Origin of the sequence: Arthrobacter sp. lap29, from assembly GCF_032458965.1 — a bacterium.
GTDB lineage: Bacteria > Actinomycetota > Actinomycetes > Actinomycetales > Micrococcaceae > Specibacter > Specibacter psychrochitiniphilus.
Map to the genome: position 1 here is coordinate 230687 of NZ_JAUCEK010000003.1, position 57014 is coordinate 287700.

A 57014-nucleotide genomic window follows, 5' to 3' on the forward strand; every position below is an offset into this window, starting at 1 on the left:
CGGCAAAGCCCGGAGCCGGCGTCGTAATTCAGCCAGCCAACAGCAGGCCCACTCCGCGGCGGTTCCCTGAACCACAAAATTGCGCGTAAACCTTCCCCGTGAGCGAGCTGCAGACTCGGCCCTGCGCTGTTCCAGAGCGGATGAACTTTGCTGGCTCGCGTGCCAGTCGGTCCCGGTGGGCGGGGTGCTCCGGCCCAGATGAGTACTGACACGTTCCCCCCGTTCACCGGCACGTGCAGCATTCTCCACATAATCCAGTGCCCGGGGGTACATGCGGGCAAGCTGAGGTACCAGCCGCCCGGATTCGCCCGTGGTGGCACCATAGATGGCTCCCAGTAGAGCAATCTTGGCCATACTTCGATCCCCACCAAACCCTTGGGCTGCGATGCCAGCGTAGAGGTCCTTGCTCTGCCCTGCAGCGTCGCGGCCAGCAGCAGCCATGGCGCTATCCTGAGACAGTGCCGCTAAAACACGGGGCTCGAGTTGGGCGGCATCTGCCACGATGAACGTGTAACCGGGATCAGCCACGGCAGCGCCCCTGATCTGCGCCGGGATTTGCATGGCACCGCCGCCACGGGAGGCCCAGCGCCCCGAGACAACCCCGCCCACCACGTATTCGGAATGAAAGCGGCCCTCACGTACCCACTGATGGAGCCAGTTCCAGCCGTTAGTGGTGAAGAGCCGGCTGAGTTTTCGATAAGTCAGCAAAGGCGCAATTGCCGGATGGTTGAACTCTTGCAATTCCCAGCTTCTCGTGGACTTCGCGTCAATCCCTGCCCGGTGCAGGGCCCGGATCAGTTCCTGTGGCGAGTCGGGATTCAGGGTGGGGGCATTTAGCTCCGTGCGCAGGAGATCGGCCAATGCCTCCAGCTTTTCCGGGCGGTTATGAAGGGCGGGCTCCGGGCCAAGTAGATCATTGAGCAGCCTCCTGTGCAGATCTTCCCTCCAGGGGATACCTTCATGATGCATCTCCGCGGCCACCAGCGCACCTGCAGATTCTGCGCTGAGTAAAAGTGTGAGTCTGGCAGGGTGTGTGGAGGAACTAATCGCGGATTTTTGGGCGCCAAGTTCCTTGGCAACAGCGGCTAGATCCCAGGCCTTGTCCTTTGCTGCGGCAACGGGGGCATCAAACAAGCTGTCCTGACTGGAGGTGTTTGTGCCCAAGGGAGTGCCTTGCCGTAGGTTCTCCGCTTCCGGGGGTACGGGTGTGGCCTGCCTGGCATAGTCGGTGTCTGCGGCAAATGCCGAGTACAGCAGAATATTTTGGCACAAGGACAGGTCGTGGCATCTTTCTAGGCGGACATTGGCTGCCAAAAGATCTGGGTACCAATGAGTGGCCCTGTCCCACACCCAGCGCGGATGGTGCGCCTCTTCCAGTGCCCGCACAACGGCTGGCAAGGCAGCCCGGGAGACCGTTTGGACAGGCGAAGCCGGTGTCCCGTCGTCATTCCTGAGCTGGACCACGGCGGCAGATTCATGGGAAGTCAGGGCCAGCAATGCGTACATGAGTTCTATTCTCCACTGGTGCGGAGATTAATTCCTCCACACGCCGCCTAATGCTGGCCGCTGTTCACTTTTGCCGGATAGTGACTATTCCACTTGTGCGGACGGGTACAGAGTGGGTGTATGAAAAGACGTCAGGAAGCGGCAGCCCGCCGCGCTTCTGAACCGGCACAGAAGCCTTGGCTGCCCCGCCGGGACACAACCGTGCTCTTGCTGTCCGGCTCTCCACAGCTACAAGGCGAGGTGGGGCGCGTTGCAGCTGCGGCCGCCGTCGAACTGATCTTTGGTGACGAGCTCGAACAGCTTGCCGGATCCCAGCGTGACATTGCGGCAGTGCTGGTGGACGCGGGGCAAGGCGTTGTGACCACCGGGTGGCGTGGTCCCGTGATCGTGGTGGGATTCCCGGGCGAGTCCGAACAAATGTGGCAGCAAGCAGCACGTTTGGAGGCTGATCGAGTCGCTGTTTTGCCAGACTCTGCCCCGTGGCTCGCCGACTATTTTGCTGGCCTACAAAACCCGGAATCGGCTGCAGGGGTTTTGGGAGTGGTGGGAGGGTGCGGCGGATCTGGTGCCTCTACCCTGTCTCTGCTGGTGGCTGCCGAGGCGGCTTCTCGCGGGACCCGGACCTTGCTGGTTGATGGTGATAGATGGGGTGGCGGATTGGCTGCACTGGTCTCGGGACAGGAAGCGCCCGGACTGCGCTGGCCTGAGTTGTTACAGGTTTCCGGATCCATCAATCCGGGGCAGTTGGCGGCGGCTCTGCCACATGTGGGCCCGCTGGCTCTGCTGTCCTGGGAGTCGGGCGTAGCCGGGGAGAGCGGGACGGACGCGGGCAGAACGGCGCGCCTCGCGAATTCTTATTTCTCAAACCAGGATTTATCCGCATCACCGGCCACAATATTTCCTGACCCAATCTCTCCTGGCCAGATCTCTCCTGGCCAGAATCAGCGCTGGTGGGGGAAGGATCTGCCTGCGAATGCCAATACGAACCATGCCGTCAATGAGGTCATGCGTGCGGCGCAAGGCGTCTATGGCCTGGTGGTAGTGGATTTGGCTCGGACCCTTGAGTCGCTTGGCACCTTTGGCCCGCACTGCACCGGGCTGGTGGTGGTTCTACCGGGGCGGGCACGTGCCGTCACGGCAGCCGTGCAGTTGGGGGCGGCACTTCCTGCCTTGCCTGTTGCCGCAGCGGTTCGCGGGCCCATGGGTGAAGGGCTCGATGCCGCCATGGTGGCAACAGCTGCCGGGCTGCCTCTCGTGGGCGAAATGCCCTGGCTACGCAATGTGGAGCAAGTGTTGGCTGCCCAGCGGGTTCCAGAATTATTGCGCAGACGCCGCCTGCGCCTGCTGCTCGCGGGCATCCTTGAATGGATGGCAGGGGATGAGCCGGCGATGGCGCAGAGGCGCTCCGGTGGCCGGTCATGACTGCCAGGGGAGCCAGAGGCAGGCACGCCTCATTCGCCTGGTCCGGGGTCCCCGCAACGGGAGCGCTGGGTACAGGGGAAGCAGGAAAAACACGGCCCCAATTAACGGATCAACCACTCTTGAACCCAGGGGTGATGGATATGGGCCTTTTGGATCCGGGACTTTTGGATACGGTCCGGAGGTCGGTTCTGGCGCAGGCCGGGCCTGTCACTGACCTGCAGGTGGCGAGTGCTGTGCGTGAGAGTGGCCGATTGTTGGGTGCCGCGGGATCATTGGTGGCCATGGACAGGATCACCGCCGAGCTGAACGGGTTAGGGCCACTTCAGGGGTTGGCTGCCGATCCGGCTGTCACGGATATTTTTGTCAACGCCCCAGACTCCGTATGGGTTGACCGGGGAGCGGGCCCGGAGCGGGTGGCCGTGGTGTTCCCCAGCGAGGGGCAACTGCGCGCCTTGGCAGTTCGGCTCGTGGCAAGTGGCGGGCGCCGGCTCGATGAAGGGAGCCCCTGCGTAGATGTCAAAATTTCGGCCGGATACCGTGTGCATGCGGTGCTCCCGCCCATCTCTACCGCGGGAACTCTTTTATCCATCCGCACAAGACAGAAGAGCGCGCTGACACTGGCCCAAATGGTGGATTCAGGAGCCATGCCACAAATACTGGCGGAGATTTTGGCTCAGGTCATGGAAAAACGGTTGAACTTCTTGATCAGCGGTGCCACGGGGGCAGGGAAAACCACGTTGCTCTCGGCACTCTTGGGATTATGCGAACCATCCGAACGGCTCGTTCTCATAGAAGACGCCGCGGAACTTGAACCACTGCATCCGCACGTGCTCACCTTGGAGGCCAGACACGAAAACGCTGAAGGGGCCGGTGCCGTGGATTTGGCGGAACTAGTTCGCCAGGCTTTGCGGATGAACCCTGGACGGCTCATCGTGGGTGAGTGCCGTGGCCGGGAAGTTCGTGAGCTTCTCATGGCGCTCAACACCGGCCATAGCGGTGGCGGAGGAACCATCCACGCCAATAGCGCTCGCGATATCCCTGCCCGGCTGGCTGCGTTGGGTGCGCTCGCAGGGATGAGCCAGGAAGCGGTGTTTCTGCAGGGTGGAAGCGCCTTGGACGCAGTTATCCACGTGGAACGTCGCCTCGGTAGGCGGGTGGTTTCTGAGATTGCCATGGTGGAATTGCGCCATGGTCGGCTAGAAACGGTGCCGGCTCTTTCATTGGCTGCTGCCGTGCCTGAACGTGCCCATTATCCGGTGGCCGCCCGATTGCTCGACGGCCCGGCCTGGCCCGTCCTGGCAGAGCGCCTGGGTCTTGGGAACTGGGAGATAGGTGGAAAGAATCCGGGCAGCAGCGGCTCGGCAATACCGTCCCATCAACAGCCCAAATCCGGCCCCGGGCAAAGCCCCGGAGCCGCGGCAGAGACGGAACGGACATGATCGGATCCTTCGTCTTGTTTCTCATCCTGGCAATGGCGGCCTGGCTGCTCTTCACCGCTACGGCGGCACTGCGCAATGCTCCGGTGCGCAGGCTGAGACACACACGGAGATTGAGCACACAAGGACGCAGAGCGAGCGAAGCGGAATCTCTGCCACGCTTGGTGCGCCAGATGGCGTCGCTTCTGGCTGCCGGGCGTACGGGTGCAGAGCTTTGGGGCGTCTTAGCCCAGGTGCTCGTGGCAGAACCACCGAATCCCAGGATTGGGGGGCGAGGGTTCTTGGCAAAAAAACCCGTATCCAAGGAAGCCGGGGACGCGGCAACAGTGGAGTTACTCCTTGCTGTTCAGCGTGCCAGCACGCTGGGTTTTTCCAGTGCAGCGGCCATCCGCAGCGCTTGTGCCGAGAGCGCAGTCGGTTTGAGGGGAAGATCTCACGCCCCGGCGCTGACGCCCGGACAGTACCTGTTGTGGGTGGAAACTGCTGCCTGTTTTGAGGTCTGTGAGGCCAGTGGCGCCCCCGTGGCCGCTGTTCTGACTAGGCTGGCCGACACTATGGAAGCGGACTTCGATGCGGCCGCCTTACGTGAAACGGCTTTAGCAGGGCCCCGCGCGACAGTGAGGTTGTTGAGCTGGCTGCCCTTCATTGGTGTGGGCTTAGGAATGGCCATGGGCGTTGACCCCTTCGCCGTCCTTTTCGGTTCGCCGGTTGGCTGGGCCGTGCTGTGTGCAGGGATCGCTTTTTCCGTGGCGGGCCAGTTGTGGTCAGCTGCCTTGATTAGGCATGCCGCGCACCCGCAGGGCAGCCCTGTGCAGAGCGTGACGGGCGTCAAGGAACGGTTGTCCTGGATATCCGCAAAAATGAGGCACTAATCATGGGTGCAGTTGTTGTCTTCCTCCTTGCTGCGGCAGCGATCCTCCTCCTCTCAAGCTCCACGGGTCCTGGCATTGCCGGAAAGTACCTGAGCGGTAACAGATCAGGGCAGCGGGATGGTCCGGCCAGCTTTGGCACGGCAGCGCAGCTATCCGGTTCGGAGCAGGCGGGCACAAACCATGGCAGCGGCATAGTCAATGTGCCTTTGATGCTGGATTTTTTGGGCACCGCCCTTGAAACGGGGTTACCCATGCAAAATGCGTTGCACGTAGTGGCCGGAGCAACAGGGGGCACTGTCCGCGAGGCTCTTCTCAGGGTGGCGGCCGCCTTGGAAATAGGCGTTTCCTGGCAGGATGCTTGGGAAGGAAACACGGAAAGCAGCGAGTTAGCCCAGATACATTCAGCATTGATCTTTGGTGCCCTTACAGGCGCAAGTGCCGCCTCGCTGCTCTATGCCGAAGCCGCCCAAATTCGCAGATCCCGAGGGCGTCAAGCGGAGAAACGGGCAGCTGCGCTCGGCGTGAAACTGGTCCTGCCGCTGGGCCTGTGCTCATTGCCCGCGTTTGTTGCCTTGGGAATTGTGCCAGTAGTGATTGCCATGGTGCCGACTTTCTAGGTGACCTACCGGGCCACTTGTTCATCCGGCTCAGCGTCTAGACAGCGTCGTAGCTATAGGCGGGCCGCCTGTTCATTTATCCACAGGTGGTGCCGGAACCCAATCCGCCCACCAAACACATTTATCCTCTTCCACTGGGACGGCGGTGAGTGAAAAGTTGATTCATCAGCTCGTTTTATTGCTGTCGCGAATTTATCGGCAGCGGAGAATTCGCGCTGGGGCAGAATCCGATCCGGCTGCTGCCACAAGAATCACTACTCATGAGGAGTCACGATGAACAGCAATGATGCTGCGCATGGCGTGGTAACAAGGACGGCAAGCAAGGTAGATCTGGATAACGTCGCTGAGATTTTTCCCGGAGCTAGCAACAATGTGCCCGTTGCGAACCGGCCCATCCGCTCCGTACGGTCCCGGTGGTGGCGCCCAAGGGCAGGGCTGGAAGCGGGAATGGCAACTGCTGAGTACACGATCGTCTAGTAAGTTAGGCTCCATGACAAACAGAGTAGCCATCTACGCCCGGATCAGCTCGAACAGGACAGACGAGAAACTTGGCGTAGAAAGGCAGGAAAAGGCCTGCCTCAAACTCGCGGCGGCAAAGGGCTTAGACGTAGTAAGCATTCTGATTGACGACAACAAGTCGGCGTACATGGGGTCGAAGCCGCGTGAGGGTTGGGAGAAAATTAAGGAACTCATCGAGAACAACTCTATTGATGGAATCGTAGCGTGGGCCACTGACCGCCTATACCGGCATCCAACAGACCTTGAGGACATCATCAAGCTCGTCGTGGATAAGAAGCTGACAATCTACACGGTGACCGGCAGCGACATGGACCTCAACACCACAGACGGGCGACAGATGGCCCGACTTCTGGGTACATTTGCGACCGGCGAGGTTGAACGTAAAGCTGAAAGGCAGATCGCGAAACACCAGCAATTAGCGGCGTCTGGTCACTGGCACGGCGGCAAGCTCCCTACCGGCTACAAGCAGATAGGCGGCAAAGGGCCGCTGGTCATTGACGAACCCATTGCAGAGGCTCTCAGGACGAGCGCTAGGCTACTTCTCAATGGCCACTCGTTACGATCAGTGACAAGGGACTACCAAGTCGCGACGGGCCACCAGATAGCGGATACTGCATTGCGCCGAGTACTTGTCGGTCCAGTCATCGCAGGCATTCGAATCTACTCACCTGCGACTTCCAGAGACGACAGAGTAAGAATGCACTTGCCATCCGGGACTCTCCAAGTTCCTGCACAGTGGGAAGCAATCCTTGATGAGGAGACATGGGTTTCACTCAAGCGGCTTCTACTCAACCCGCTAAGAAATACGCGAAATGAAACGTCGGAAAAGTCGCTCCTGTCAGGCCTCCTAATTTGTGGCAGACCGACAGGGCCAGACACTATATGCGGTAAGTCCCTTGGCTACGGCAAACAGGCCTACATCTGCAACTACTCAAGCGGCGGATGCAACAAAATGTCCATCAGCACCGCTCTTATCGAGGAGTTCATGCAGGGTCAAATCAACGCGGTTATATCCGGCAAGGCTTTTAAGATCAAGGCCCAGACCGTGAAGACCCCTGACGAGCAGACCGAGCTGAAACGTGAGCGTCTTCAGGCCAACTTCGATAAAAGCTTCGACCTATTTACGCAGGGCGTCATCACCAGCGATGAGCTAAAGAGCGCAAAAGAAAAGCTCACTGAACGTCTCAGCGCTTTGGGGACCAAACCAAAGTCACAGGTAGCCGCTGAGAACGAAGACGCCAAGCTACTTTCTATGATCAGCCAGTGGGACAGTGCGGGACGGCCCGCGAGACGCATCCTCATAAAGTCTCTGATCCACCGCGTCATCATCACTTCGCCTGACCCTGTGCGAGCCAAGGCCAACGGGAGTCGATTTGACTACGAACGCGCCGAGGTCCAGTGGGCTTTTGACGAGACCGGAAAGCGTTTAGAGCCAACCTCACTAAAGACGCTCAGCAAAGCGGCCCTGTCCCGAGCCAAGAAATAACGCCCACGCCCACGATTTCAGGACGCATTCGGTTTGTAGTATCCATTGTTTAGGTTCTGCACGTAGGATTCCAGTAGAGCAGGACGGCAAAGCCGTTCATATTGGGGGAACATGAAGACTTACCAGAAGGCACTCACAGCAGTAGCTACCATCCCGGTGGCAGGTATCATCGCACTTGGAGGCGCAGGAGCGGCTTCCGCTTCATGCACTAACACGACTATCAATGGGGTGACAGTTTGCGTCCCCAATAACGACGGTGGAGTATCTGGCGGTGATGGAGCAGGCGGCGTAGGAACAGGCGGTGGCGCTGGGGCCGCTCCCGGAATTGGCGGTGGCGGTAACGGCGGTCAGCCCGCAGGTCCTCCCGCAGGTGGCGGCGGTCCAGCTACCGTACCTCAGCCTCCGGTTTATATTCCTCCAGCTCCTCCTGCTTACGTCCCACCGGCTTATGTTCCTCCTGCTTACGTTCCCCCGGTTCAGTCCAACGGTGGCGGCGATGACGGTTACGTGGCTCCCCAGGCACCAGCTCAACAGATCGCAGGGACGACGGTTCAGCAGAATTCGGATGGCTCCTATTCGGATACCGCGACAGGTGAAGAGGTCTCAGCCGAGGATGCAGGGATAGTAGCCGCCGAGGCAGAAGCTAAGGCAGCAGCAGCGGAGGCAAAGGCTAAGGCCGCCGCAGAGAATGCAGCAGCAGCTAAGGCCAAAGCTTCAGTGACAGCTACGGCGACACCTTCAGTCACAGACTCCCCCAAGACCACGACTGCACCGGCTGTAATCCAAGCTGAACCCGCATCAGATAATGAGTCCAACCCGCTTCCGCTGATTCTGTGGACGCTCGGTGGCATCGTAGTAGTTGGCGGCGGAGCGGTTGGCTTCAAGTACTTCAGGGGACGGCGCGGTACTGCTTAGCGAGGCCTAGCCCCACTCTTTCAGTGGCTGGGCCAGTTCGTTTTTAGGTGTACTACACTTGAACCGATAAAGTGTCAGTCGTCACCTAAATCCGAGGGTGGCGCGCCGGGGGACGGCGAAAATTTCGGGTTGCAGCCCAGCCTAGATATTCAAATCAGCGCGCTGGATTCGATTATTGTACGATTTGAGGGGCGCCGTGTCGCTAGAAGTAGTTGAACAAAAGTCATATGCGTATATGTCAGTGACTGTCTGGAACTCCCTGCGACGGGCTTTTTTCAAGTCGTTTCCAAGTAAGGTCACGCTGACGTATTTGGCATCAGCCCTCGGTATCGCCGAAAAGACTGCCAAGAATATACTTCCCCAGCTACGCAATTTAGGGCTTATTGACTCTGAAGGTGTACCAACGGAAATCGCCCTTGAATTCCGATTCGAAGAGACATATCCGAAGGCTTGCAAGACACTTCTTGAGTTGAATTACCCTCTTGAGGTTCGAGAACTATTTGATACGAAAGATGCAGACCCCGCCGCAGTTGCAACATGGTTTATGCGACACTCAAAGTCTGGACAATCCAGCGCTTCAGTTGTGTCTAAGTTCTATCTAAATTTGTTAGCCGAAAATCCACTTCCCGAAGCGACGAAACCGACATCCAAACGTGCTGCAAAGCCTGCCGTTCCCTTGGCAACGGTCCAACCGCAGATAAGCGCGAAGATCCAAGCAACCGATGCACCCCCCGCACTTCCCTTGGATCACGGCCAACCACCACAGTCTCCTCCCCATCCCCAGCAAGGGGTACCGAGCCTACACATCGACATGCAAGTGCACATAGATCCGGCTGCATCCGCCGATCAGATTGACTCGATATTCGCTAGCATGGCCAAGCATCTCTATGGACGCTAGAGAAAGCTTCCAGGCTGCGCTCGGTGCTATGAAGCGCTTTTGTGTAGACGTGGGCATCCATACACGGACCCAAGTCCCCTCAACTGACCAGGTATCCCCTCCACAACCTGAGCTATTCGTCGATGCAGTCTCTTTTATAAGGCCGCAAGGCTTAAGCCGTCACCCAGTTTCCCCTGCTCTCGACAAGGCACCCATCATGACCCCACCGACCACTGCGAAACCCATAAAAGTCCTAGTCAGTTGGGCACACAAAGGCGAAGGCTGGAGTGAGGAAGCGACCATTGCCTGGCAACACGAAGTCATGACCTTCACAATGGAGCTTCGCCAGAATGGTATAGACGCTGACATTGACTTATTTTACGCTCATGACAACTTGGCAGACTGGACTCGCTTCGGACAAATGGCCGTGGAGAAATCGGATTATGTCCTAGTCGCCATCACCGAGGCTTGGGCTCAGCGCTGGTCCGGAACCAATAAGTCGCATGTCGGCGCTGGAGTCGCTGTGGAAGCGGATACCCTGAAAGGTCTCTTTAATAGTGATCAGCTAGCGCTTCAGAAGAAGCTCAAAATCGTAGTTTTGGGCGACCGAAGTGCTTCAGAAATTCCTCACGATATGGCGAGAATTCAGCGATTTTCCATCGACGTTCATAAATCTGAAACATACGATGACCTCCTCAGGACGCTAACCGAGCAGCCTTTTTTTGTTCGTTCACCACTGGGAAATGTGCCAGTACTTTCCCCAGCCGTAGTAACTTCATCGACCTCCCGGCCTCCCAAAACCGTCTCCAGTGCGTCACTATCCACAGCTCAAGCCCAGGTCAACGCTCGGCAGAGCCTCAAAGATGAATACAACGCGCTTTCCGCAGAGCTAAAAATTGGGATGGATCCCGAGGATACTTCGCACGCACTGCGTCGAATGTCGTCGCTTCGGAAAAAGCTGAATATGTTCGATCACACCCCACTCCCAAGCGACTTCTAAACCTGTGGATAGTGACACTATATTGACTTTCGTCAAAGAGTATCTCCGTAGCTCAACCCGCTTCCGCTCATTTTTTTCACGCTCGGTGGCATCGTAGTAGTTGGCAGCGGACCGGTTGGCTTCAAGTACTTCAGGGGACGGCGCGGTACTGCTTAGCGAGGCCTAGCCCCACTCTTTCAATGACTTTCCGAGCTTGTCCACGGGCGCTTTGGGGATCATCAGCCTGCCCGTTACCGGGTTCTTGAAGGCTTTAAAGTCCTCCTTCGTCCGTGCCCATACGTACATTGTAGGGAGAGCTATGTTCAGGACCTCTGCAGCCTCCGATACTGTGTAGTAGTCTTTTCGTGTTTTCATGTGTTTTCACCTCCTTGAGTAGTAGTTCAATCGGTAGTGGTTGATTAACTTTCCCTGATTCCCGGATCGAACATCGGTGTTCGGAACCTGTCCGATGACGACTAGGTTGCCGTAACCAATAAGGGCGTTATGCATACTGGAAAAACTTTGAGGATCAATAACAAAATTTCCGTCCTCATCGGTGAGGAAGGGTCGTAAGAGGTTGGCGTTCACAACCCCCTCGTTAGCCTTTGCAGTCCGGTGAATCGCGCTGATAAAGATTGCACGGTCCTGAGCGAGGGATTCCTTACCTTGACCGGCATAGCGGCTGAGAGAGCGACTGAGGGCTTCCACGGCTAGCCTCTCAACGGTGGGCGTCATTAGATGAGGCTCTTTACGCCTTACCGGGAAGCGACCGATTGCCTTGGTCTTCAGTGGTTCCTCCATGATTAGCCCCTCTTGCATGTCGTCAGGCTAGCTACTCGGCTTGATGTGTCGTAGTAGTAGACACGCTGTGTCTTCTGGTCTGTGACCTCAAGGCAGAGAAATTCTTGACCCTGATCCAAGGTCCTGATTTTCAAGCCCGGAGACGCCGGGATATCTCCTGTAAGGAGTCCTAAATCCGCTACCGTTGAGACACGATTGCTCACGTTCGTTAGCTGGATAGCGTTCATTCCGGCTTTAATGGTTGGAAGACCAAACGATATTCCAAGAATGAGAGCTAAGACAATTACGACGAAGCCGGAAATTTGCTTACCCATTGTGTTCTCCTAATTTATTTCTTTTTATTTCCCCTTATCGACGAGCCTATCCTCATATATATCAAATAGCTATTCGAAGTCAAGCCAATTAAGTAACGTTTAGATAACGAAAGTAGCGACTCAGAAAGAATGATTCCAAGCCGCTACTCCGGTTAGATAATTGAGCAGGAAACTAGCGGATCGTTACCCCTGCCTGAACCCCATGCCACGTAAATATCTTTCGCATCCATATAAAGCGGTACATCCGACTCCCGATATGCCTTTCCATCTTTTGGAACGAGCCTTGCGTCAGCTACAAAGTGCGCCCCCAACACGCTGGGCATATTCCAGTAATCGAAATTATCGACGACCATACGAACATTTGTCAGAACGAGCGACGAATCTCTGACGTAACTCACAGGGTCTGCAACTGGTATTTCAGGGAATATCTGGAATGCAATCAAGGTGGAATAGGTCTTACCCTCGTCCGTCACGCTGCATCCAGTCGGAAGCTCGAAATCCATCACGTTGAAGGAGGTCGTTCCATATAGAGGCCCTCCATCCTCAGCAATATCAAGCTCTGTCATCATAGGAATTCTCTTCAAAACCGGCTGTACTACGAGGTCTGTCAAAGGACCTTCAGTAGGAGCCGCCTGTGGAGCTTCAGGAGGCGTTGAGGCAGCTACGGGAGCGCTAGAGCCTTCAGGAGTCGCCAGGGCTTCAGTGGGGCTCAGGCTCGTCATGGAGACGATAATCATGCCTATCGCCAGAATGGCGGCTCCCATCAGATAAAGGAATCCTTGGGTGCGGTCGGTGGGCTTCTTAATATTCATCGATGGTTCCTTCGTATACGTAGTTGTCGTCCTCTTCTTGGACTTCGGGTTTGGGTAGTAATGCGGATAGTGGGATGGTCAGGTGCGAGGTCTCTTCGGCAATCGCTTTGGCGGTCTCTGGGTCAATGAATCGACACTGACCGAAGCTGAAATGGCCTTGATCGTCAGTTACAACGGCGCGCCCTTTCTGGTTCTCGGTAATGTCCACCGGCGAGATGGAGTTATCCGGCAGCTCTCCAAGCGCCATTATTGCCCCCGACGAATTCATCATGCGAAATGCGGCCCTGTTCTGGGTCAACTCTCGAATGCCAGACGGTACTACCTCTGTACTCGGCCTCTGAGTCGCCATAATGATCGTGATTCCAGCGGCGCGGACGAGGCGGAGCATCTTCGACACCAGCGCGATTGCTTCCTTACCCTGCTTGGCAAGTTCTCGGTCTGGTTCCCCGACGGCAAATAGCTCTGAACATTCGTCGATCAGTACTACAAGGCGAGGCATTTCTTTGCTGAACCCATAATCCTTCATGTCCGTAAAGCCGCGCTCTTCCAAGAAGTCCAAGCGGTATTCAGCGATAGCCCACACGTCGCGGAGTACCTCCAATGCCGTGTCCATGTCCTTAGCAGTTGCAGAGAGACGGGGCCTGAACGGCTTAGCCTCAATGCCACGCTTCAGATCGACGAGCACCAGAGCCGCCTCAGGGACGGTAGCCATCTGTGTGATCAGAGCTCGATAGCAAACGCTCTTTCCGCCACCTGAGTTACCCGCGACGATTGAGTGCACTCCAAGGGGGAAGTTCCAGGGGGTGCCGTCTTCAAGGAGGCCGATCTGAACCGAGTGAACTGTGGCGTCAAAGTCCTTGTAATTCTCAAGGGTGAACGGCCCGATACCCGCCATTGGGTCCTTGACTATGGGCGTCACTTGCACGAACCCCGGTTTACCTGCGGCGATTCGCACGGTGGCGACCATCCAGAGAGCGGCGAGAACCTCAGCTTGACGAGAGAAGGTCTCAACAGTTGTACCGGGAAGGAGACGGACAGTATGGGTATATCCCAGAGGTGCTGTCTCGACGCTAAGCAGTTCTGGAACGATTGAATCATCCTCAGCACCATATGCGGCATCCTTGAACTGCTTTGCAGCGTTGTTCGTAGTCGCTAGCTGTACATAGGCCTTGTAAGCTCCCATGCCCTCAGCCGTCGGTGCCTGTGCCAGTCCTGCCTTGCGAGCGACGTAGGACCACTTTTCTGTGTAGTCCTTTATAGCTTGCTCATCTTCGGTAAGGACGACGACAACTTTTGGCTTCCGCAACTTGAACCGGTAATACATGCAGCCCGTCGTCACGAGAAGGAACATGAACAAGACTCCGATGTCACCCGGTGCCCTGAGAAGGTTCCACAGGATAGATGCTGGGAACGTCCAGTACCACTTGCGGATTAAGAACTTGGTCAGGCGCCAGAGTGCATGTAAGAACTTGCGCTTCAGGTCCCATACAAAGGCGTCGTGGGTAGCATCGGGTGCTGCATTCGAGTGATTGAACTTACCAAAATTCACGAATGGGGCATTCTGTCCTTTAGGCACAGTCAGCACCTCCTTCTTCATCGGCTGAACGGTTTAGATAATCCTGCAACTGGCTCTCATAGAAGGCTTCGCAGCGATCCTCGAAGACTGAGACTGCTAGCTCCTCAATCTCCTCGCGGGTCATTTTGTAAACCTCGAGACTTGGGTTACTGCTCATCGGGATCACCAAACTTTCGTTCCCAGATCGATTGAGCCTCCATGAGCGCCCTCTGGTGCCCTCTACGGCTGCACTGACGGAGAATCTGAGTCGCTACCTTCGTAGTCACGAAATCGACGGCTAGGCGGCACGTGGGGTCGTCGCGCTCGATCAGGTCTTCGTGATCCTCCATATAGTCGATGACCATCTCTATCTCGACGTCGTGAGTTCCCAAGCGGCGATTCTCCATGAGCTTCTGGACCATGAAATCTCGCTCCCCCTCGTTGATTCCTCGTCCAGTCCGGGCAACCCAATCTCTGTGACATGCCGTATTGAACTCCGAGCTGTACAAGTTGCCTTCGGAAGAGTTCAGTTCTGCATGCGCCTGCATGACCTCATAGAGGGCGTGTTCATCGACATTGAATGTCACGGTTCTCGCTATGCTCTTGCCGCCGCCGTAACCGTTCATGATTGCGCTGCCGATTACGCTTCTGAGGGGACGCTTGATCTCTCGCTGTGCCATGGCTCTTAGGCCTCCATTTCCTGTGCCGCGTCGATCCAGATACGAAGCTTGGTTACTGCGGGGAGGTGGGACTCTAGCTTGTAGGCGCAGGAGATACCTTTGGCTCGCATGGCTTCCTTGACCTCAGCCTCGACCGTGTCGGAAAAGTTCTCCACGCCTTCGGTCAGCGTCGTGCCCGTCATTATTAACGCCATGTGTAGGTCGCAAGATTCAACGGCCTGATTGTCGAGCCAGTCCTTGTCCTTGGCTGCTCGGGCTTGGAACGCGGCCTTCAGCTCTGTCTGCTCGTCCTCATTCATGACGCGACCCTGAGAGGACAGGAACGCCTTCTCTGCGATCTTTTCGTTGACAGGCAGGACATTGAATTCATGGTCATCCGAGTAGATGACAAGCTCCAAGCTCTCGGTGACGATCTGCTCGATCAGTGCTTCGTTGACGCTCATTTGTGTCTTCTTTCTGCGGGTTTGGGTATACAAAAGGCGGGGCAAGTCGCGATTGATCGACAGCCCCGCCTGTGGTTTTTCTTAGTTGTGGATAACTGCGCTAGAAGTTGAGGACTTCCAGACCCAGGATTCCTGCGAGGACGACTCGCTTCCTTTGGTTGATTCGTTCCTTCACATCTGCGATCTGCTGCCTGACGAGTCGGAGGTTGAAGTCATTGCCTCGCGCTACCCAGTAATCCTGCTGTTCCGTGAGCTTCAGGAGTGCGTATTCGTCATTTTGTGATCCGGGGATCAGCACTTCAGGTTCTGCTGTAACTACTGGGGTCGAGGTCAAGGTCTATCTGCTTTCAGTAAGGTTTGGATTGAACGGCGCTGCCAGCCTTTTTCAGCAGTAGCAGCGCCGCTCATGTTTGGGGGCGGGTACTACTCGGAGGCGCGGCTGCGAGTCGGTGCGGTCGTAGGAGCCGTGCGGGGAGCCGTTGCCGGTGCAGCTACAGGAGCTACTGGAGCTACGGGTGTTGCGGCACTGACGCTGTCCGCGAGATAGTAATCAATGATCTTCGCCTTAGTGCCGGACTCTGAGAGGAAGTGACCGGGGCGTAGGTTCTTCAGGGTGACCAGATCGCCAAACGTGAGACCCGCACCGGGGACCGTCTTGCCATCACCCGTAATTCCAACCGAAATGGGATTCATCTTCTCGTTCTTGCGGTCGGTCTCACGAAACAACAGGTTTACCTGATATTTGGGAAGAGGTGTTCCTTCTTCGCCGTCACGAACCTTGGTGAATTGAAGCTCGCCGTCCTGATCTTCTTTCTGACCAACACTGTCGAAAATGATTTCTTTGTAAACGGATAGATCCAAAACGTGAATACGAAGTGGCATTTGAATTGCTCGTTTCTATTTGTGGAATTTTCAATCTCCGTATTTTTTCGGGATTACTTTCTACTTTATATCCATGTATCACCATTGTCTATCTTTGTCAAGCATTATTAGATAACGATTAGATAACGGTCACGTTTAGATGAAATGAACGATATATGCCCGTCAGGGGGTTCAAATCTTTTGAGGGGATATCCGGTCCGTCAATGACTTTGAATAGACCTGAGAGGCACTGACAGGGTTTGAGTCATATATCTGCGGGAATCCGAGACGATCTCTTTTCCTGTCGGATCAGCGCTCCGCGCAGCTCCTTGGGGCGAGATTAGCAGGTGGCCTTTTCTAAGGGCGGTTGGCCGTGGCTTCGCCTAGGCCAGTTAGGGCCACCTGCTGGATCATCGCCTTTTGTTGACATTATTTTTACTGATTAGTCACTTCAGATTGATTCCAGCAAACAATGCATCTACGAATCGAATATTGCTTTTGATCAACTCTCGGTCTTGAATCTCCACACTGCGTCGCTGATTGAGTTCAATGAGTTCCAAATGCTTTGCATCTGCATTGCCGGTCTGCGCACGTTCAACCTCGATTTTACCAATGAGATGATCTATCCATTCAACCTCTTCGATAATCAACTCATAATCCTGTCGAAGGCCCACGGCTTTCTCTGCGACTGAATTCATGGCTTCAATGATATTCTTCATGATGATTTCCTCAATTTGATCGATAGTTGATATACGTGCATGGATATTCAAATTCCCCGTCAATCCGGGATCGTGGAGAACAGGGCTGGGTCACACACGCCATTTTTAGGTAAGAACTTCTTTAGCAAGTCAAGAGCCCTGCTCCCTGCCCCCTCTGGGACCCTGGCCTCCGCTCCGCTCGGCCGTGTCCTGGGGCTTCGCAGGACGGCGCTTGCGCGCCGGGTAACTACTCCGGTGGGTTCTCCGGTTTTGGACACACCTATCCCCTTCTTGTTTTCGTCTTGCCTTTGGTCTAGCTCGCCTTGTTTCGGTTGCGTCTCCTGCCCCTATCTCTTCATCCCGCTCTCAAGGGGCTGGCCTGGAAAGAGACGATTGCCGTACTGGTCTAGTTCCTTTCCAAGCTCCTCAAGGTCCTGGATGCCGTCTGCGCGGTGCCCCATGGCTAGACGTTCAACCTTGTCCGCGATGCTGTCACCTAGCCAGTCACGGTCGCTGTAGCCCTTCTCATGGACCTGCTTCACTTGGTTGAGAGTCTGCGGGTATTTCATGTGCACGTACCTGTAGTCGGTCACCGGCTCCCCGTTGCTTGTGTCATAGGCCTGTCCGTCCACGACTTCCAATATCTGGCCCGTCACATGGTCCTCATATACACCGTCTTCTGGCAGTGCAGCCTTCCTGATCTTTTCCTCGTGAGCCTCGTATTCATCCATGGTCATCTTCAGGTTCTCCGCCTGCTCCTCCCTGCGAAAGTCGATCCGTCCCTGTCGAAGCTCAGTTGCTGTCAGGCCCCATTTAGCGCTGCGACTCAGGCGGTGACCATTGCTTCCTAAGTTGGCGGCTACCCTCGGTTTGTATCCCAGGTCAGCGGCAGCTTTTTTCAAATCCGCATAGTGGGCGTGCTGGCTAGGCGAAGCATCAGACCGCAAGGATTCGGCCTGACCGCCTTTCCCTAGGTACTTCGAAATGTACGAAAGTATGCGGAAGAGGGGTCGCTTGAAGGCGGCCGCTTGCTTGGGGTTTGGATTCTCTGGCATCGGTGGGATCACCTCAAACTCTCCAATCGTCCCAAACCTCACTGCGCCATAGTTGTCCGTCGAGTGTTTCACTGCAGCACTTTTCATGAATATTTTTCGTAGCTTTGCTCTTGCCTTCTTCTCATCCGAGTCAAGGCTCTTCACATATTCCGAGGGAATTGCCCAGAGACCATGGATATGTTCCGCTCCCCGCCTTTGCATCTCTAGAACCTTGACGTATTCCAGTGCAGGGTTTCCCGGACCAACGATGACGTCGTTCAAGTACTTGCGGGCGTAGTGAAACGTCCTCCCAATCTCATGATTCGCAAATGCCTGAGCCGTGTACCGGTATTTATCCGAGTTCAGCGGCACGCCACCCACTCCATCACCCTCGAAATGCCATCTCCCGCATCGGCATATTTTCGCCTCTTTTTGACCTCCTCTGAAGATGGCGTCGTGAACAAGGAACTTATTCTCATAGTGCACGTATCCAAAGCTCGGCAATGTGAACGTGGCATAAACGAAGTAGCAATCATTGGCTCGACTGGCGTTCTCATCCTTGAATCCACTGAAGATCACGGCCAGAGCATTCTTGCGGTGGAGCTCTGCGCAATACATGCACTCTTCAGATCGATTGGAACCGCAGTTCAGTAGCGCGTAGGTCTTTTCTTTCTTCTTGCCCTTACCAGCCCTCGCCACCACACCGACACGCTTGTCCATGCGAATCGGACGTTGGCACTCCCTCGCCAGAAAATCTGCGCGCTCTTGATCAGTCAAGTCACGGAGTTTCTTTTCGCCTACTGGGACTACAGAGTCAGACTTGACTTCAACAGTGGCGCTCACTTGGTGGCCTCAGACTTCAGGGGCACAGATTGCAGTACAGGGGTAATCGCTAAAACTTCGGCGCCGGTCAGATGGGGCGGCAATCCCTGCTTGGCACGAGACGCCGCAACGTAGGCAAAATAATCAAAATTAGGGGGCAACGGAGACTACTCTCAAAAAAGAGGTGTCTCCGGTCACCTACTGAATAGTTGAGAGGTTCTCTAAAATTTGGCTACCCGGAATACTCACGGCTTTCTCTGGTCTCTACAGGGAATCGCACTTCTGCGCCCATCCTGTAGGGGAATTTACGCGACGTCATACAAAGACGCTGCTACCCTTTTTCCTCATCCACCGCCGGAGCGATTTCGCAAATTTGGCGGGATTCGAACCCGGCTTATTAACCACGCAATGCCGACGCGGTACTTCTTAGTCGTTATCTTAACGTCTCACCCCCCTATGAGGGAAACTTTGCTACCGTTCTCTTTTCTGTTGACACAACCATACGACACGAAAAATTAGCCTAAGTAATCAGACAGCCGCCTACGCCATCGCCACATTGGCAGCCGTGGGATTTGCTGGACTTTTAGTGGTGATCCTCAAGAGCGATGAAGTTCGCGGTTTCTTGATGAACATCATTCGCACGGCGTTGAGCATGTAACTAAGGTTGCCTCGGCAGCCACTAAGCCCGTCTCAGCGGATGGCTTTGAACAGCGGAATGGAGTGCATCGTGGAAGAGCCTGGGTTGGGCACTGTGCAACAGGCGGGCACTGTGCCAGCGCTTGTTAGTCGGTGCCACGGACCAAGATCCCGTGGTTCGGTTACTGCCGAACTTGCCGTGGTTCTGCCCGCTGTCATGGTGCTGTTAGCACTGCTGCTGCTGGGTTTTTCCACCAGCCTGTTGCAATTGCGCTTGGAAGAAGGCGCCAGAGCAGGTGCTCGTGCACTGGCTAGAGGAGAATCTCCCGGACAAGTGGTAGAAGCTGCCTCACGGGTATCGGGTGAAGGCGTAACAGTTACCGTGGATCGCGCCGAAGGATATGGGACGGTCACCGTATCCGGCCGGGCAGGTGGAGTCCTCTCCGGGCTGGTGCCTTGGACTCAGTCAGCACAAGCCACGGCAAAGGACGAGTCAGCTGTGCCATCACCTGTCCAACGAAAGAAGCGCTCAAATCCTGCTGACGGGAGTGCCGCTCTATTCATGGATGGTTCAACAGTCCACAAGTCATCCTTATGGCGGTGGGCTAGAAGTCCAGAATGTCCGCTGCGAGATGGGCGTTGTGAGGCGCTCGCAATGGATGGGGGGAGTGGTTGACCATGGGCGGCAGTGAGCGAGGAGCTGGCACCATGCTGGGTGCGGGGATTGCCCTCGCAGTGCTCATTCTGCTGGCGCTACTCATGGGGCTGGCAACGGCCGCGGTGGCAGCCGGGAAGGCCGCATCCGCCGCCGATCTGGCAGCCCTGGCCGCAGCAGATGCTTATAGGGGACTGAGTTCAGAGGTACCTTGTCAGGTTGCGGCAGACATAGCAGCAGCCAATTCTGCGGCTCTTGTGGAATGCCTTGAGATGCCGGAAAGCAGATCTGTGCAGGTGAAGGTTCTTGTTAGAACAACTTTGCCGTGGCCTGCGCAGGGGCAGGCAAGAGCGGGCCCGCCACCGGATACAGTCCGGCCTCTGGAGAGCGGCACCAAACCCTGACCGGCACATGCACGGACTGCCTGCCATGGTGCCGTTTTGGAAAGTGAACAGTGGAAAGTGAACAGCGGATAGTGAGATCAGCCGGGGGCGTTGTCCAGCAGGATCTTCAAGAGCATGACGGCCCCCCGTTTATCCAGTGGATTGTTCTTGTTGCCGCACTTGGGCGATTGAATACAAGAGGGGCAGCCGGAGGGGCACTCGCAGGCTTCAATGGCCTCCATGGTGGCGCGAAGCCAAGTTCGGGCCATGTTGAAGCCGCGCTCGGCAAAACCTGCGCCGCCCGGATGACCGTCATAGACAAAAATGGTGGGCTGGCCGGTGTCCGCATGAAGCGCTGTGGAAACTCCGCCAACATCCCATCTGTCGCTTGAGGCCACGAGAGGGAGTAAACCAATGGCGGCATGCTCAGCGGCATGGAGGGCGCCAGGAAATTGTGGTTCCACTAACCCGCCAGCCAAAAGCGTCGCGTTGTCCATGGTGAACCACGCGGCCTTAGTGAAGAGGTCACGGGCTTCCAGCTCTAGAGGTTCCTCACCAAGAACCTCATTGGAGATGGTGGCCTTGCGTTGGAATGAAACAACCTGCGTACGGACCTGCACAGCACCAAAATGCATTTCCACTGGCCCCCACAGTTCGTGCTTGACTGACTCAACAACCTCAATTTGGGTGACATCTCGGGCCGTTGTATAAAAGTCGGGAGTGCCGCGGCGCACCAGAGCGCAATGGTCGGCTTCATTGAGTTCCAACACCACGTAGCTGGTTCCTTGGTGGACGTACACAGCTCCGGTATGGGCTTGATAGTGGGATTGGGGAGAGCCCATGGTTCCCAGCAGTGCGCCTGTGTCAGCTTCGATGATATTGATAGGGCCACCACCGTCGTCACGCAGGTTGACCATGGCGGCCGCACGCTGCGGGTGGGTCCAAAACCAGCCAGCGGGGCGACGTCGCAAATATCCCTGCTCCACCAGCTGCTCCAGCACGGCCGGCGCGCTGTCATCAAAAATGGCCAAGTCGTCAGGGGTGAGGGGCAGCTCGGCCGCAGCGGCACACAGATGCGGTCCCAGGACGTAGGGATTTGCAGGGTCAAACACGGTGGCTTCGAGGGCGCTGTCAAAGATAGCCTCTGGGTGATGGACCAAAAAGGTGTCGAGTGGGTCATCGCTGGCCACAAAAGCTGCCAGGGCGTCCTGCCCTGCACGCCCCGCGCGACCAATTTGTTGAAAAAAAGAGGCCTTAGTCCCAGGCCAGCCAGCAACAAGAACCGCATCCAGTCCGGAGATGTCGATCCCCAATTCCAATGCTGACGTGCTGGAGATTCCCAGTAAGTCTCCTGCGCGGAGCGCCTTTTCCAGTTCCCGGCGCTCCTCCGGTAAATAGCCGGAACGGTACGCCGCCACACGTGGCGGAAGGCTGGCATCGACGTTTTCTAGGAGCCGTTTGGTTACTGTGGAGATGGTTTCGGCGCCCCGGCGGGATTTGATGAAGGCAATGGTGCGCACATGGGCGGAGACCAGATTCGCCAGCAAATCTGCCGTTTCGGCGATGGCGGTGCGTCTTGTTTTTGCACCATTTTCGCCTGGAAACTCCGTCAACTCCGGTTCCCACAATGCCACTGTGGTGGCACCGTGAGGAGAGCTATCCTGCGCGAAAGTTGTGACAGGGGCTCCTATCAGGCGCGCAAACGAGCTGCCCGGGTCAGCCGAGGTGGCGGATGCGCCGATAAAAACCGGATCAGACCCGTAATGGGCGCAGATCCTCCTTAAACGCCGTAACAAGAGAGCAACATGGGAACCGAAAACTCCGCGGTAACTATGCGCTTCATCGATGATGACGTATTTCAACCGCTTGAAGAATCGCGCCCACCACGTGTGGTTGGGCAAAACACCAAAATGCAGCATGTCCGGATTGCACAGGATGAAGTTGCTGTGATCGCGGATCCAGCGCCTATCGCCCGGGGCGGTGTCGCCGTCGTAGGTGGCTGCCCGCAAGGTGGGCAAGTTGAGCGAGTTTAGAGCGGCAAGCTGGTCAGCTGCCAGCGCCTTGGTGGGGGACAGATAAAGGGCCACGGCGCCGTCGGCCTCTAAAAGTCCGGGATTTTCCGCCAGCCGCAGGGCTGCCCGGTGGACAGCGTCCAGAGCGGGTAATTGATAAGCAAGTGATTTACCAGACGCAGTGCCCGTGGCAACTATGGTGTGCTGGCCTTCATAGGCACTCGTGGCGCCTTCCACCTGATGCAGCCAAGGCTGGTCAACACCCAGAAATGAATAAGCCCTGACAATGTCGGGGTGAACCCAATCCGGCCACGGCCGGTGCACAGCTTGCCGGGCCGGAATTCTCCGAACATGCTGCAGCTGGGCAGGGGCATTTCCCCCGCCGAGCAGCGGAATAAGGGAATCATTGATGGACACCTTCATCATTGTGCCACCGGATTGTGCCGCTGAAGTCTCGCTGTCAAGGCTCCAGCTATGCCAATCTCCACGGGACTACTTCCTGGAGGCGGTTATCAGTGGGTGCGGGTCAGCTCTTCGATGCGGGATTTGGGAACCAAGACGGTGACGGGGCTGATGGCGCGCCAGCCGAGTTTGAAGTACAGCCGTTGTCCATCGGTGCTGGCTAACAACAGCCCGGTGGTCACTGGATGGGCCTGGGCTCTGGCAGTCATGGCCTTCATGAGCAGCATGCCGTAACCGCGGCGTCTGTGCTGAGTGTGGGTTTCAATCTGATCGAAGATGGCATATTCGCCGTAGATGCCCACCTTTCCCGCCGCCAGAACAGTTTGCCCGCGCACAATCGCAACAGAGAAACGCTCCTCGCAGACTGAAGAGCTATGCTTGCCGCCCATCGCCTTGACCACCAAGGACAGCTCAGGGTCGCCCAAAAAAGGGTCCTGATTATCTTGATTCTCCAAATGGCACACCATGAGCTGCTCTGAGGCGGAGAGCATTCCCATCCCCGATTGGTGCGCCATCTTTACGTACTTGTGCACATCGGAGCCCAGCACACACAAAGCACGTTGAGATGAAGCATTCACTTCTTGAGCCAAGCTAGCAAAAGAGGACGGGGTGGGATTGGTAGTGAAGTATTCCCAACCGCTATTGCGATCGAGGCGCAAGGCGGCCAAATACCCTGTTCCGGAGCGACTCGGGTAGCTTCTTAGCGCAGTCCAGCCGGCAAACCATGCAGCGCTCTGGTCAGCTAGCCCTGTGGAGGCAACGATCATGGGCTCAGCCTATCCCTTTGGACAGTCCGGAGGGGCGCAGGCGAAGCCATTTGGTGGCACAAAGTAGGCTTTAATACGTGGCTTTGAACAAAATTGTGCTCTTTTACGGCTTTACTCCCCTTAGCGATCCAGAAGCGATCAAGCTCTGGCAGCGTGCCCTGTGCGAAAAGCTCAGCCTTAAGGGGCGCATCATCATCTCCAAAGATGGCATCAATGCAACTGTTGGCGGTGACATTAGGGACGTCAAGCAGTACCTCAAAACCACGCGTGAATACCCTGGCTTCAAGAACATGGACATCAAATGGTCAGACGGCACGGGGGATGATTTTCCCCGCCTGAGTGTGAAGGCCCGGGACGAGATTGTCAGCTTCGGTGCCCCCGGTGAACTCAAAGTGGATGAAAATGGCGTGGTTGGCGGTGGCACGCACCTGTTGCCGCAAGAGCTTCACGAACTTGTTGCCGAGAAGGAATCCAAGGGTGAAGAAGTTGTATTCTTCGACGGCCGTAACGCCTTCGAGGCGCAAATCGGCAAATTTAAGAACGCCATTGTGCCCGACGTCGAGACGACCCACGACTTCATTAAAGAACTTGACTCGGGCAAGTACGACGATCTTAAAGACAAGCCGGTGGTCACCTACTGCACCGGCGGTATCCGCTGTGAAGTGCTCAGCTCCCTCATGGTCAACCGCGGTTTTAAAGAGGTTTATCAAATGGACGGCGGCATTGTCCGCTATGGGGAAACCTTCAAAGACAAGGGTCTCTGGGAGGGCTCTCTCTACGTCTTCGACAAGCGCATGCACATGGAATTCAGCGAGGAAGCCAAAGAAGTTGGCCATTGTATCCGCTGCAACAACCCCAGTAACAAGTTCGAAAACTGCTCCAACCCCAGCTGCCGCAACCTGAACCTGTACTGCACCAGCTGCGCCGCGAACCCATCAACACTGCAATGCCCGCAAGGCTGCACCGAATAGCCCTGGGGTTCACGGATTAAGCTGGAGTTCCTGAGGAAGGAATGACCATGTGGAACGATTATGGACTGACATGGGGTGACGCCGCCCGAGTGGTGCTCTCCGCGATTGCCCTCTACCTTTTTGTCTTGTTATTGATTAGGTTCTTGGGCCAACGCACCATGGCGAGCTTGTCTAGTTGGGACCTCGCTGCGGCGGTGGCGCTCGGTGCCGTTGTTGGCCGGGCAATCCTGGGCTACACACCCACGCTTTTGGCTGGTGCTTTGGGCTTGGTTACCTTATTGACGTTGCAGGCACTCACGGGTCAGTTGCGCCGTTTTCCCCGAGCCGAGGCGGTCGTGAGCAATCGCGCCTACCTACTCATGGCTGGCAGCGAGATTGTTCCAGCAAACTTGTGGCGCACCCATGTTTCCGAACAGGAGATTACCGTACGGCTACGCTTGGCCGGTATCCGCAGCCGCACGGAGATCGCCGCCGTAATCCTCGAAGCAACGGGTGAGATCAGCGTTCTGCGGGTAGGCATTGGCATCGAGCCAAGTTTTTTGGCGAATGTGAAGGGCGCGGAACTAATCCCGGCAGCCTTCTTAGCCCAGCCACAGGACTGATCCAGCCACTGATGGCTACTCGCGGAGCTAGAGTCCCATCAAAGCTGGTGCCCTCACCGTGGTGCTAAAAATCATGACCGCCGTCGCCAATACCAGGGACATTTGGATGGTATCTGCCCAAATGCACTCGCCGGGTGAAGCGGATGGCCGGCCGGATGAGCATTTCTATACTTCCCAGGACAAACAGCCACGTACCCATATGGGTTAACGCCGGTGAAAAGAACAAAATACTCCCCACCAGAAACCACAGCCCTATCAAGAGGTCGTTGACTATGCTGATTGTTTCGTAGCGTTGGCGAATGATGAGTTCCTCATGGCCCAGGTGCAGAATCAAGGGCTGCTCAGATTCGCCCCCACCGTCTCGCCTAGATTTTGCATCCATGGGCAAACCATACCGTGGTGGTCAACGGGCGTTGCAGACTCGTTAGGCTTGATCCATGACTGATTTCGCCACGATCCCCGACGCCCCGCAAAGTGATAACCCTGACATCCTTGCCGGATTGGCCCACGACCTGACAGCCATCAATTACACGGTCGACGGTGTGGCGGAGCTCCTTGGCAAGGACGCGAACCAGGCGCTGGGTAGAGACCAAACCGTACCGGCAGCACTGCTGCTGCGCACCAACACCTCGCCGCTGGCCACACTAGTGAAGGTGTGGCTGGTGGACCAGAGCGTCCCTGCCGCGGAGCTGGCCGGCGCACTGCCATCAACCGGTGTTGAAGCGTTGCTGAAAATGGGCATCGTGGAAGGTGCCGGAACCCCGGGTATGGTTCGTGCCGCCGTCGACCTCCGCCCTTACGGCTGGCCCGCAGCTACGGAAGATACAGCGGAGACTAACCTGTGGGTGGCCAGCGATCTCGGCGCACACCAGCGTCCTGGCGTGCTGCGCAAGGATCACGTGCTGGGTATTGGGCAGGCCTCTCTGACACTGGCGCAAGGGACCATGCGCCGCACCGTTGAGAGGGCGCTGGATTTGGGCACCGGGTGCGGCATTCAGCTGTTCCACCTGCTCAGCCATGCCAAAGCCGTGGTTGCCACCGACATCTCCGAGCGTGCACTGGCCTTCACCCGTTTCAATCTGGCTCTCAATGCACAGGCTCTTGGCCTCACACAGGCTGACCTTGAACCAACCAACCCGGGCGCCCGCGTGTCCCTGCGCCTGGGCAGCCTGCTGGAACCTGTCGCGGGGGAGCGCTTTGATCTGGTGGTTTCCAATCCGCCGTTCGTCATCACACCCCGTCACCGAGGGGAACAGAGCAGCGAGCAATTCACGTACCGCGACGGCGGCATGGCTGGGGACGCCATCGTGGAGTCTCTGGTGCGCGAACTGCCCACCGTGCTGGCCACCGGCGGTACGGCACAGATGTTGGGCAACTGGGAAATCCAGCATAGTGCGGACAGCACCAGCTCGGGCTCGGGCACCAGCGTGCTGTGGCATACCCGCCCCGCGCAATGGCTGGCACCGGGAATTGAGGCGTGGTTCATTCAACGCGAGCAGGTGTCCCCGGGCGGCTATGCCGAAACCTGGCTCCAGGATGCCTCGCAGGGCCGTGACCAGGTGGCCTATGCCAACGCTTATGAGGACTACCTGCTCGATTTCGCCTCCCGCGAGGTGGCCGGAATCGGCTTCGGTTACATTGTGCTGCGCCGTCCCACGGCGCAAGAAACCGTTGATGAACCTCGCTTCGAGGAAATTCTGTACCCCATCGAACAACCCGTTGGCCCTCATCTGGCAGACGCCTTGGAGCGTGCACAATGGCTCAAGGCGCATCCAGACCTCACCTTCGAATACCTCTTAGTGGCCTCGGACGTCACGGAAGAACGCCATCAGAAGCCCGGGGCAGAACATCCCGGCGTGATCCTCCTCCGCCAAGGCGCTGGATTGCGGCGCACCAACTTGCTCAGCACCGAGCTGGCCGGCTTTGTTTCCGCGTGCGACGGCGACCTCACCGCCGGGCAGATCATCGGCGCCTTGGCTGTGTTGATGGAACGTGACGACGCTGAATTCACCCAATCCCTGGCACGGGACGTACGCAACTTGGTGCGCGACGGCTTCTTGCTCCCGGCCTGAGACTTTCCCCGCCCGCCCCTCACATCCGCTACAGCCCCCCACATCCGCGCCCTGTCTACCGGGCGCGGATGTGGGGGGCGGTAGCGCTGACCCGACTGGCACTACCAACTGGCACTACCGACTGGAGCCACCGTGTGGTGCAAATGACATATCTGGACGGGACAGGTTCGCTGCGGGAGATTCTGCGAAGCGTCCACGGCACGGGGAAGCGGTTCTCCCATGGCCTTGATCCGCAACGACGAAGAAGTTGCCGAAGAGCCAAAATACGTGGGATTTGACCCGGAGATTGCGGTCCTCGGCTCGCGCCACGCGCTCCCTAAGGCCTTATCTGAGCTGCCCATCAGCAAGACCATTTTCCTTGTTAATAAAAACGAATAAAACCCGGTACCGCCGCCTTCCCAACGGTTGCTCCGGCAAGCCAAATTTCCCCGGCAGTACGCGTTCACAGTAAAAATATGGTGAACTAGCTCAGGGGACACCGTTCGTCCACCATTCATTCCCTGTAGGAGTACCGTGCCCAGCAAGGCAGCAGCCAGCAAGCCCAAGACCGGCAAAAAGCTCGTTATTGTAGAGTCCCCTGCCAAAAGCAAGACCATCGCCAAGTACTTGGGCGAGGGGTTCGTTGTTGAGGCCTCGATCGGGCACATTCGCGACCTGCCGCAGCCTTCCGAGCTGCCCGCAGAGCTGAAGAAGTCCTCGATCGGCAAGTTCGCAGTGGACCTTGAAAACGACTTCAAGCCGTACTACGTCATCTCTTCAGATAAGAAGAAGAAGGTGGCCGAGCTCAAGGCGCAGCTCAAGGACGCCGATGAACTTTACCTCGCAACTGATGGGGATCGCGAAGGCGAAGCTATTGCGTGGCACCTGCTCGAGGTACTCAAGCCCAAGGTGCCCGTGCATCGGATGACCTTTGCCGAAATCACCAAGGAATCGCTCCAGCGCGCCCTGGGAAACCTGCGTGAACTTGATACAGACCTTGTTGATGCGCAGGAAACCCGCCGAGTAGTTGACCGCCTGTTCGGCTACGAGCTTTCCCCAGTGCTGTGGCGCAAGGTGGCCCCGAAGCTTTCCGCCGGCCGCGTGCAGTCAGTGGTGACCCGCATGGTGGTTGAGCGTGAGCGTGAACGCATGGCCTTCCGCTCCGCCAACTATTGGGACCTGGCTGGAACCTTCAGTACCACTGACACCGGCGAGTCTTTCAGTGCCAAGCTGGCCGCGGTCGGTGGCAAACGTGTTGCCTCGGGCCGTGATTTTAGTGATCAAGGCGTGCTGACCGGCAAGAACGTTGCACACCTAGACGAGGTAGCCGCCAAGGCCCTCGAGGCAGGGTTGCAGGATGTTGAATTTTCAGTCCGTTCGGTGGAACACAAGCCGTACACCCGCCGCCCGGCCCCGCCGTTTACTACCTCCACACTGCAGCAGGAGGCGGGGCGTAAGCTGCGCTTCTCCTCCAAATCGACCATGTCGACAGCCCAGCGCCTGTATGAAAATGGTTACATCACGTATATGCGTACGGATTCTTCTTCGCTGAGCGATGAGGCCGTCAACGCTGCCCGCCGGCAGGCTTCGGAGCTGTACGGCCCCGAATTCGTGCCCGCCGCCAAGCGTGTTTACGCCAGCAAGAGCGCCAACGCCCAAGAAGCCCACGAGGCCATCCGTCCCGCCGGTGACTCTTTCCGTACCCCGGCTCAGGTTGCCAGCGCCCTGCGAGGAGATGAGTTCAAGCTCTACGAGCTGATCTGGAAGCGCACCGTTGCTTCTCAGATGGCTGATGCCAAGGGCTCTACGGCGACCATCAAGTTGGGTGCCAAAGCCTCCGGTGGCGCTGCTGATGGGCAGGATGCCGAGTTCTCAGCTTCAGGTACTGTCATCACTTTCCGCGGTTTCCTGGCCGCGTATGAGGAAGGCCGGGATGAGTCCCGCAACGCCTCCGATGATTCAGACCGCCGCCTGCCCAACGTCAAGGAAAATGACTCTCTGAGCGCCGCCGATGTCCAGGCCAATGGCCATGACACCACGCCTCCGCCGCGCTTTACGGAAGCATCCCTGACCAAGGAAATGGAAGAGCGCGGAATTGGCCGCCCGTCCACTTACGCCTCTACCTTGTCCACCATCATGGACCGTGGTTATGTTCGCAAGCAGGGTTCCGCCCTGGTGCCGAGCTGGATCGCGTTCTCCGTGGTGCGCTTGCTGGAACTGCACTTCACCGATTACGTGGACTACGAGTTCACTGCCGGTATGGAAAAGGGTTTGGACAGGATCGCCAACGGTCAGGAGCAAGGCTCCGACTGGCTGACCCATTTCTACTTTGGTGATGACGGCAACCGCGGTTTGCAGGACATTGTCAATAACCTTGGCGACATTGACGCCCGCGAGATTAACTCGATGCCCATCACCGACACCTTGGTGTTGCGTGTGGGTAAGTTTGGTCCGTACCTGGAATCCACCGTCCCCACGGTGGATGCCAAAACCGGTGAAATTATTGAGGCGGCCCGCGCCAATGTGCCCGAGGATCTGGCTCCGGATGAGCTCACGCCCGAAAAGGCGCAAGAACTCATGGACACTGCCGCCCCTGAGGAACGTGTTCTGGGAGCGGATCCCGTTTCCGGCAACACAGTGGTGGCCAAAAACGGGCGTTACGGTCCGTATGTCACCGAAGTCATTCCGGAAATGACAGAAGAGCAAATCGCCAACCAGCCGGTGGAGTACTACAAGAACGGCAAGCCGAAGCCGCCGAAGAAGCCCGTTAAGGTCAAGCCGCGGACCGGTTCAATTTTCAAAGCCATGAGCGTGGAAACCGTCACGCTGGATGAAGCTTTGGCGATCATGAGCCTGCCGCGAGTCTTGGGTGCAGACGCTGAGGGCAACGAAATCACTGTGCAGAACGGCCGCTTTGGCCCGTATCTGAAGAAGGGTTCGGACTCGCGCTCCATCGGCTCCGAGGAAGAGATCTTTACCATCACGTTGGAAGCGGCGTTGGAGATATACTCCCAGCCCAAGCAGCGAGGCGCGCGCGCCGCGGTGCCGCCCTTGGCAGAGTTTGGTGAAGACCCCGTTTCAGGCAAGAACATTGTGGTGAAGGAGGGCCGCTTTGGCCCCTACATCACTGACGGCGTTACTAACATCACGGTGCCCCGCGGAACCGAAGTTGAACAGCTGACTCGGGAAACCGCCGTCGAGCTTCTGGCCGACAAGCGTGAGCGAGGTCCCGTTAAACGGACTGCGAAGGCGCCTGCCAAGAAGCCCGCAGCCAAGGCCCCGGCTAAGAAGAAGGCACCTGCCAAGAAGTAGCCGAGAAGTACTAACAAGTAAAAAAATTTCAAGAGCCCATTCAGGGTATGGAAAAGCCCCGCCCAGGCGGGGCTTTTCCATACCCTGAAGCCTTTTATAAGCAGCTTCCTACGCTGGTGGCGGGGGTTGAGCAGGCTGAAACCCGTCGATGGTATGCGTAACATAAAGCTCGATGGGAATGTGATCTGTATCATCGTGCAGGTAGCTCTCTTGTGTGCTGCCTATCACGATCCATGGTGGTTCGTTGCAGCCGCAGGCGCTCGTATCCACCTGACACATCCAGCTTCCACGGGGAAAAATGAAACTTCGCCATCGCAAGGGCAGAAACGCGATTGTTGCGGCTCTGGCCGCGGCCACGCTGACCCTGGCCTCCACCGCCGTCGTACTTCCAGGGGCAAATGCTGCCGTGGCGCCTGCGCTTGCCCCTGCGGTTCTTGCCGTTAATGCACCTTCGGGTTCAGTTCCTGTGACTCCCGTGGGTGCACCCGCGACCGTCCCCGGACTGAAGACATGGACAGCAGCCACCGGCGCATTCACCTTAGGTGACGGCGCCAAAGTGATCGGTGCTGATGCGCCGCTTAGAGGCGAACTTGCCACTGAACTCTCCTCGATTCTTGATCGCACCGTGGGCACTGCAGCTACCGGTGCCATAGCAGGAGATATCGAAGTTGCCGTAGATACTTCCCGCAGTGCCGCGCTGGGCGAGGAAGGCTACGAGCTTGTGGTCGGTGAAACGCTCAAGGTCACCGGAGCAACCACCACAGGTGCCTTCTACGGAGCCCAGACCATCCTGCAATTGATGACTCAGGGCAATGCCGTCAACAAGGGAAGCTCCATTGACTTCCCGCGGTACCAAGAGCGCGGCGTCGGCTTGTGCGCATGCCAGTTGAAAATCTCTATGGAATCTCTAGAGCGCACCATGAAGGATATGGCGTACAACAAGCTTAACCAGCTGTGGTTGGAAACGAAGCTGAAATCGGATGCCTACCCCAACGCCAATTTCTGGTCCTACTACACCAAGGCTGAAGCCGCCCAGATCAGCGCATGGGCAAAAAAATATCACATCAATTTGATTCTGGAAGTTAACTCTCCCGGTCACATGCGTCCTTGGCTCTACAAGTACCCTGAGTTGCAGTTAGTTAACAACGCTGGTGTTAAGAAGGAAAATCAGCTGGACATCAGCAAGCCCGAGGCCTTGGAAATGGTCACGACTCTGGCTGACGAATACGCCGCGGCGTTCCCGGATTCGCCCTACTGGCATATGGGCGGTGACGAATACATGATCAGTGACAGCTACAGCAACTACTCACAGTTTGCTGCCTTTGTCGCTGCGAACCCGGACAAGTTCCCAGCCGGTTCCGGCCCCGGCGATGTGTTCATCTGGTTCATGAACCAGGTCAATGCCCACGTCAAGGCCAACGGCAAGACGCTGCGTATTTGGAACGACGGCGTGCCAGCCTCCAGTGTTGTCAAGCTGGATACTGACATTGTGGTTGAGCACTGGGTTAACTCCGGCCCCACGCCTCAGGCATTGCTGGATTCAGGCCACAACGTGCAGAACTCCATGCAGGGGCTGTACTTCAACCGACCTGGCGCCTATAACGTGAACCTGGCCAACCTATGGAACACGGGTTGGACGCCGGAGAAGTTCGACGGCGGACGAACCGCCACTGATGTGCCCGGCAAGGGCAAAATCATCGGAGCGAAGCTCTCAGCATGGCCCGATGACACACCCGCAGCCACCGAGGCAATGGTTGAGGAACAGATGTTCGCGACCATGCGTTTCCTTGCCCAAGCAACGTGGGGTAGCCCCAAACCCACGGCTGACTTCGCCCAGTTCACCACCTTGACCAACAAGCTTGGGCGGGCCCCCGGGTACAACAGCTACAACCGCACACCCCTTGGCAATGGCGGGTACACCATCTCCACAGCTAATAAGTCAATCAATGCTGCGGCCGCTGGGGTCACTGTTTCAACAGCCGCCAACAGCATCTGGACTCTTGCTGCCACCACTGACAACTACTACAAAATAACAGCTGAGAATGGACAGTGCTTGGCCATGGCTGGTGGCACTTTGTGGCTACAAGCACCCATGGATCAAGACTTGGCACCTTCGCTTTCCACATGCACCACAACAGACCGCCGCGTGAACAACCTCCAGAAATGGGAAGTTCTCAAAGTTGATGGCGGCTACATGATTCGCAACGCCATCACCCAGATGCCTCTGAGCGTGAATGCTTCGGGAGCGTTGACACAACAAGCTGCGGATGTACTGGCTCCGAGTGTCTTCGCGCTGGCTGGAGACCTCTCCACTAGCGTGACGGGCCCGGCCAGGGTTGTTGCTGGCACGCCTGTTTCCATCACCGTCAAGGTTGAGAACCGTACAGTCAGCACGGTTACAGGTGCTGTGGTTACCCCTACTGTTCCAGCCGGCTGGGCGCTCTCACCAGCATCCATCACTGTCGGAGAATTGAGCGCAGGAGCAGAAAAGACAGCAAAATTCACCGTAACTCCCGGCGCTGGAACACCCTATGGGAACTTCACCCTTTCCTCCTCGACCGCTTACACAGTGGGTGCCGAGTCTAAGATCAGTTCGTCGAGCACCACAGGATTGCTGACTTGCTCCGCAGTTCCTGTACGCCCTGTTGCTGCGGTTGTTGACAGCTTCAACAACGGCGGTGGGGAAATCACCCCGGGGTCCAATGCCATTGACGGTGATCCCAATACGTTCTGGGGAACCGCGTGGTCGCCCTCCAACGCCCCGCTGCCACACACCATTAAGGTGGATCTGGGCAAGGAGATGAGCATCTGTGCCGTCAATGCGCTGCCACGTCAAGGAACGAGTTCAAGTGCGGTTAATGGCCGTATCAAGGACTACGAAATTTACGTCAGCAACAGTGCTGATTCCTTGGGTACCAAGGTTGCCCAAGGAACCTTCCCCAACGTAGCCACGATGCAGAGTGTCGCGCTAGATTCTCCTGCCGTGGGACAGTTCCTGACTCTGAAAGCATTGTCGGAGCAGGCAGGTAATCCCTGGACTACGTTGGCAGAGTTGACCGTTGATTCAGTGGACTCAGCCCTAGTTCCGACGGTCCCTGCGACGACTGCCCCGGCAACAACTGATCCGGCAACAACGGCGCCCGTAACGACTGCCCCGGCCACAACCGATCCGGCAACAACGGCGCCCGCGACGACGGCTCCTGCGACGACGGCACCGGTAACCTCGGCTCCTGCGACGACGGCGCCGGTAACCTCGGCTCCTGCGACGACGGCGCCGGTAACCTCGGCTCCTGCGACGACGGCGCCGGTAACCTCGGCTCCTGCGACGACGGCGCCGGTAACCTCGGCTCCTGCGACGACTGCGCCGGTAACGACGGCGCCCGCGACGGCTACAACGGTTGCTATGACCACGCCGACGGCCGAGGTCGTTGCTAAGGATGTTCGCCAGGGTCAAGCCCTGACGTTCACAGGTTCCGGGTTCCAGCCTGGCGAGCCAGTCTCCGGCGTTGTTCACAGTGAGCCGGTAGACCTTGGCACAACCGTGGCAGATGCCAATGGAAACGTTTCGTTCCTCTGGAATGTGCCTGCCAACTTCGCAGTGGGCGAGCACACCGTGATCCTCAGTGGTGAACACTCGCATCGTGTGGTTGAAGCCGTCTTTACTGTTTTGCCCACCTCGACCACCGAGCAAGGCAACAGCGATCTGGCTAACACCGGGGCAAACACCAGTGCCCTTTGGGTCGGTGCACTGTTGATGGCGTTGATGGGCGCCGGCATGGTCCTTGGAAACCGCCGCCGCGCAGGTCAGCACAAGTAGCTAACTGCTCAAACGAGGCCCTCTGGTGGCGAAGCGAGGCAATACGCTTCGCCACCGGGCGGCCTTCTGCATGGAATGGGTTCCGAGGGACAATAATGGGCTTATGAGATTAGGCGTACTCGACATTGGGTCAAATACAGTCCACCTGCTGCTTGTTGATGCGCGCCCCGGGGCAAACCCCGTGCCCTACGCCTCCCACAAGCGCCCGTTGAGCTTGGTGAAGTACCTTGATGATGAAGGAAACATCAGCGACGAGGGCCAACATGAGCTGATTGAGTTCATCCTTGAGGCGTGGGAATTTGCTGCCAAGCACAAGGCAAAGGATCTGTTGGCGTTCTGCACCTCCGCCATCCGTGAATCCACCAATGGTGCGGCCGTACTGGCCAGGGTCCAGCATGAGACCACCGTCCGCCTGACCGAACTGACCGGCGAAGAGGAGTCTGCGATGACGTTCTTTGCCGTGCGTCGGTGGCTCGGCTGGGGTGCGGGCACCATTTTGAACCTTGACATAGGCGGTGGTTCCTTTGAGATCTCCCAGGGCGAGAACGAGCTGCCGGCTCTGGCCCATTCGGTGCCGTTGGGTGCCGGGCGGCTGACCCGGGAATGGTTGGCTGAGGACCCGCCCACGGCCAAAAGCATCAAGGAACTGCGCAAGCACATCAAATCGACGCTCAAGGAACCTATCGCGGAAACCAAGAAGCTCGGTGTCCCGAACATCGTGACGGGCTCTTCCAAAACATTCCGTGCGCTGGCACGCATAACGGGCGCTGCGCCGTCGTCCATGGGGCCCTATGTGCGCCGGGAACTTCATCTGAGCGATCTTGGCTTGTGGTCCCAACGGCTCTCAGCGATGTCCTCGGCGGACAGATTGTTCTTGCCGGGTGTCTCATCCGCACGGGCACAACAGGTGCTGGCCGGGGCGCTCGTGGCACAGAGCGCCCTTGAAATGTTCAATGTGACGAGCATGCAAATCAGTCCCTGGGCGCTGCGCGAAGGTTTGATTCTGCGGCGCCTTGACCAGTTGGTCTTTGATGGCCCGCTGGACCCGCCTGCACATGTTGCTAAGCTGAGAAATTCGGATACTAAGTAGTAGAAAGGATGTCAGGACCTATGGATTCAACCAGCCCTAATCACGGCGCCGATGTTCCCAAGGCTCCACGGCGGCACATTCCCGTGGCACTTTCCACGGCATCTGTGTATCCACTTTCGGTGCATGACGGTTTTGCGGTGGCGGCGGATTTGGGGTACGACGGCGTCGAGGTGCTCGTGACACACAACGGTGACAGCCAGGATTCATCCGCACTGAACCGGCTGGCCGAACGGTATGAGCAACCCATTTTGGCGATCCATGCGCCTACGCTCTTGTTGACGCAGCAGGTTTGGGGCAGTGCCTGGAACAAGGTACAGCGCTCAGCCCAGATGGCGGTGGATGTGGGAGCCGAGGTAGTGGTGGTGCATCCGCCGTTCCGCTGGCAGAACGGTTACGCCGAAACTTTTGCCCAGGGTGTACGCGATATTGCTGACGCTTTTGGAGTACGCATCGCAGTGGAAAACATGTACCCGTGGCGTGTCCGCGGACGCGAGGCATTGGCTTATCTGCCGCATTGGGATCCGGTGCGCATGGACTACCAGGACGTTACCTGGGACTTTTCGCATGCTGCCACGGCCGACGCTTCGAGCTTGGACGCCGTGCGGGCCCTCGGTAGCCGGCTGCGCCACGTCCACCTCACCGACGGGATTTCCCCGTCGACAAAGGACCAGCACCTGGTTCCGGGACGCGGCACGCAGGAGTGCGTTGAGGTGCTCCAGCACATTGCCCATAACGGGTTCGACGGCGCGGTGGTCGCCGAAGTTTCCACTCGCAAGGCCAAGGGCGCCGGGCAGCGCGAGGAATGGCTGGCCGAGACCCTTGAATTTGCGCGAGTGCATTTGGGTCAGACAGCGCCCTAGCGGGCCCGCGGCCTAGCGGGCCCGCGGCACCGTGGGCTCGGTGCGTTGGCGGTACCGTGCGTTGACCGCGCTGGGGCTCTCGCTTGTCGGGGCCAAGAGACGTTTAACGTGAAATCGCCGGAGACGTCGTCACCAGTGGATGGGGGGAATCACTGGCGAGATCTCCGGCGATTTAATTGGTCTTCAGGACAAGACCAATCCGATCATCACTCGCACCCTTATGAGGTATTTAAAAGACTACGGGCGGCTCTTGAGAATAGCCCGGGCGCAAGCTGTGCATTTGCCGTTAAACAATTTTTGTGCGCCTTCTGAGCCCTGAACCCGGGGTTCTGCGTTGCCCCAGCTTGCGTGTGTTGCCGGTGCAAAGCAAAGATGGAGACATGATGAAAAAGATTGTGTTTCTGGGTTGTGGCTCTATGGGCGAGGCTATTCTGGCGGGCATGCTGGCCGCGGGGGTATCGCCGCTGTCGGTTGTTGTCACGGTGCGCCGCCCGGAGCGAGCCAATGAACTGGCAATCAGGCACGGTGTTACGGCGCTGGCCTCAAATGAGGAATCCGGTGCCAACGCTCAGGCTGTTGAGGGGGCAAGCGTGGTGATCCTTGGCGTCAAGCCGGTAGGGATCACGGCCTTGTGCCAAGAAATTGCCGGTTCGCTCGAGTCCAACGCTGTGGTGATCAGCGTTGCCGCAGCGGTTTCGCTTGCACAGTTGGAAGGGGCGCTGCGCCCGGGACAGCCCGTGGTGCGTTCCATGCCGAACACGCCGCTAAAGGTTGGCAGGGGCGTTGTGGCGCTATCCGCCGGATCATCCGTTGACGAGCATCATCTTGCCAGCGCCCATGAGATTTTCGATGGTTCGGGTGTGGTCCTGGATATTGCAGAAGATCAGCAAAACGCTGTTTCAGCCATCAGCGGTTCCGGCCCGGCCTACGCATTTTACTTAGCTGAGGCAATGGCGGCTGCGGCGCAGGACTTTGGGCTCTCGCCCCAGATAGCCCATGTGCTTGCCCGCGAGACCGTAGCAGGGGCAGGGATGATGCTTGCGGAGCCGGGGGCCAACGCCACTGAGCTGCGCCGTGCCGTGACAAGTCCCAAAGGGACCACGGAACAAGCCATCGCCAGCTTTGATCGCGAAGGCCTGCCCGGAATTATCCTCAAGGGCGCTCAAGCAGCTGCAGCAAGGGCCGCGGAGATCACGAAGGAGCTTTCCGCCCTCAACTGACGCTAGTGCAGCATTGGTCACATTTTTCACGACGCTAGTGCAGCAACGGTTAGTTGAGTCAGAACGCTATAGCTCTGGGCCCCATAGCTGGGATAGGGTCCGGCAGATGGGCCCCATTGCTGGGATAGGGTCCGCACGGGGGCTGGGGCAAGGGCAGGTCAGGAGGCGGCTTCCAGCGCTAACAGCAGGGCCTTGGCCTCGGGGCCACCCAGGTACGCGCCTGAGCGCCCGTCAGAGCGGACAACCCGGTGACAGGGAACCACCAGCGGCAGTGGATTGCGGGCACACGCTGTTCCCACAGCTCTCACAGCCCGCGGACTGGACGTCATGGCAGCCACCGCGGCGTAGCTGGCCGTATGCCCGTACGTGATCTGCGGCAGATAATCCAGAACCTCGCGCCGAAAGCCTTGCGCAAGCCTAAAATCCAAGGTCAGATCGAAGCGCCTCCGGTGCCCGGCGAAGTACTCATCCAGTTCGCGTGCAGCCTCATCAAGGCGTGCCGGTGCCAGAAATATCCGTGGGCTGATGTTCGCCGCTAGCGAGTCCAGCACGGAATCGTGGCCTTCGGAGGCGAAGGCCACCCGCACCAGCCCGGCCTCTGTGCGGGCCAACAACAGTGAACCCACCGGCGAATCGACTACGCGGTAGGACACATCCACCAGCCCCTCGGCGGCCGCGGCAGCAGAAAAGTGCCCGGCCAGCGCAGCCAAGGCCGCAGCCTCGCCGCCGGTAAGCGGTGCCAAAATCTGCGGAATTCCAGTCTCACTCATTGCCCCTCAATCCTTTCCGTGTCCCTTGCCATCGCCGCCCAGCAGAGCACGCAGCGCCGCCATTGCATCAGAGGCGGCCCGCCGCGCAGCCGCCTCCGAATTCCCCAACAAAGCCGCCACCTCCGCATAGGGCAGCCCCACCAAATGGTGATAGACAACGGCCTCGCGCTGGCGCTGCGGCAACCTCGCCAACGCCGCCCACACGGCCGCAGCCGTTTCACCTGCCTCCACGGCATGTACGACGACGTCCCCGCCTTCCAGGGGACCGTCACCAGCGATCTCCATGGGTTCCGGGACGCGGGCCGTGCGGCGCAAGTGGTCCAGTGACTTGTTGCGTGCGATCGTGACAAGCCAGGCCTGCCAATTCACAACCTTTTGCGCTGTCGGGTAGGTCCGCAGGGCTGCCAGGAAGGTTTCCTGCCAGACATCGTCGGCGTCCACAACCCCCACCATCGCCCGGCATACCCGCAGCACGGCGGTTCCGTGGGCAGAAACCAGCATCTCAAAGGGCGGTGGAGCTGCACGGGGTGCAGCCGCTGCCCGTGCCAATCCGGCCCTGCCCGATTCGTTCATGCTCACTTAGAACAGCCTCACCTAGAACAGCGCCTCAGTGTGCCCCAGCGCTGGGTTCTCCAACTCCAGAAGAAACTCCTTGCGCTTCAAGCCGCCGGCATAGCCCACGAGTGAACCATCGGCACCAACCACGCGGTGGCACGGGACAATGATGCTGAGGGGATTGCGGCCGTTGGCAGAGCCCACGGCCTGCGCCATGGAGGGATCGCCCAGCATTGACGCTAGCGCCCCATACGTTCGCAGCTCACCATAAGGAATCTGACTCAGCGCATCCCAAACCCGCTGCTGGAACGGAGAGCCTACGGGAGCCAGTGGAATCGTAAACTCGCGCAGCGAGCCTGCAAAATACTCACAGAGTTGCTCAGCCGCGGCGCAGAGCACCGGTGAGCTTGGGGGCCCAACCACGTCACCCAGCGTCTCCCACGCTGGGCGGCGCTTATGCTCGGCCATGTACACGCCCGCCAATCCGGCGCGGTTCTCCACAAGGGTCAGCAGGCCCACGGGCGAGTCAATAATCATGTGTTGCATTATCAAAAAAACCTCCTGCCCTGTAGACGCACACCGCGTATAAAACGTGAGGTTAGGGCCGGGCGGCGAAGCGCTCCAGCAGGTCCACATAGCCTGAAACAATGAGCATGTCTCGGCTGGAAACACGAGTATTTGGCTGGGCGTACGTGAAATCCTCACCCGGGGATTTCACGCCAACCACTGTCACCCCGTACCTGGAACGGACCTTGGATTCCTCCAGCGTGAAGCCCTGTGTTTCCTTGGGCGGGTACATTTTTACGATCGCGAAATCGTCGTCGAACTCGATGAAGTCGAGCATCCGCCCGCCCACTAGGTGCGCGGCTCTGACACCGGCGTCGGCCTCGGGGTAGATGACATGGTTGGCGCCAATGCGGGTCAGGATCTTGCCGTGCGACTGCGTGATCGCCTTGACCCACAGGTGCGCGATGCCCAGGTCCACCAGGTTCACCGTGATGAGCACGCTGGATTCAATGGAGGTACCTACACCCACCACGGCGGAGCTGAAGTCCTGCGCGCCGAGCTGGCGCAGCGCGTCAATGTTGGTGGCGTCGGCTTCAACTACGTGGGTGAGTACACCGGCCCACTTTTGGACCAGGGCCGGATCGCGTTCTATAGCCAAGACTTCGCGGCCCTGCTTGACCAGTTGGTGTGCCGTGGCAGCCCCGAAGCGGCCCAGACCTATCACCAACACGGGCGCGTTGTGTGGTGGGCGGTTGCTGGAGTCTATTTTCTCAGCCAATGATGGGCCTCTCTTCCGGGTAGTGGTACAGCTGGCGGCGTTGCCGCAGAGCCAGCGCTGAGGCCAAGGTGATGGAGCCCACCCTGCCGAAGAACATCATGGCGGACAGGACATACTTACCTGACGGCGGCAGCTCGCCGCTGAGCCCCGTACTCAGTCCCACGGTGGCGAAGGCCGAGATGGTTTCAAAAAGGACCCGGTCAAGGCTTTCCCCGGAAATGGCTAGCAGGAGCCCGCAAGCAATCATGACGAAGGTGGCACCCATCATAATCACAGAGATGGCCACGCGCATGGTGCCTTGGGGGATGGTGCGGCCGTGGATTTTCACATCGTTATCACCCCGGGCCTCGGCCACAATGGCCAGGAACATCACAGCCAAGGTGGTGACCTTGATACCTCCTGCTGTTGAGGCCGAACCGCCACCCACAAACATGAGGGCGTCGGTGAGCAACATGGTGGAAGAATGCATGGCATTCATATCCACCAGGTTAAATCCAAGGGACCGGGTCATGACGGAGGCGAACACGGAGTGCGTGATCTTGTCTCCCACACTCATCCCGCCAATGGTGTCAGGGTTGGTCCACTCCATGGCACCCCACAGGATGGCGCCGGACACTAACAGCATGAGCGAAACCTGGATGGTGAGTTTTGCGTGCAGCGTCCACTTTTTGAAGCGGAAGCCCGTGGCCAAAAGCACCATCAGCACAGGGAAGCCTAGGCTGCCAATGAAGCCGCCAATCATGAGCGGGGTCAGGATCCACAGATCGGCTTCGTAGGGGACTACACCGTCTGAATGAGGTGTGAAACCAGCGTTGTTAAAGGCGGAGATAGAGTAGAAAGCGGCGTGCCAGATGGCTTGGGGGAGGGGCTCGCCCAAGATCAGGAACCGCGGTGCCAACGCCAAAGCCAAGATCACCTCAATGGCTACGGAGGTGCTGATGACGATGCGCAGCAAGGTACCTACCTCGCCCATGCGGCCAGCGTTCATGGCTTCCTGGGCAATGAGTTTCCCGCGCACTCCAAGCCGTTTGCTGACCATGAGGGCCATCAACGAGGCGAGCGTCAAGATGCCCAAACCACCCACGAAGATGCCAATCAAGATCACCAATTGGCCAAAGAATGACCAATGCAAGGCCGTGGAAACGGTGGTCAGCCCGGTCACGCAGACAGCTGATGCCGCCGTGAACAGTGCGTCATAGAAGGGGGTTGCCTGACCATCCCGGGCTGCTGCTGGCAGGCACAGAGTAAAAGTGAAGGCAAGAATAACCAGGGCAAAAACGATTAACGCCAACCTGGCGGGGGAACTATTGGCCACCCGGTCCACGAAGTCGCGGACGCTCACTACAACGCGTACCGGCCAGTTGGGCAGCCATTGGGGAAGTGCGGTTCTAACAGCCAACGCGGTACTTCCCCTCCTGCCGTAAGTTACTGCCACGAAATGCTCAAGAAGTCGTGGATACGTCATTTGTGCCCGGACTTCGATAGCCTGTGATGGATGTCATCAATTGCCAGCTCAGGGCCAGCGGCCGTCCCGACAAGCATAGTCTGCGATGCGGCTATGTCTGCGTACAATTTTGGCCCAAACCATCCTATGTCGCCCAAGCGCCTTGACCTGACGGCAACGCTTGCCCGTGAGCTGGGAATCTTTGATTTGCCACAAGTTGATGTGGTGGAGGCCTATGTGGCTTCCGACGACGAACTTGCCGCAGTGCACACGCGCGAGTACATTGACGCGGTGCATCGTGTGGGGCAGGACCCTACCCTCAGTGATCCAGAACGCGGGCTGGGCACGGAGGACGACCCCGTCTTTGCCGGCATTCATGAGGCAAGCGCACGGCTGGCTGGCGGCTCACTCGTGGCCGCCAACGCCATTATTAGTGGTGCCGTTCCCCGTGCAGTGAACTTTGGTGGCGGCATGCACCACGCCTTTGCCGATAAGGGCGCCGGCTTCTGTATTTACAACGACACCGCGCTTTGCATCCAAAAACTGCTCGATTCCGGTGTTTCCAAGATTGTTTACATCGACATTGATGCTCACCACGGTGATGGCACCGAAAAAATATTCTGGGATGAACCGCGTGTTTTGACCATTTCGCTGCATGAAAGCGGTGTGAGCCTGTTTCCTGGCACAGGGTTCGCCAACGATCTTGGCGGGCCGGGAGCCATAGGTTCCGCTGTCAACGTCGCTTTGCCGGCGGGCACCTCAGATGCCGGCTGGCTGAGAGCCTTCCACGCCGTCGTGCCTCAGTTGGTGGAAGCCTTTGCGCCGCAGGTAATTGTCAGTCAGCACGGGTGTGACTCACACCGGGACGATGAACTGACGCACTTAAACACCAGTGTGGACGGGCAGCGGGAGGCCGCGCTGAGCATTGCGGCGCTGGCTGACAAGGTGTGTGGTGGCCGTTGGATCGCCATGGGCGGCGGCGGGTACAACATTGTCTCCGTAGTGCCGAGGGTATGGAGCCATCTGATGGCGATTGCTGCCGGGCGCCCGGTCCCGCTGCGCACGGCAGTTCCTGAGGCGTGGCGCAGTTATGTAGCGGAGAAGTACGGCAAGGTTGCACCCCTGCTCATGAGCGAAGACGCAGACACCTGGTGGCGTTCCTGGGAAGTTGGCTACAACCCCTCCGATGCGCTGGACCGAACCGTCATGGCCACACGGAAGGCCGTTTTCCCTCTCTACGGCTTGGACCCGTGGTTCGACTGATCCCGGCCGTACCTTGGAGCCCTTTGAGCGATTCAAGATGCTGTGAGCGGCATATGTCGCTAGGGTAGTGGGATGGTTGTTGAAAAAGTCTTTGCGGTGATCGCCGAAAGCACCCGTCGGGATCTTTTAGAAGCGCTGGCCCAAGAGAGTAAATCGGTGGGGCAGCTGGTTGATGAATTGGGTGTTTCACAACCCACAGTCTCGAAGCACTTGCGCGTGCTGCGTGAAGCCGGAGTGGTGACTATGCGTGCGCAAGGTCAAAAACGCTATTACCTCATCAATACCGAGCCGCTTGCCTTGGTATCCACATGGCTGGAAACCCTCGGGGCCACCGGAGCTGCCCGCGCGGCGAGCACAACCGTGGGGGCTGTGGCTTCTGCCGTTGGTAGTGTGCCCGCCGCCGCACCTGTGGTGAAGGTTCGCCCCGCGGCTACGGTTGCCCCTGCTGTACCAACCCCTGCTGTACCAACCCCTGCGGTACCAACTCCTGTTCCGGTTTCTACTCCTGTGGTTGCGCCGGAGCCTGCCCGCCAACTGGTACCTGCCGCAGCGGGTACCGATTCCCACATGAGTGATTCCGCCGTGGCTGCTTCCCACGTGACCGATTCGGAACAGCTGAGGAACGCTACGGCCGTGGTTCCCTTCGATAGCGTGCACTCCGGTGTTGCGCAGCCGAATGAATACGAAGGCGGTGTACCCGGACAAATCAGCCGCAGTATGGGCAGGGCGGCGAATAAGGCTGCCGATCTGTTGGCTAACTTGCCCGCCCTACCCGCGTTCAAGCGACGCAAAAGCTAAAAATAACAAAAAAATCTTACTGCTTGATCAAGATACGTATGATCATGCATAAAATACTGAATTGTGAGAAAAATTAGTCTAAGTGGCACCATGACTGGAAAATTGCCACAGAGCATATTTATGCGCTGCATGACGGCGCCTCACCCCTTTCAGGAGACTCATGGATACCAGGCTCGAAGCCATCCGGGAGCAAGTTTTAGCCCGCAACCCCGGTGAAAAAGAATTCCACCAGGCAGTACTGGAAGTTTTTGAAAGCCTTGGCCCCGTTTTGGATAAGCATCCAGAATTTGTTGACGCCGCCGTGCTGCAGCGATTGTGTGAGCCTGAGCGTCAGATCATCTTCCGGGTGCCGTGGATGGATGATTCCGGCCGTGTGCAGATCAACCGCGGGTTCCGTGTGGAATTCAACTCAGCTCTTGGCCCGTACAAGGGCGGACTGCGCTTCCACCCCTCGGTATACCTGGGCATTGTGAAGTTCCTCGGTTTCGAGCAGATCTTCAAGAACGCCCTGACAGGTATGCCCATTGGTGGCGGCAAGGGCGGCTCCGACTTTGACCCTCGCGGCAAGTCTGACGGCGAAGTTATGCGCTTCTGCCAGAGCTTCATGACTGAGCTTTACCGCCACATTGGCGAGTACACCGACGTTCCTGCCGGTGACATTGGGGTTGGCGGCCGGGAAATTGGCTACCTCTTCGGTCAGTACAAGCGCATCACTAACCGTTACGAATCCGGTGTTCTGACCGGTAAGGGCATTGGTTGGGGCGGCTCCTTGGTGCGTCCGGAAGCTACAGGCTTTGGCACCGTGATGTTCACACAGGAAATGCTCAAGACCCGCGGTCAGTCCCTCGACGGACAGCGCGTCGTTGTTTCCGGCTCCGGTAACGTAGCCACCTTCGCCATTGCCAAGGCCCAGCAGTGGGGTGCCAAGGTTGTGGCTTGCTCGGATTCCTCCGGCTACATTGTGGACGAGAACGGCATTGACGTCCCGCTGCTGCGCCAGATCAAGGAAAAAGAGCGCGGCCGCTTGAAGGAATACGCGGTCCGCCGCGGTTCCTCTGTCAGCTATGTTGAAGGCGGTTCCGTCTGGGACGTCAACGCCTCCGTTGCGCTGCCGTGTGCCACGCAGAATGAAATCAACACTGACGCAGCCACCCGCATGGTCAAGAGCGGTCTGGTTGCCTTGGCTGAAGGCGCCAATATGCCCTCCACCAGTGGTGCTATTGCCGTCTTCCAGGAAGCTGGCATCCTGTTCGCTCCGGGCAAGGCAGCCAACGCCGGTGGCGTGGCCACGTCCGCCTTGGAAATGCAGCAGAACGCCAGCCGTGACGCTTGGTCCTTCGAGCACACCGAGGAGCGCCTGCACAAGATCATGATCGGCATCCACGACCGCTGTGCCGAGACCGCAGATACTTACGGCTCACCGGGCAACTACGTGGTGGGCGCCAACATTGCCGGCTTCGTCAAGGTTGCTGACGCCATGCTGGCGCAGGGTTTGATCTAAGCTTCACAGCTTCAAGAAGTACGACGGCGCGTTCCCCCTGCCGTGGGGAGCGCGCCCTCGTTCCTTTAAGGGATAGTGGGACAATCTTGGTTACGTTCAAGACGGCACACCGGCGCACATGCCTGATATTTTCAAAAGGAACCACATGAACCTGCGATCCACTGGGGAAACAGTGCTGTACAGCAACGAGATGTCGGAGCAGTCCCTGGCTGATTGGGTGCGTGAGGGGCCGGTGACTGTTGAGGACGGCTACGGTGGGGCCGTGTTGGGCAGTAGCGCTGACCCGGTGAAAATGGGTGCGCATGCCCATTTCCTCCTCTGGTGCCCCATTATTTTCCCGGACCGGATTCGGATTTCTTGGGACTTCCAACCCCTCGAGGGCCAGGGGCTTGCCATGCTCTTCTTTGGAGCTCAAGGCAGCGCCGGCCGCGATCTTTTTTCTCCTGAGCTTGCCCCACGCACCGGGTTCTATCCGCACTACCATTCCTCAGATATCAAAGCGCTTCACATCTCCTATCAGCGGCGTAAGTTTGCTTCCGAAAGGGCTTTCCGCACGTGTAATCTGCGCAAGAGTCCGGGGGCGCACCTTGTGGTGCAGGGCGCAGACCCGCTGCCAAGCCCGGAGGATGCAGAGGGTTTCTATCACATGGAAATCTGTAAAGATGGCCCGCAAGTCACGCTTGAGATCAACGGACTGCGGATCTTCCAATGGCTGGATGAGGACCCCGCCACCGGCCCGGGCATCGGCGGGGGATACTTGGGTTTACGCCAGATGGCACCGCTGTGGGCAGTCTATAGAAACCTCGTTGTCACCGCGTTGCACTGACGTGGACTTGACCCCACGAGTTGGCGGAAAAGTGGCTTGCCAGGGCAATGGCTCGTTGGAGGAGCAATCACGGATACCCTAGGGGAAGTGCCGGAAAACTAGCTCTCCGGCTTTTCACTCAAGGAGTGTGAACCGTGGTCAGTGCAACGGCGCCTGGGCATGTAGTGGTTGTTGGTGCGGGGATTATTGGTTTGTCCACCGCGTGGTACCTGCAGGAACAAGGCGTTAAGGTCACAGTGGTTGATAGGGGTGAAGTGGCGTCCGGTTCATCTTGGGGAAATGCTGGCTGGCTGACCCCGGCACTGACGCTTCCGCTGAGTGAACCCTCCGTGCTCAGCTATGGGCTCAAGGCCATTCTGGATCCGGCGTCCCCCCTCTACATCCCCTTTTCCACCGACCCCTTGCTGCTGAAATTCCTGCTCGGCTTTGCCCGCAACTGCACGCCCGGGAAATGGCGGGCTGCCATGAAAATTTTTGCCGAGCTTGGTCGGTCCGGGATCGACGCGTTCCAAGAACTTGCCGAGGGCACCCCGGCGCTCGCTGAGCCCACGCATCTGGCCGACCCCTTCCTGACCGGCTTCGCCTCGCTGAAGGACCGTGATGCCCTGGTTAAGGAATTTCATGTGATCCGTGAAACGGGTGGTCACGTGGACTTCACTCTCATGAGTGGGGAGGAAATCCGCCATCTGGAACCAGCCCTGGGTGCCGGAGTTGCGGCCGGCATTGCCATCCGTGACCAGCGCTTCATTGACCCGCCGAACTTCATGGCTTCCCTCGCCGAAGCCGTGATAGCCCGTGGCGCCACTGTGACCACGGCCTTCACAGTGCTCGATGTCAGGGACACCGGCAGCGGTGTTGAGGTGATTGGTTCGGCAGGGCGTTCCCTGATTGCCGACGCCGTTGTCCTCGCCACGGGTGCCTGGTTGGGGACGCTCGCACGCAAGTTTGGCGTCAAACGGGTAGTGCAGGCAGGCCGCGGCTACAGTTTCACCGTGGTCCCGGAGGCCATACCCACCCACCCCATTTACTTCCCAGCCCAACGTGTTGCCTGCACGCCCTTGGGGAACAGATTGCGCGTGGCGGGGATGATGGAGTTCCGGAACGCTGATGCACCCTTGGATGCCCGGCGTATCAAGGCCATTGTGGACGCAGCCTCACCCATGTTTACCGGTATTAACTGGGATGACCGGGCCGAGGAATGGGTGGGGTCCCGGCCCTGCACCACCGACGGTTTCCCGCTGGTGGGTGCCACCCGCTCCCCACGCGTGCACGTGGCTGGCGGGCATGGCATGTGGGGAATCGCGCTGGGCCCGCTCACGGGCAAAATGGTGGCTGCGGAGTTGACGTCCAATACCCCGCCAGCCAGCATGCGCCACTTCAACCCGTTGCGTTAGGGTGCTGGCCGCAGCTCAGTTCAAGAGTCCACATGTGACGCGACCGATTTGCGGGGTGAAGAATTTTCGGCATATTGTGTGGACATGACAAACCGTTGGTATGCGTATTTTTCGTTGGCTCTGGAGGAGCCCGCGTCTAACTGACACGCATCCATCACCTTCAGAGCCAACAGGACAGAGAATCTTTCTCTGTCCTTCGCCATTTCCAGGCGGGTTTCTGAAAAGGGGCTCGCTGCCAGCCCGCAAAAGGAACCCTCTCACATGAGCATCACAGCAGCCGCAGAATCCACCACAAACTCAGCCCCAGCCATCACAGCAAATCTGCGTGTCAGCCAATTCACGGCCCTTCCCTCACCTGCGCAACTGAGCGCAAAGCTGCCGCTCGATGCCCACACAAGCAACGTCGTCGAACGTGGCCGTGACCAGGTCCGCGCCATCATGGACGGGCTTGATGACAGGCTCCTGGTGGTAGTAGGCCCGTGCTCCATCCATGACACCAAGGCCGGTTTGGAATACGCGGCACGGCTGGCTGAAACCGCCAAGGAACACGAAGCGGACCTCTTGATTATCATGCGCGCCTACTTCGAAAAGCCCCGCACCACTGTGGGTTGGAAAGGCCTGATCAATGATCCCGCCCTGGACGGCAGTCATGATGTGGCGAAGGGGCTGGAGTTGGCGCGCGAGTTTCTGCTGAACGTGGCCGCGCTGGGGCTGCCTACCGGCACCGAATTCCTTGAGCCCATCAGCCCTCAGTACACGGCAGATTTGATCTCCTGGGGTGCCATTGGCGCCCGTACCACTGAAAGCCAGATCCACCGCCAGCTCAGCTCCGGCCTATCTATGCCGATTGGCTTCAAAAACGGCACCGATGGCGACCTGCAGGTTGCCCTTGACGCCTGCAACGCAGCCAGTGCGGCACAGTCCTTCTTGGGAATTGATGGCGACGGGCGCGCTTCTCTTGTCAGCACGGCCGGCAACCAGGACACGCACGTGATCCTGCGTGGCGGGCGCAAGGGCCCCAACTACAAGGCCGCAGAGGTGGCGGCTGCCTCCGCCAAGGCTGCCGGGTCCGGGGTGAACCCGCGCCTGATCGTGGATGCCAGCCATGCCAACTCCGGCAAGAGCCACCACCGTCAAGCAGAAGTGGCGCTGGAAATTGGGGCCCAGCTGGAAACAGGCGACTCCTCGGCGCACACCATTGCCGGTGTCATGCTTGAAAGTTTTTTGGTGGGCGGCGCCCAGAATCTCAATGTTGAGCAGGTTGCCGCTGGCGAGGCGGAGCTGACATACGGTCAAAGTGTCACGGACGCCTGCATGGACTGGGACGTCACGGCCGATGTCTTGACCAAGCTGGCGCAAGCCTCACGTGTGCGGCGCACCAGCAACCAGGTGTAGGTCAAAGCAGGGCTTGGGGCGGCGGTTTCGTGTTCTGAGGCATCGCTGGGGGCATGGAGACGCCGCTAAGCATCTCTAAACCAAGCATCTCTAAACCATGTACTGGAGAGCCATATTGTTAGGCTGGAGGTGCGCTGATAGCGTACGAAGCAGCGGAGCGTTCAACGGGCGCTGAAACCGGGGCGCAACCAGAATGGGGTGGTGGCGGAAATGATTCGGTTTCTCTTGCGCACAGCAATCAATCTTGTTGATTCATTGGTGGCAGGGCGGCTGGATTCTTGCCATTTTCATCATCGACCGTTGGTGGGCCAAGCGCCGTCGTGCCAAGACAGGCAAATAACATCCGCCCCATTCACATCGGCCCCAACAGCACCTAGAGTTAGCGTTTAGAACGCGGTTGAACCCGCGCTCTGGACGGCTAAAACCTAAGTGAAATGGACCCAACAGCCATGATGCAGGAGTCAAATCTTCAAGATGTGAATTTCCTTACGGTGCAAGAAGTTGCCGAGCTCATGCGCGTTTCAAAGATGACCGTGTACCGGATGGTGCACGCTGGAGAGCTGCCAGCAGTGCGGTTTGGGCGCTCCTATCGGGTCCCGGCAAACGCCGTCGAAAGTTATTTTCGCTCGGCAGTGGTCGATGGCACAGGGACTCATGGAAACCCCGGTTCGGCGCATACAGGGTAAAGGCGGTACCCTAGGAAAGATCCATTTTCGGCTTTGACCGATTCCTGCGATCGGTCGACCAATCGTTTACGGCCTCATTCGAGGTTGTTCTATGCAGTTTGTGAGGAACTTTCATGGGTTCAGTAGTTAAGAAGCGCCGCAAGCGGATGTCCAAGAAGAAGCACCGCAAGCAGCTTCGCAAGACGCGTCACCAGCGTCGCAATAAGAAGTAAATCTTCTTCTTTATCAAAAAAGCACCCGTTCACCCTTGTGGTGGGCGGGTGCTTTTTCATGTTCTACGCCCCAACAGTGGGAGGAGTGGTGGATTAGCGCTTGCGCATCATCGAGATGCCCTTCCAGAGGCCATAGACAACTCCGGCTCCGGTGGCTGCCTTGAGTCCCAGCGTGGCTGCACGGCGGCCCGAGCGGTAGTCATAAATGGGCCAGTTGTTCTCCTTGGCGTGCTTGCGAAGCTTTGCGTCGGGATTGATGGCCACAGGATTGCCCACGGTAGTCAGCAGCGGGATGTCATTGTAAGAATCGCTATAAGCCCAGCAGCGCGTCAGATCCAGATCTTCGCGAACCGCAAGTTCCTCAATGGCGCGGCCCTTGGCAGGTCCGTGCAGGATCTCGCCCACAAGGTGACCCGTGTAGACGCCGTCCGCTATCTCCGCGACCGTGCCCAACGCACCCGTCAGGTTCAGCCGGGAGGCAATGACGCCGGCTACTTCCACGGGGGTGGCGGTAACCAGCCACACCTGACGCCCGGACTTCAAATGTTCCTGGGTCAGCGCTTTGGTTCCGGGCCAGATCTTGGAGACGATCATCTCGTCATAGACCTCTTCGCCAAGTTGACGGATGAACTCGGTGCTGATGCCAGCGGCTAGTTTTTGTGCAGAATCCTGAACGGAGTGGACATCGTTCATATTCTCTCCGCGCAGGATGAATTTTGCCTGCTTCCACGCGAAGCCTGCCACGTCCTGCAGGGTAAATGCCCGCTTCTGATACATCTTGCGGGCTACATGGAACAGACTGGCGCCCTTCATGAGGGTATTGTCCACGTCAAAGAAGGCTGCCTCGCCTTGGTGCACTGCAGCAGTCGAGGGGGCCTCGGCACTGTTGGAAGTCACGTCGGGCATGGAATGAGTCTAGTCAATGCTTCGTGCCACCGCCTGCCACGCCACTACCTGCCGGGGGTTAACTCTGGGCAAAATCATATATTTCGCGCACGGAGAGCGCCCATGGTGCTGGGCCTACGGGTCCAGGGCCCTCCGGTAGCTTTACGTTGAGTACCGTTGTAGCTATGGAATCTATTCTCAATAACCCCGCTGCAACACCCGAGCTACCCAAAGTGCCACTCCTACAGCTTGTGACACGGTCGGGGTGCCATCTGTGTGAGAACGCACGTGAGGTGGTGGATACCATTGCCACGCAATTGCAGTTGCACTGGACCGAGGTCAGCCTGGATGACCATCCCGAACTGACTGAACGCTATGGCGAGGAGATCCCGGTTGTTCTTGTTAACGGGATCCAGCGCGACTTTTGGCACATTGACCCGATCCGCCTGGGTAACATCCTCAGCCAAGCGCTCACTGGGAACTCCTGAGGCCCTGCTGGCGGGCGCCTGCTGCCGCGTCCGCTGCCGCTTCGAGGCGACCAGGCCGTGGCTTTTGGCTCTGACCCCGCTAAGTCATAGAGTTATTGCAGGCCAGCACGGACGTTGCGGACGCATGTTCAGTATCTACGGGCGGCCTTATTTTGAGAATGTGGAGTAGTGATGTGAACCCAGCGCAGCCCGTGGAGGAGCCTGTAGCAGAGCCGGCCAGGCAGCTGCCTGCTGCCACTGTGTCCCGGTTGACCCTCTACTTGCGCACACTCAACGCGTTGCTGGCCGAAGGTGCCGAAAGTGTCTCCTCGGAAGCCTTGGCCGAGTCTGCTGGTGTGGGATCCGCCAACGTCCGCAAGGACCTGTCCTATCTGGGCTCCTACGGAATCCGCGGGGTGGGCTACGAAGTGGCCAACTTGAGCCGCAAAATTGCCCAAGCACTTGGCCTGACCCATGAATGGCGTGTTGCCATTGTGGGTGCCGGTAACTTGGGCCGCGCTCTGGCCCGCTATGCCGGGTTCGAATCACGTGGCTTTGACGTAGTTGCCCTACTTGATGCCGACGAGATGCTGGTTGGCACAGAAATTGGCTGGCTACGTGTCAGTGATGTGGGAAACCTCGAAAAAGTTGTGAGCTCCACACGGGCCAACATGGTGGTGTTGGCGCTGCCAGCGGCCGTTGCACAGTCTGTCTGTGACAGAGTGGTGGCCGCCGGCGTGCGCAGCATCCTCAGTTTTGCCCCCGTAGCCCTGAGCGTTCCCGGCAACGTGAACTTGCGCAAAGTGGATATGGCTACAGAGCTGCAAATTCTTGCCTATCATGCGCAGCGGCTCCAGGGCGCACACCTGGACGAGGACTTACCGGGCGTCTAAGCAGTGCCGCTACAGGCCCTTGCGGGCTTTGTGGGCGAGGAAGAACTCCTTGGCGGGGGATCGGTACAGCAAGAACACCGCAACAAGGCCCAGCACAATCTGAACAATTGCCACCGGATTGAGCTGTCCCAGAAGCAACAGCGAGAACAGAGCCAGCACCAAGGCAGTGGTGCGCGCACCGTTGGACCCTTTGCGAATGGCGCGAGCCAACAAGAAGTACGACGCCGTCATGACGATACTCAACACGAAGCCGAGGAACAAAATAGTGTCCAGAAGTGCCGCATCTGAGTAGACGGCGGCCAGCTCAGGGGAGGCCGCGAGAGTCTCTTGGAGGACATCGAGAACAGGTGCCTTGGCCGCTGGTACCAGCAGCACCACCAAGAGGACGAGGACGGAGAGTGCCTGCATAATTCCGGCTGTAACAATGAGCCTGCAAGCCATCCTGACCCGGGCCGGAGGTGCCAGCTGTGCGCCCCCGGGACTGGCTATGCCTGATTGGCTGACCGGCGGGCCCGGATAGGCCAACGCGGGCGGCAGATTTGCGCCGGCTTGTGCGTCCTTCACCTCCTGAGGAAGTTCCCACCCAGCGGGCGCATATTGGCCGTAACGGGGAACACCAGGGGAGATTTCGCCGTAGCTGCCAGGGATGGGCGGGCTGCTAGGGGCTGGCGGGGTTTGCTCTTGAGGCTCTTCACCGGGGGTGCTCATGGGATTGCTCTCTCAAAGGGTTCGGGCCCAATATGTGTGGGCTCAATGGGTTCAGGCACTGATCAGTTGGGGGTACAACCACTGACCAGCTGGCAGGCCCATCGCGGCCAGAGATGGAGAGGGCCGCTGCGGGTCTCATATAAACCCTACGCGACCTGCTGCGTGGCAACTATTGGAGAGAAATTTTGCCGGCAAATCCCCGCCCATCCCAAGAGCGAGGGGAGCCGGGGAGCAGAATCCACCTGACACCCCTCGGGGAGTATCCGCGCATGGGGAGGGCAGCAAAATGCCGGCCCGAAAAATCTCGGACCGGCAGGAGAACCTCCAGAAAGTAGGTTGCTCCAGATGCTTCAGTTGCATCCAGCTGCGAGGCGGTGCTATCCAGCCTTGACGAAGGCAACTTCGAGGGAAATCGTGACTTTGTCAGAGACCAGCACGCCACCTGCTTCCAGGGCAGCGTTCCAGGTCAGGCCGAATTCCTTGCGGCTGATCACGGTCTTGGCTTCGAACCCCGCGCGGGTGGCGCTGAAAGCGTCAACAGCCACGCCGCCGAACTCGCCCTTGAAACTCACAGTCTTGGAGATGCCCCGAATAGTCAGTTCCCCCGTCATCTCGAAGTCTTCTTCATCGCCGGAAACGGAGGTGGAGACAAATGTCAGTGTGGGGAAGAGATCAACATCGAAGAAGTCGGCGCCGCGGACGTGGGCGTCGCGGTTGGCGTCACCTGAGCTAAAGCTTGCGGCCGTGATGGTGGCCGTGACGGAGGCGTCGGCCAGTGTCTGGCCGAGGTTCAGGGAGCCTTCCATCTCGGTGAACTGGCCGCGAACCTTGGAAATGCCGGCATGGCGGACCATGAAGCCCACGGTGCTGTGTGAGCTATCAAGAGTCCAGAGGCCCTGGGCGAGCCCGGTTGATTCACTGATTGTTGCTGACATGTGCTGCTCCTTGAATGGTTGTGACTAAGCAATGGAACCACCTGTGGGGCGGCCGGTCACAGACTATAAGCATGCGTTTGCATCTAATATTCCCGAGTGAATGAAATTCATTCGGCTCCGGATTAACCCCTTCCGCAACAACTTTGAGAAACTGGGTACATGTCCCGAGTAACTGTGCATCTTTTGCGTCACGGCGAGGTTTTTAACCCCAATGGCGTCCTCTACGGCCGGCTCCCCGAGTTTCACCTCTCTGAGCGTGGACGAGCCATGGCGGTCATGGTGGCGGAGCACTTTGCGGCGGCCGCCAAGAACGGCGCTGGTGCACCGGTTTATCTGGTGGCCTCGCCTCTGACGCGAGCCCAGGAAACGGCGGCGCCCACGGCAGCAGCGTTGGGCCTTGAGATTGTGACTGATCCGCGCATCATTGAGGCCGAGAACCACTTCGAGGGGCTCGTTATGAGTAAAGCGGAGCTGGCCAAGCCAAAGCACTGGCCTTACTTCGTGAACCCGTTCAAGCCTTCGTGGGGTGAAGCATACTCAGCCCAAGCGCAGCGCATGCTGGAGGCGGCACGCGATGCCCGCCGTCGTGCTTTTGAAATTGGTGGAGACGGGGCCCAAGCCGTCATGGTCAGCCATCAGCTCCCCATCTGGTCCACGCGCCGCAGCGCTGAGGGCAAGCGTCTGTGGCACGATCCCCGCAATCGGGAGTGCACCCTCGCCTCCCTGACGTCATTGACGTTCGACGGCGATGATGTGGTCGATGTTGTGTACAGCGAGCCCGCTGCCGCATTACTACCAGGCGCTGCAACCACCCCCGGAGCCTGAGCGGCATACAGCTGACCATCAGCTTTTCGACATACTGTAGAACAAAATGTCATGTCTGCGCGCAGTCATGGCTTAACCATGAAATGAAAGAAACGCGTCGTGACTTCTTTGATGAGCCGTAGGGCGCTTTTTGCCGCTGGCGGGGCAGCCTTGACGGTGGCTCTGGCCGCTTGCTCGGGAAATGACCCTCTGGCGGACCAGGCCAATGCCGGAGATAACAAGAACTACATTGCCGGGGACGGCTCTGTCACGGAGTACGGGGCCGCGGACCGCAAGGATCCGGTGGCCTTCAAGGGCGTCTTGTTTGACGGCGGCACGGTGGACGCAGCTGATTTTGTGGGAAAAGTCACCGTCCTTAACTTTTGGTACGCGGCCTGTGGGCCTTGCCGCATTGAAGCCCCTGATCTGCAAGCGCTCTACACGGACTTTAAGTCTCAGGATGTGGAGTTTCTGGGCGTCAATGTTCGTGATGAAAAGGCCGCTGCAGAAGCCTTTGAGCGTAACTTCGGGCTCAGTTACCCCAGCGTTGCGGATAAGGACGGCGGGGTGCTGCTGGCCATGACCAAATATGTGCCCCCGGCCGCGGTGCCCACCACGCTCGTGTTGGATAAGTTGGGCCGCGTTTGCGCCCGCATCCTCGGTGTTGCAGAGAAGGGCACCTTGAAGGCGCTCATCAGCAGTGCGCTGACGGAAAAATAGCGGCCAACCTCCTTCATGAACAATCCATTTGCCGAGACAATTCTGAGCGGCTCCATGCTGCTGGCCATGCCGGTGGCGCTGTTGGCTGGCCTTGTCTCCTTCCTCTCGCCGTGCGTGCTGCCGCTTGTTCCCGGGTATCTGGGCTACGTCAGCGGATTGACCGGTGCCGATCTTGAAAACCAGCGCCGCGGCCGCATGTTTGCCGGGATTGGGTTATTCGTGCTCGGCTTCTCCGTGGTGTTTGTGCTTATTGGGGCCGTTTTCGGTCAGCTGGGTGCCTGGCTCATGGGGCCCGACGCCGCCTGGGTCACCCAGGTGCTGGGCGTGGTGGTGATTCTCATGGGTGTGGTGTTCCTTGGTGGGATGAGCTGGTTCCAAAGCGAAGCGAAAATTCATGCCAAGCCGCCGGCCGGCTTGTGGGGCGCACCCATTTTGGGCGTAACCTTTGGATTGGGCTGGGCACCATGCATTGGCCCCACCTTCAGTGCCGTGCAATTGCTCGCCTTCTCCGACGGTCCCAACGCGGCCAAGGGTGCGTTCCTAACCTTTATTTATTGTTTGGGGCTGGGACTGCCGTTCTTGCTCATTGCCCTCGGTGCCCGCCGCGGGCTCGGAGCCCTCGCATTTTTCCGCAGTCACCGCCGCGGGCTCCAGTATTTTGGCGGGGGCATGCTGATCCTGCTGGGTGTTTTGATGGTGTCAGGCTTGTGGGGGATCTGGATCAACGACCTGCAGCTTTGGTTCGCTAATGAAGTCAGGTTGCCAATCTAATGAAAGAGACAGTGGTGAAAGAACCCAAGGGCAAGGCGCCCAAGGCTGGTGCCAGCGAGGTGGTCCTGCCGCAGCTCGGCTTCGGCGGGATGCTCCGGTGGGCTTGGCGTCAGTTGACCAGCATGCGCACAGCCTTGTTTTTGTTGTTGATGCTGGCTGTTGCTGCTGTGCCTGGATCCCTTTTCCCGCAGCGGCCCTCCGCCCCTGCCGAAGTGACCCAGTACCTGAAGGACAACCCCGGTTCCGGTCCCATCATGGACTGGTTCAGGCTCTTTGACGTGTACTCCTCGCCGTGGTTTGCGGCCATCTACCTGCTGCTGTTCACTTCTTTGATTGGCTGTGTGCTGCCGCGCGCCAAGATCCATTGGAAGGCCATGCGCTCGGCGCCACCGCGCACCCCCAAGCGGCTTTCCCGCCTGGCAGAATACGGCACTGTCACCATCCCGGCCGGCAGCGGCATTGACGCCGAAACTGCTGTCAGGGATGCTGCGGCCGTACTGAAAGCCCGCCGTTACCGTGTTGACGTGCGTGACTTAGACACGGACCGGCCCTCAGTGGGTGCCGAAATCGGGTTCATGAAGGAAGTCGGCAACCTGATTTTCCATACAGCCATGATCGGTGTGCTGGCCGCCATCGCGTTCAGCGGTTTGTTTGGCTACAGCGGCCAACGCGTGTTGGTGGAGGGAGAAACGTTTGTCAATACCCTCACCGGGTACGACACTTTCACTCCTGGAGCCAACTTTGGTGAGGGCCGGTTGAGCCCCTACTCGGCAACACTGGACCGGCTGGTGGTCAAGTACGACCGCTCAACAGAGGCGCACTATGGCCAGCCCCTCGATTTCACCGCAACCTTGAGTGTCAAGGACGGTCCCGGCGCCGAAGCCAAGACCAAGACGTTGAAAGTCAACGAGCCGGTTGCTGTGGGCGGTACCAACCTTTACCTGGTGGGTAACGGTTATGCACCCGTTGTCACCGTCAAGGACGGCGAGGGAAATGTGGCCTTCCAGGGCCCGGTCATCACCATCCCCACCGACGGCGCCTACACCTCACTCATGGTGATCAAGGTTCCGGACGCCAAACCGAATCAGCTGGGCTTTGTTGGCTTCTTCTTGCCCACTGCGGTCTACAACGATGAGGGCGTGGCCTTCGGCTCTGACCCTGACCCTTTCAACCCGGTGCTGAACTTGAACGCCTACACGGGTGATCTCGGCTTGG

Annotated in this window: 57 protein-coding genes and 1 pseudogene (2 of these 58 running past the window's edge); 35 read left to right on the forward strand and 23 right to left on the reverse strand. The window is 58.2% G+C overall.

Annotated elements, in window-relative coordinates; genetic code table 11:
- A protein-coding gene (locus RY113_RS06575; protein WP_315913944.1) for a bifunctional 3'-5' exonuclease/DNA polymerase crosses the window boundary here: on the reverse strand, window positions 1-1506 show its 5' portion. Its footprint begins 225 nt before the window's first position; the window shows 1506 of its 1731 coding nt (coding positions 1-1506); it begins with the start codon at window positions 1504-1506; its stop codon lies off the left edge, out of view.
- A gap of 120 nt (window positions 1507-1626) precedes the next feature.
- Between RY113_RS06575 and ssd the strand changes: the two genes are divergently transcribed.
- From ssd to RY113_RS06620, 9 genes are all read left to right on the forward strand, one after another.
- Complete coding sequence (ssd, locus tag RY113_RS06580) at window positions 1627-2928, forward strand: septum site-determining protein Ssd (RefSeq protein ID WP_315913945.1); 1302 nt, start codon at window positions 1627-1629, stop codon at window positions 2926-2928.
- Between the two features lie 134 nt (window positions 2929-3062).
- Complete coding sequence (locus tag RY113_RS06585) at window positions 3063-4367, forward strand: TadA family conjugal transfer-associated ATPase (protein WP_315913946.1); 1305 nt, start codon at window positions 3063-3065, stop codon at window positions 4365-4367.
- Window positions 4364-5236: a hypothetical protein gene (locus RY113_RS06590; protein ID WP_315913947.1), complete on the forward strand. Its 873-nt coding sequence runs from the start codon at window positions 4364-4366 to the stop codon at window positions 5234-5236. Before RY113_RS06585 ends, RY113_RS06590 begins: the two co-directional genes overlap by 4 nt.
- Window positions 5237-5238: 2 nt before the next feature.
- The gene (locus RY113_RS06595) at window positions 5239-5853 is read left to right on the forward strand and encodes a type II secretion system F family protein (protein ID WP_315913948.1); all 615 of its coding nucleotides are present in this window, start codon (window positions 5239-5241) and stop codon (window positions 5851-5853) included.
- 273 nt (window positions 5854-6126) lie between these two features.
- Window positions 6127-6330 carry a hypothetical protein gene (locus tag RY113_RS06600; protein WP_315913949.1) on the forward strand — a complete coding sequence of 68 codons (204 nt, stop codon included), beginning with the start codon at window positions 6127-6129 and terminating at the stop codon, window positions 6328-6330.
- 13 nt (window positions 6331-6343) lie between these two features.
- Entirely contained in the window at window positions 6344-7858 is a 1515-nt protein-coding gene (locus RY113_RS06605) for a recombinase family protein (RefSeq protein WP_315913950.1), read from the forward strand.
- Window positions 7859-7969: 111 nt separating this feature from the next.
- Window positions 7970-8773, forward strand: a complete 804-nt coding sequence (locus RY113_RS06610) for a hypothetical protein (RefSeq protein ID WP_315913951.1) — start codon at window positions 7970-7972, stop codon at window positions 8771-8773.
- 196 nt (window positions 8774-8969) lie between these two features.
- Window positions 8970-9671, forward strand: coding sequence for a DUF5343 domain-containing protein (locus tag RY113_RS06615; RefSeq protein WP_315913952.1), 702 nt, complete (start codon window positions 8970-8972; stop codon window positions 9669-9671).
- 196 nt (window positions 9672-9867) lie between these two features.
- Entirely contained in the window at window positions 9868-10650 is a 783-nt protein-coding gene (locus RY113_RS06620; protein ID WP_315913953.1) for a hypothetical protein, read from the forward strand.
- A 162-nt stretch (window positions 10651-10812) separates the two neighbouring features.
- Here the strand turns inward: RY113_RS06620 and RY113_RS06625 are convergent, their stop codons facing one another.
- The 11 genes from RY113_RS06625 to RY113_RS06675 form a co-directional block, all read right to left on the reverse strand.
- Window positions 10813-11004, reverse strand: coding sequence for a helix-turn-helix domain-containing protein (locus RY113_RS06625; protein ID WP_315913954.1), 192 nt, complete (start codon window positions 11002-11004; stop codon window positions 10813-10815).
- Between the two features lie 6 nt (window positions 11005-11010).
- Window positions 11011-11430: a hypothetical protein gene (locus tag RY113_RS06630; RefSeq protein WP_315913955.1), complete on the reverse strand. Its 420-nt coding sequence runs from the start codon at window positions 11428-11430 to the stop codon at window positions 11011-11013.
- Between the two features lie 466 nt (window positions 11431-11896).
- On the reverse strand, window positions 11897-12556 hold the full coding sequence (locus RY113_RS06635; RefSeq protein WP_315913956.1) for a hypothetical protein: 660 nt from the start codon (window positions 12554-12556) through the stop codon (window positions 11897-11899).
- Window positions 12546-14153, reverse strand: coding sequence for an FtsK/SpoIIIE domain-containing protein (locus RY113_RS06640; RefSeq protein ID WP_315913957.1), 1608 nt, complete (start codon window positions 14151-14153; stop codon window positions 12546-12548). The genes RY113_RS06635 and RY113_RS06640 overlap by 11 nt, the downstream gene beginning before the upstream one ends.
- Window positions 14125-14289, reverse strand: a complete 165-nt coding sequence (locus RY113_RS06645; protein WP_315913958.1) for a hypothetical protein — start codon at window positions 14287-14289, stop codon at window positions 14125-14127. Before RY113_RS06645 ends, RY113_RS06640 begins: the two co-directional genes overlap by 29 nt.
- Window positions 14279-14791 (reverse strand): hypothetical protein, encoded by a 513-nt coding sequence (locus tag RY113_RS06650; protein WP_315913959.1) that lies wholly within the window; start codon window positions 14789-14791, stop codon window positions 14279-14281. Before RY113_RS06650 ends, RY113_RS06645 begins: the two co-directional genes overlap by 11 nt.
- A gap of 5 nt (window positions 14792-14796) precedes the next feature.
- The gene (locus RY113_RS06655) at window positions 14797-15234 is read right to left on the reverse strand and encodes a hypothetical protein (RefSeq protein WP_315913960.1); all 438 of its coding nucleotides are present in this window, start codon (window positions 15232-15234) and stop codon (window positions 14797-14799) included.
- 100 nt (window positions 15235-15334) lie between these two features.
- Window positions 15335-15568, reverse strand: a complete 234-nt coding sequence (locus RY113_RS06660; RefSeq protein WP_315913961.1) for a hypothetical protein — start codon at window positions 15566-15568, stop codon at window positions 15335-15337.
- Between the two features lie 89 nt (window positions 15569-15657).
- Window positions 15658-16116 (reverse strand): hypothetical protein, encoded by a 459-nt coding sequence (locus RY113_RS06665; protein WP_315913962.1) that lies wholly within the window; start codon window positions 16114-16116, stop codon window positions 15658-15660.
- Window positions 16117-16541: 425 nt separating this feature from the next.
- Window positions 16542-16814 carry a hypothetical protein gene (locus tag RY113_RS06670; RefSeq protein ID WP_315913963.1) on the reverse strand — a complete coding sequence of 91 codons (273 nt, stop codon included), beginning with the start codon at window positions 16812-16814 and terminating at the stop codon, window positions 16542-16544.
- Between the two features lie 326 nt (window positions 16815-17140).
- The gene (locus tag RY113_RS06675) at window positions 17141-18670 is read right to left on the reverse strand and encodes a replication initiator (protein WP_315913964.1); all 1530 of its coding nucleotides are present in this window, start codon (window positions 18668-18670) and stop codon (window positions 17141-17143) included.
- A gap of 511 nt (window positions 18671-19181) precedes the next feature.
- On the opposite strand from RY113_RS06675, the pseudogene RY113_RS06680 reads away from it, so the two are divergent.
- From RY113_RS06680 to RY113_RS06690, 3 genes and pseudogenes are all read left to right on the forward strand, one after another.
- Window positions 19182-19307, forward strand: a pseudogene (locus RY113_RS06680) (DUF4244 domain-containing protein); the annotation flags it as partial.
- A gap of 57 nt (window positions 19308-19364) precedes the next feature.
- Window positions 19365-19961, forward strand: a complete 597-nt coding sequence (locus tag RY113_RS06685; protein WP_315914119.1) for a TadE family type IV pilus minor pilin — start codon at window positions 19365-19367, stop codon at window positions 19959-19961.
- Window positions 19962-19963: 2 nt separating this feature from the next.
- Window positions 19964-20344, forward strand: a complete 381-nt coding sequence (locus tag RY113_RS06690; protein ID WP_315913965.1) for an Rv3654c family TadE-like protein — start codon at window positions 19964-19966, stop codon at window positions 20342-20344.
- A 77-nt stretch (window positions 20345-20421) separates the two neighbouring features.
- Here RY113_RS06690 and RY113_RS06695 read toward each other — a convergent pair whose 3' ends face one another.
- Entirely contained in the window at window positions 20422-22752 is a 2331-nt protein-coding gene (locus tag RY113_RS06695; RefSeq protein ID WP_315913966.1) for a DEAD/DEAH box helicase, read from the reverse strand.
- Between the two features lie 95 nt (window positions 22753-22847).
- Entirely contained in the window at window positions 22848-23564 is a 717-nt protein-coding gene (locus tag RY113_RS06700; protein WP_315913967.1) for a GNAT family N-acetyltransferase, read from the reverse strand.
- Between the two features lie 77 nt (window positions 23565-23641).
- Here RY113_RS06700 and RY113_RS06705 point away from each other — a divergent pair, with 77 nt between their 5' ends.
- Both RY113_RS06705 and RY113_RS06710 read left to right on the forward strand, forming a co-directional pair.
- Window positions 23642-24535: a rhodanese-related sulfurtransferase gene (locus RY113_RS06705; RefSeq protein ID WP_110105146.1), complete on the forward strand. Its 894-nt coding sequence runs from the start codon at window positions 23642-23644 to the stop codon at window positions 24533-24535.
- A gap of 41 nt (window positions 24536-24576) precedes the next feature.
- Window positions 24577-25137 carry a YetF domain-containing protein gene (locus tag RY113_RS06710; RefSeq protein WP_315913968.1) on the forward strand — a complete coding sequence of 187 codons (561 nt, stop codon included), beginning with the start codon at window positions 24577-24579 and terminating at the stop codon, window positions 25135-25137.
- Window positions 25138-25201: 64 nt separating this feature from the next.
- Here the strand turns inward: RY113_RS06710 and RY113_RS06715 are convergent, their stop codons facing one another.
- On the reverse strand, window positions 25202-25519 hold the full coding sequence (locus RY113_RS06715; RefSeq protein ID WP_110105144.1) for a YrhK family protein: 318 nt from the start codon (window positions 25517-25519) through the stop codon (window positions 25202-25204).
- 55 nt (window positions 25520-25574) lie between these two features.
- Between RY113_RS06715 and RY113_RS06720 the strand changes: the two genes are divergently transcribed.
- From RY113_RS06720 to proC, 7 genes are all read left to right on the forward strand, one after another.
- Entirely contained in the window at window positions 25575-27209 is a 1635-nt protein-coding gene (locus RY113_RS06720; RefSeq protein ID WP_315913969.1) for a methyltransferase, read from the forward strand.
- Between the two features lie 219 nt (window positions 27210-27428).
- Entirely contained in the window at window positions 27429-27587 is a 159-nt protein-coding gene (locus RY113_RS06725; protein WP_315913970.1) for a hypothetical protein, read from the forward strand.
- A gap of 135 nt (window positions 27588-27722) precedes the next feature.
- Complete coding sequence (topA, locus tag RY113_RS06730; RefSeq protein ID WP_315913971.1) at window positions 27723-30500, forward strand: type I DNA topoisomerase; 2778 nt, start codon at window positions 27723-27725, stop codon at window positions 30498-30500.
- Window positions 30501-30798: 298 nt separating this feature from the next.
- Window positions 30799-34317, forward strand: a complete 3519-nt coding sequence (locus RY113_RS06735) for a family 20 glycosylhydrolase (RefSeq protein ID WP_315913972.1) — start codon at window positions 30799-30801, stop codon at window positions 34315-34317.
- A gap of 103 nt (window positions 34318-34420) precedes the next feature.
- The gene (locus RY113_RS06740) at window positions 34421-35407 is read left to right on the forward strand and encodes a Ppx/GppA phosphatase family protein (protein WP_110105140.1); all 987 of its coding nucleotides are present in this window, start codon (window positions 34421-34423) and stop codon (window positions 35405-35407) included.
- Between the two features lie 20 nt (window positions 35408-35427).
- Window positions 35428-36267, forward strand: a complete 840-nt coding sequence (locus RY113_RS06745) for a sugar phosphate isomerase/epimerase (protein WP_315913973.1) — start codon at window positions 35428-35430, stop codon at window positions 36265-36267.
- 380 nt (window positions 36268-36647) lie between these two features.
- Entirely contained in the window at window positions 36648-37487 is an 840-nt protein-coding gene (proC, locus tag RY113_RS06750; RefSeq protein WP_315913974.1) for a pyrroline-5-carboxylate reductase, read from the forward strand.
- Between the two features lie 158 nt (window positions 37488-37645).
- Here proC and RY113_RS06755 read toward each other — a convergent pair whose 3' ends face one another.
- From RY113_RS06755 to RY113_RS06775, 5 genes are all read right to left on the reverse strand, one after another.
- On the reverse strand, window positions 37646-38257 hold the full coding sequence (locus RY113_RS06755) for a methylated-DNA--[protein]-cysteine S-methyltransferase (protein ID WP_315913975.1): 612 nt from the start codon (window positions 38255-38257) through the stop codon (window positions 37646-37648).
- Between the two features lie 6 nt (window positions 38258-38263).
- Complete coding sequence (locus RY113_RS06760) at window positions 38264-38830, reverse strand: RNA polymerase sigma factor (RefSeq protein ID WP_315914120.1); 567 nt, start codon at window positions 38828-38830, stop codon at window positions 38264-38266.
- A gap of 21 nt (window positions 38831-38851) precedes the next feature.
- Window positions 38852-39349, reverse strand: a complete 498-nt coding sequence (locus tag RY113_RS06765) for a methylated-DNA--[protein]-cysteine S-methyltransferase (protein ID WP_315913976.1) — start codon at window positions 39347-39349, stop codon at window positions 38852-38854.
- 61 nt (window positions 39350-39410) lie between these two features.
- Window positions 39411-40049, reverse strand: a complete 639-nt coding sequence (locus tag RY113_RS06770; protein WP_110105338.1) for a TrkA family potassium uptake protein — start codon at window positions 40047-40049, stop codon at window positions 39411-39413.
- Between the two features lie 40 nt (window positions 40050-40089).
- The gene (locus RY113_RS06775) at window positions 40090-41496 is read right to left on the reverse strand and encodes a TrkH family potassium uptake protein (RefSeq protein WP_396334218.1); all 1407 of its coding nucleotides are present in this window, start codon (window positions 41494-41496) and stop codon (window positions 40090-40092) included.
- Window positions 41497-41655: 159 nt separating this feature from the next.
- Here RY113_RS06775 and RY113_RS06780 point away from each other — a divergent pair, with 159 nt between their 5' ends.
- The 8 genes from RY113_RS06780 to RY113_RS06815 all read left to right on the forward strand — a co-directional run bounded on the left by RY113_RS06780 (window position 41656) and on the right by RY113_RS06815 (window position 49616).
- Window positions 41656-42804: an acetoin utilization protein AcuC gene (locus RY113_RS06780; RefSeq protein WP_110105133.1), complete on the forward strand. Its 1149-nt coding sequence runs from the start codon at window positions 41656-41658 to the stop codon at window positions 42802-42804.
- Between the two features lie 72 nt (window positions 42805-42876).
- The gene (locus tag RY113_RS06785) at window positions 42877-43602 is read left to right on the forward strand and encodes a metalloregulator ArsR/SmtB family transcription factor (protein WP_315913977.1); all 726 of its coding nucleotides are present in this window, start codon (window positions 42877-42879) and stop codon (window positions 43600-43602) included.
- Between the two features lie 160 nt (window positions 43603-43762).
- Complete coding sequence (gene gdhA / locus RY113_RS06790) at window positions 43763-45103, forward strand: NADP-specific glutamate dehydrogenase (protein ID WP_110105131.1); 1341 nt, start codon at window positions 43763-43765, stop codon at window positions 45101-45103.
- Between the two features lie 145 nt (window positions 45104-45248).
- Entirely contained in the window at window positions 45249-45929 is a 681-nt protein-coding gene (locus tag RY113_RS06795) for a DUF1961 family protein (protein WP_110105130.1), read from the forward strand.
- Between the two features lie 134 nt (window positions 45930-46063).
- Window positions 46064-47323, forward strand: a complete 1260-nt coding sequence (locus tag RY113_RS06800) for an FAD-binding oxidoreductase (protein ID WP_110105129.1) — start codon at window positions 46064-46066, stop codon at window positions 47321-47323.
- Between the two features lie 261 nt (window positions 47324-47584).
- Complete coding sequence (locus tag RY113_RS06805; RefSeq protein WP_110105128.1) at window positions 47585-48718, forward strand: 3-deoxy-7-phosphoheptulonate synthase; 1134 nt, start codon at window positions 47585-47587, stop codon at window positions 48716-48718.
- Between the two features lie 449 nt (window positions 48719-49167).
- The gene (locus tag RY113_RS06810) at window positions 49168-49404 is read left to right on the forward strand and encodes a helix-turn-helix domain-containing protein (protein WP_315914122.1); all 237 of its coding nucleotides are present in this window, start codon (window positions 49168-49170) and stop codon (window positions 49402-49404) included.
- A 113-nt stretch (window positions 49405-49517) separates the two neighbouring features.
- Window positions 49518-49616 carry a 30S ribosomal protein bS22 gene (locus RY113_RS06815; protein ID WP_074712200.1) on the forward strand — a complete coding sequence of 33 codons (99 nt, stop codon included), beginning with the start codon at window positions 49518-49520 and terminating at the stop codon, window positions 49614-49616.
- A 93-nt stretch (window positions 49617-49709) separates the two neighbouring features.
- Here the strand turns inward: RY113_RS06815 and RY113_RS06820 are convergent, their stop codons facing one another.
- Window positions 49710-50522 carry an HAD family phosphatase gene (locus RY113_RS06820; RefSeq protein ID WP_110105126.1) on the reverse strand — a complete coding sequence of 271 codons (813 nt, stop codon included), beginning with the start codon at window positions 50520-50522 and terminating at the stop codon, window positions 49710-49712.
- Window positions 50523-50686: 164 nt separating this feature from the next.
- Here RY113_RS06820 and RY113_RS06825 point away from each other — a divergent pair, with 164 nt between their 5' ends.
- Complete coding sequence (locus RY113_RS06825) at window positions 50687-50989, forward strand: glutaredoxin family protein (protein ID WP_110105125.1); 303 nt, start codon at window positions 50687-50689, stop codon at window positions 50987-50989.
- A gap of 158 nt (window positions 50990-51147) precedes the next feature.
- Complete coding sequence (locus RY113_RS06830) at window positions 51148-51861, forward strand: redox-sensing transcriptional repressor Rex (protein WP_110105124.1); 714 nt, start codon at window positions 51148-51150, stop codon at window positions 51859-51861.
- Window positions 51862-51870: 9 nt separating this feature from the next.
- Here RY113_RS06830 and RY113_RS06835 read toward each other — a convergent pair whose 3' ends face one another.
- Together RY113_RS06835 and RY113_RS06840 are read right to left on the reverse strand one after the other, a co-directional pair.
- A complete protein-coding gene (locus RY113_RS06835) occupies window positions 51871-52569 on the reverse strand; it encodes a hypothetical protein (RefSeq protein WP_315913978.1) in 699 nt (232 codons plus the stop codon).
- Window positions 52570-52946: 377 nt separating this feature from the next.
- The gene (locus RY113_RS06840; protein ID WP_315913979.1) at window positions 52947-53504 is read right to left on the reverse strand and encodes a YceI family protein; all 558 of its coding nucleotides are present in this window, start codon (window positions 53502-53504) and stop codon (window positions 52947-52949) included.
- A 159-nt stretch (window positions 53505-53663) separates the two neighbouring features.
- Between RY113_RS06840 and RY113_RS06845 the strand changes: the two genes are divergently transcribed.
- The 4 genes from RY113_RS06845 to RY113_RS06860 all read left to right on the forward strand — a co-directional run.
- Window positions 53664-54329 (forward strand): histidine phosphatase family protein, encoded by a 666-nt coding sequence (locus RY113_RS06845; protein ID WP_315913980.1) that lies wholly within the window; start codon window positions 53664-53666, stop codon window positions 54327-54329.
- A gap of 111 nt (window positions 54330-54440) precedes the next feature.
- Window positions 54441-55028, forward strand: coding sequence for a TlpA disulfide reductase family protein (locus RY113_RS06850; RefSeq protein ID WP_179442507.1), 588 nt, complete (start codon window positions 54441-54443; stop codon window positions 55026-55028).
- A 15-nt stretch (window positions 55029-55043) separates the two neighbouring features.
- Window positions 55044-55799 carry a cytochrome c biogenesis CcdA family protein gene (locus tag RY113_RS06855; RefSeq protein WP_110105119.1) on the forward strand — a complete coding sequence of 252 codons (756 nt, stop codon included), beginning with the start codon at window positions 55044-55046 and terminating at the stop codon, window positions 55797-55799.
- On the forward strand, window positions 55799-57014 hold the 5' portion of the coding sequence (locus RY113_RS06860) for a cytochrome c biogenesis protein ResB (protein ID WP_315913981.1). The gene runs 491 nt beyond the window's last position; only the first 1216 of its 1707 coding nucleotides appear in the window; the start codon lies at window positions 55799-55801; its stop codon lies beyond the right edge, outside the window. Before RY113_RS06855 ends, RY113_RS06860 begins: the two co-directional genes overlap by 1 nt.

Coding starts and splice junctions, on each gene's coding strand:
- ssd (WP_315913945.1), top strand. CDS start 1,627: ATGAAAAGACGTCAGGAAGCGGCAGCCCGCCGCGCTTCTGAACCGGCA.
- RY113_RS06585 (WP_315913946.1), top strand. CDS start 3,063: ATGGATATGGGCCTTTTGGATCCGGGACTTTTGGATACGGTCCGGAGG.
- RY113_RS06590 (WP_315913947.1), top strand. CDS start 4,364: ATGATCGGATCCTTCGTCTTGTTTCTCATCCTGGCAATGGCGGCCTGG.
- RY113_RS06595 (WP_315913948.1), top strand. CDS start 5,239: ATGGGTGCAGTTGTTGTCTTCCTCCTTGCTGCGGCAGCGATCCTCCTC.
- RY113_RS06600 (WP_315913949.1), top strand. CDS start 6,127: ATGAACAGCAATGATGCTGCGCATGGCGTGGTAACAAGGACGGCAAGC.
- RY113_RS06605 (WP_315913950.1), top strand. CDS start 6,344: ATGACAAACAGAGTAGCCATCTACGCCCGGATCAGCTCGAACAGGACA.
- RY113_RS06610 (WP_315913951.1), top strand. CDS start 7,970: ATGAAGACTTACCAGAAGGCACTCACAGCAGTAGCTACCATCCCGGTG.
- RY113_RS06620 (WP_315913953.1), top strand. CDS start 9,868: ATGACCCCACCGACCACTGCGAAACCCATAAAAGTCCTAGTCAGTTGG.
- RY113_RS06625 (WP_315913954.1), bottom strand. CDS start 11,004: ATGAAAACACGAAAAGACTACTACACAGTATCGGAGGCTGCAGAGGTC.
- RY113_RS06630 (WP_315913955.1), bottom strand. CDS start 11,430: ATGGAGGAACCACTGAAGACCAAGGCAATCGGTCGCTTCCCGGTAAGG.
- RY113_RS06635 (WP_315913956.1), bottom strand. CDS start 12,556: ATGAATATTAAGAAGCCCACCGACCGCACCCAAGGATTCCTTTATCTG.
- RY113_RS06640 (WP_315913957.1), bottom strand. CDS start 14,153: ATGAAGAAGGAGGTGCTGACTGTGCCTAAAGGACAGAATGCCCCATTC.
- RY113_RS06645 (WP_315913958.1), bottom strand. CDS start 14,289: ATGAGCAGTAACCCAAGTCTCGAGGTTTACAAAATGACCCGCGAGGAG.
- RY113_RS06650 (WP_315913959.1), bottom strand. CDS start 14,791: ATGGCACAGCGAGAGATCAAGCGTCCCCTCAGAAGCGTAATCGGCAGC.
- RY113_RS06655 (WP_315913960.1), bottom strand. CDS start 15,234: ATGAGCGTCAACGAAGCACTGATCGAGCAGATCGTCACCGAGAGCTTG.
- RY113_RS06665 (WP_315913962.1), bottom strand. CDS start 16,116: ATGCCACTTCGTATTCACGTTTTGGATCTATCCGTTTACAAAGAAATC.
- RY113_RS06670 (WP_315913963.1), bottom strand. CDS start 16,814: ATGAAGAATATCATTGAAGCCATGAATTCAGTCGCAGAGAAAGCCGTG.
- RY113_RS06685 (WP_315914119.1), top strand. CDS start 19,365: ATGGAGTGCATCGTGGAAGAGCCTGGGTTGGGCACTGTGCAACAGGCG.
- RY113_RS06690 (WP_315913965.1), top strand. CDS start 19,964: ATGGGCGGCAGTGAGCGAGGAGCTGGCACCATGCTGGGTGCGGGGATT.
- RY113_RS06700 (WP_315913967.1), bottom strand. CDS start 23,564: ATGATCGTTGCCTCCACAGGGCTAGCTGACCAGAGCGCTGCATGGTTT.
- RY113_RS06710 (WP_315913968.1), top strand. CDS start 24,577: ATGACCATGTGGAACGATTATGGACTGACATGGGGTGACGCCGCCCGA.
- RY113_RS06715 (WP_110105144.1), bottom strand. CDS start 25,519: ATGGATGCAAAATCTAGGCGAGACGGTGGGGGCGAATCTGAGCAGCCC.
- RY113_RS06720 (WP_315913969.1), top strand. CDS start 25,575: ATGACTGATTTCGCCACGATCCCCGACGCCCCGCAAAGTGATAACCCT.
- RY113_RS06725 (WP_315913970.1), top strand. CDS start 27,429: ATGGCCTTGATCCGCAACGACGAAGAAGTTGCCGAAGAGCCAAAATAC.
- RY113_RS06735 (WP_315913972.1), top strand. CDS start 30,799: ATGAAACTTCGCCATCGCAAGGGCAGAAACGCGATTGTTGCGGCTCTG.
- RY113_RS06740 (WP_110105140.1), top strand. CDS start 34,421: ATGAGATTAGGCGTACTCGACATTGGGTCAAATACAGTCCACCTGCTG.
- RY113_RS06745 (WP_315913973.1), top strand. CDS start 35,428: ATGGATTCAACCAGCCCTAATCACGGCGCCGATGTTCCCAAGGCTCCA.
- proC (WP_315913974.1), top strand. CDS start 36,648: ATGATGAAAAAGATTGTGTTTCTGGGTTGTGGCTCTATGGGCGAGGCT.
- RY113_RS06755 (WP_315913975.1), bottom strand. CDS start 38,257: ATGAGTGAGACTGGAATTCCGCAGATTTTGGCACCGCTTACCGGCGGC.
- RY113_RS06760 (WP_315914120.1), bottom strand. CDS start 38,830: ATGAACGAATCGGGCAGGGCCGGATTGGCACGGGCAGCGGCTGCACCC.
- RY113_RS06765 (WP_315913976.1), bottom strand. CDS start 39,349: ATGATTATTGACTCGCCCGTGGGCCTGCTGACCCTTGTGGAGAACCGC.
- RY113_RS06780 (WP_110105133.1), top strand. CDS start 41,656: ATGTCTGCGTACAATTTTGGCCCAAACCATCCTATGTCGCCCAAGCGC.
- RY113_RS06785 (WP_315913977.1), top strand. CDS start 42,877: ATGGTTGTTGAAAAAGTCTTTGCGGTGATCGCCGAAAGCACCCGTCGG.
- gdhA (WP_110105131.1), top strand. CDS start 43,763: ATGGATACCAGGCTCGAAGCCATCCGGGAGCAAGTTTTAGCCCGCAAC.
- RY113_RS06795 (WP_110105130.1), top strand. CDS start 45,249: ATGAACCTGCGATCCACTGGGGAAACAGTGCTGTACAGCAACGAGATG.
- RY113_RS06805 (WP_110105128.1), top strand. CDS start 47,585: ATGAGCATCACAGCAGCCGCAGAATCCACCACAAACTCAGCCCCAGCC.
- RY113_RS06810 (WP_315914122.1), top strand. CDS start 49,168: ATGATGCAGGAGTCAAATCTTCAAGATGTGAATTTCCTTACGGTGCAA.
- RY113_RS06815 (WP_074712200.1), top strand. CDS start 49,518: ATGGGTTCAGTAGTTAAGAAGCGCCGCAAGCGGATGTCCAAGAAGAAG.
- RY113_RS06820 (WP_110105126.1), bottom strand. CDS start 50,522: ATGCCCGACGTGACTTCCAACAGTGCCGAGGCCCCCTCGACTGCTGCA.
- RY113_RS06825 (WP_110105125.1), top strand. CDS start 50,687: ATGGAATCTATTCTCAATAACCCCGCTGCAACACCCGAGCTACCCAAA.
- RY113_RS06830 (WP_110105124.1), top strand. CDS start 51,148: ATGTGGAGTAGTGATGTGAACCCAGCGCAGCCCGTGGAGGAGCCTGTA.
- RY113_RS06835 (WP_315913978.1), bottom strand. CDS start 52,569: ATGAGCACCCCCGGTGAAGAGCCTCAAGAGCAAACCCCGCCAGCCCCT.
- RY113_RS06840 (WP_315913979.1), bottom strand. CDS start 53,504: ATGTCAGCAACAATCAGTGAATCAACCGGGCTCGCCCAGGGCCTCTGG.
- RY113_RS06845 (WP_315913980.1), top strand. CDS start 53,664: ATGTCCCGAGTAACTGTGCATCTTTTGCGTCACGGCGAGGTTTTTAAC.
- RY113_RS06850 (WP_179442507.1), top strand. CDS start 54,441: ATGAGCCGTAGGGCGCTTTTTGCCGCTGGCGGGGCAGCCTTGACGGTG.
- RY113_RS06855 (WP_110105119.1), top strand. CDS start 55,044: ATGAACAATCCATTTGCCGAGACAATTCTGAGCGGCTCCATGCTGCTG.